The following is a 57,347-nucleotide window of genomic DNA, read 5'->3' as shown; positions in this document are numbered from 1 at the left end:
GTCGGTGACCAGGATGCGTTCCAACCCCGAAGGCCCGATCATTTCGTGGGCCATGGGCTGACTGCGAATCCAGCTGATCAGGCCTGACCAGAAAGCGGTTCCCACCAGGATGACGGGGACCGGCGGGTGCTTGTGCGTCTGGATCAGCGTGATGGCCTCAAAGAGTTCGTCGAGCGTGCCGAACCCGCCTGGCAGCACGACGTAGGCAAGGCTGTGCTCGAAGAATGTCGCCTTGCGCGAACTGAAGTGTTCGAAGTGCAGGCTGTCGGTCTGGTAGGGATTGTTGGTGGTTTCTCGTGGCAGGTGGATGTTCAGCCCTACGCTGCGCCCACCGGCTTCGAAGGCGCCCCGATTGGCGGCTTCCATCATGCCGGGCCCGCCCCCTGCGATGACCGGCACGCCCAGGCGCGCGATGCGCGCGCCGAGTTCCAGACCCAGCTTGTAGAATGGGTGATCGCGAGGGATACGGGCGCTGCCAAAGAGACTGATGCCCGGCCCTATGCTCTCGAATGCCTTGTTGGCCACGCGCATTTCTTGTCCAATCGTGGCTATCTGCTGTTCTGCCGAGACTTCTTTATTGTTTGTCATGAAAAAAACCTTGTTGCTTGTGGATGGGTCCAGCTATTTGTATCGTGCCTATCATGCCTTGCCCGATCTGCGCAATGCGCGTGGCGAACCCACTGGAGCCCTGTACGGCGTCATCTCCATGTTACGGAGGCTGCTGCTTGATTACAAGGATGTGGCCGAGTACGGCGCTTGCGTGTTTGACGCGCATGGTGGCTCGTTTCGCAACCAGCTCTATCCGCAGTACAAGGCCAATCGGCCGCCTATGCCTCCCGACATGCGTAGCCAGATAGAGCCTATTCATGAGGCTGCCCGTGCGTTGGGCTGGAGCGTCATTGTGCAACCGGGAGTGGAAGCCGATGACGTGATTGGCACGCTTGCCCGTATGGCGAGCGAAGGTGGCTTTTATACCATTATTTCCACGGGCGACAAGGACTTGGCCCAGTTGGTGGGTGATCGGGTCGAACTCATCAACACTATGACCAACGATCGTCTGGATCGCGAGGGCGTCATCAAGAAATTTGGAGTGCCCCCCGAGCGCATTGTCGATTATCTGATGCTGATGGGCGACACGGTGGACAACGTCCCTGGAGTGGATAAGGTAGGACCCAAGACGGCTGCCAAATGGCTGTCGGAATACGGCAGTATCGAGGCGCTGGTGGCGCAGGCGGCGTCCGTGAAAGGCGTGGCGGGGAGCAATTTGCGGGAGGCCATCGAGCAGTTTCCGCTCACGCGCGAACTCCTCACGATCAAACTCGACTGCGACTTGCCCGAGGCGCATTCGTTGCCGTCGCTGCAATTGCGAGCACCCGATCGCGGCCACCTGCTGCGGCTGTATGAAGACTATGGATTTCGCACGTGGCTGCGTGAAGAGACAGGAGACTCCCAAAGGCTCCCTGAGCAAGACGCCCGTGTGACGCACGAGGCCCCACCGCCGCCGGCAGAATTGCACTATGACGTCATTTTGGACGAAGCGGGCTTTGCCGCCTGGATGGACCGTATCCGTTCGGCGCCGCTGGTGGCACTGGACACTGAAACGACCAGCCTGGACCCGATGGCTGCACGGCTAGTCGGGCTGTCGGTCTGCGTCGAGCCAGGCCGTGCTGCGTATATTCCGGTGGGCCATACGGCGCCAGGCACACCCACTCAATTGGATCGTGCCTGGGTGCTCGCGCAGCTGCGTGCCTGGATCGAAGATCCTGACGCCCCGAAGGTGCTGCATCACGCCAAATACGACACCCATGTGTTTGCCAACGAGGGTCTGTCGTTGCGCGGGGTGCAGCACGACACCATGTTGCAGGCCTATGTGCTGCAGTCGCATCGCCGGGTCAATTTGCAGGATTTGTGCATCCAGTGGCTGGGCGTGACGGGCACCACCTATGAGGACCTGTGTGGCAAAGGGGCACGCCAGATCGGTTTTGACGAGGTGGACGTGCATCTCGCGGGCCATTACGCCGCCGAAGACGCAGATTTCACGTTGCGCCTGCAACAAGTGCTCTATCCCAAGGTGCAGGCCGAACCGGGGCTCGCCCGGATCTATGCCCTTGAGGTGCGCACCTCGGCCGTGCTCACGAAAGTGGAGCGCAATGGGGTGGCGATTGATGTTCAGGCACTTTCGACACAGAGCCATGAGCTGGGAGGGCAGATGATCGCGCTCGAAGCGCAGGTTCATGCATTGGCCGGGCAGCCGTTCAATCTGAATTCCCCCAAGCAGCTGGGAGAAATTCTATTTGAGCGCATGCATTTGCCAGTGGTGCGCAAGACCGCCGGTGGTGCGCCATCGACCGATGAAGAGGTGCTCACGCGGCTGGCTGCAGATTATCCTTTGCCCCGGCTGTTGCTCGATTACCGAGGCATTGCCAAGCTGAAATCCACCTATACCGACAAGTTGCCGCGCATGGTGGACCCCCGCACCGGGAGGGTCCACACACGCTATGCGCAAGCGGCTGTCGTGACCGGGCGTCTGGCATCCTCCGATCCCAATTTGCAGAATATTCCGGTGCGTACGGCGGAAGGGCGGCGAGTCCGGTCGGCGTTCATTTCCAGTTTGGGGCAGATCGTGTCGGCCGATTACTCGCAGATCGAACTGCGGGTCATGGCTCATGTGTCGGGTGACACGAATCTGCGGCGAGCCTTTGCCGAAGGGCAGGACATTCACCGTGCGACCGCCGCCGAGGTGTTCGGTGTGGCTCCGGATCAGGTGGATTCAGAGCACCGGAGAGCGGCGAAGGCGATCAATTTCGGCTTGATCTATGGCATGGGCGAGTTCGGCCTGGCTTCCAATCTGGGCATCACGCGTGCTGCTGCCAAGTCTTATATAGACCGCTATTTCATGCGCTATCCGGGGGTTGCCGAGTACATGGTGCGTATCCGCAAGCAGGCGCGCGAACAGGGATACGTCGAGACCGTCTTCGGGCGACGCTTGTATTTTCCTGAGCTGTCCGGCGCCAAAGGACCTAGAGTCGCGGCGGCCGAGCGTGCCGCGATCAACGCCCCCATGCAGGGGACCGCAGCCGATCTCATCAAGATGGCGATGGTGGCGGTGCAGGATTGGATCGATACCGAGGGCTTGCACAGTCTTATGGTCATGCAGGTGCACGACGAACTGGTATTCGATGCCGTGGCTGACGAAGTCGAGCTGCTGCGCGAACGGGTACCGCAGCTGATGGCCAGCGTAGCAGAATTGGCCGTTCCCCTGATTGCCCAAGTGGGGGTCGGCCGCGACTGGGGAGAAGCGCACTGACACGGAGTCGGCCTACCTTGGCGCCCGTTCAGTCGGCCTCGCGCAGCCGGTTGGGGCGCAGCTCTCCGTAGCGGGCCAGGACGGGGTAGGCCGACGCGTTGACCAGGCATACGTTGACGCCGCTCGCGTCACGCAGGACTTCCAGGTAAAAAGCCCCTTCGTCTACGGCATCGATACGCCCAGCCTTGATGCGTTCCAGGTGCCGGTCGGCCGCTTTGGCTTCCAGGTTGCGGAAGAAATCCTTCTCAAAGGCCAGATTTCGGGCCACTTGGCGGTCGGCTGCGACGAACAGTGCGGCTGCCTGGCGCAGATTGCGCTGCAGCCTTTCCAGCAGGGTCGTCAGTTCGGTTTGCTGTTCAGCGTCAAATTGCCAATGTTTTTTTTGTAGCCGGCTGGCGTGCCCGAGCAGGCCTGAACCCGAGAGACTGGCGGCGTGCGCGATGTTGGTGGAAAACGTCAGGATGCCCTTGAGGGTTTGTTCATCATCCGCGCTCAGGTTTTCGCGGTCTTGTGTCGCCAGATAGGCGGTGATGGACTGGTCCAGCTGCCCGATGGCATTGTTCAGATAGCGGGCCTTGGTCAGTGCCTGATCGTCTTCACGCAACAGGGCGCGCTGCGTCAGACGCAGCGACTCACGCAGCAAGTCGGTCAGCCTCAGTGCTTCGCGTGCGGCTTGGCTCAATGCTACGGCCGGGACCTCGTGAGCAGAGTCGTCCAGATATTGGGGGCGTGCCGGGTCGTCGGGATCGCTGCGCCGGGGCAGCAGCCGCTGCAGGATGCGGGCGTAGTACGAGATGGCTGGCAGGAAACAGGCGGCGACGACCAGGTTGAAGAGCAAGTGAAAGTTGGCGACTGCGTGAGCGTGGTCGCTGCCCAGCGCCCCCATGATGTCGTTTGCCCACGGCAGCAGCGCCATGGCCACCAGGCATCCGGCGCAGCGGGTTCCCAGGTTGCCCATGGGCAGCCGCCGCGATGCGGGATTGCCGTCGTGGCCGCTCTCCAGCACGGGGTTGATGGCCGTCCCCAGGTTCGCTCCCAGAACCAGAACGTACGCCAGTTCCGAGCTTGCCAGCCCATGGTGCGCCAATGACATGATGAGCACTACGACAGCTACGCTGGAATGCGAGGCCCACGTCAGGGCCGTGCTGGCGGCGAGCGCCAGGAGTGGCATGCTCGCCAGCGTTTGCAAGGCGTCTCCCAGCATGGGAGCGTTGTTCAAGGGTTCGAAAAGTGTGACCAGTTCGTGCAGCGCCAGCAACAACAGGCCCAGACCGATGAAGACGCGTCCCAAGTCGCGGGTCCTGCCTGGAACGTAGTGGCGAAACATCCAGACGCCCACCAGGATGAAGGTTGGCGCCAGGTACGTGGGATTGAATGACAGCACCTGGACGATGAGTGTGGTGCCGACGTTGGCTCCCAGCATGGCAGCAAGACCGGGCACCAGCGAGACCAGCCCGTCCTGGGCAAAGCCCGTGATCATCAGCCCGGTTGCCGTGCTGCTTTGGATGGCGGCAGTAATCAGCAATCCGGTGAGGAAAGCCCGCGGCAGAGACCCCATTGCGCGGCCCATCCACACGCCAAAGGTTTTGCCAAATGCGCGCTGAACGCCGGTCTGCACCATGTGCACGCCCCACAGCAGCAGGGCGACAAACCCGCCAAAGCCCAACAGGACTTGAAGTTCACGCATGGTCGATCTGCGCAGGCATTACGCCTGCGGGCGCTGCAGCGCCGCAATGCGCTGCTCAATAGGGGGGTGTGATGCGAACAGGGCCCCCAGGGCACCGCCAGTGATTCCGGCGGCCTGGAAGGACTTGGGCAGGTTGCCGGGCTCGAGGCCGCCGAGTCGACTCAGCGCGTGGATCATGGGATTTCCGGAGCCCAGAAGACGCGCAGAGCCCGCATCGGCGCGGAACTCACGCTGACGCGAGAACCAGGCCACGATGACGGAGGCTACGACGCCGAAGAGGATTTCGCAGACGATGACGCTCAGGTAATACCCCATACCCACGCCGTCGCGGTCGTTTTTCAGGAGCGTGCGGTCGACGAAATACCCCACGAGGCGGGACAAGAAGATGACGAAGGTATTGACGATGCCCTGGATGAGTGTGAGCGTGACCATGTCGCCATTCGAGATGTGCGTGATCTCGTGCCCCAGGACGGCAGTGATTTCTTCTTCGTTCATGGAGGACAGCAGTCCGGTGGAGACGGCGACCAGCGATTCGTTGCGGAACGCGCCGGTCGCAAAGGCATTGGGGGCCCCCTCGTAGATGGCCACTTCAGGGTGCCCGATGCCTGCACGGTCGGCGAGCTGGTGTACCGTGTTCACCAGCCACGCTTCGCGGGCGTTTTTTGGGGCCCTCGGGTCGATGACTTGAGCGCCAGTGCTGGTTTTCGCCATCCATTTGCTCATGAGCAGCGAAATGAATGCACCCACGAACCCTAACAGGGCAGCGAAGATCAGCAACTGGACGGGGTCGATGCCGCTGGCAGTGAGGTAGCGGCCGACGCCCAGTACGCTCATGGTGATGCTGAGCACCAGCATGACGGCCAGATTGGTCACAAGAAACAGGGCGATTCGTTTCATGGATCAGAGGTTCCCGCAAGAGTGAGGTTCAACGTGCCCAAAGTGTATAGTATCGGCTTGTTGATGTGCAGTGATGGCGCGGTCGCCAAATCAATGAACTGATCGTACAGGAACTCAATGCAGTCGCTGTGGATGTTGCTGGCCTGCGCGATGTTTGCCATGATGGGCGCCTTCGTCAAGGTGGCGGCCAGCCTGGGTGCGTCGTTGCCCGAAATCGTGCTGTTTCGTGGTGTGCCTTCGGTGCTGCTGCTGCTTTTCTGGGTGCGATCCACGCATCGGGCAATACGCCCCACAAGCTGGCGTCTGCATGTCTGGCGCAACGTGGCCGGCATCACGTCCATGTGGCTAGGCTTTTACGCCTTGTTCTATTTGCCACTGCCCACCGCCACCAGCCTGAATTACACTGCGCCGCTGTTCATTGCCGGGTGGCTGCTGGTAGCCGGCGGGGCTCAACGAGATCCGGTCCGCATCCTGGCGGTGGTCGCAGGCTTTTTGGGGGTGCTGGGCGTTCTGCGGCCCAGCATCACACACGACCAGTGGTTTCCTGCGTTCATGGGGCTTGGGGCGGGGGCGCTTGCTGCCATTGCCATGATGCAGATACGCCAGCTCGGGCGTATCGGTGAGCCCGAGTGGCTCACGGTCCTGCTGTTTTCCTGTGGCGTGGTGATCAGCAGCCTGGTGGGGCTTTCGTTCGTGGGATGGCATACGCATGATCCTCTGGCGCTTTTGTCTTTGACCGGTCTGGGTTCGGCCGGCCTGGTGGGACAGCTGGCCATGACGCGGGCATTCGGGTTGGGGTCAACCCTGTTGACGGCGGCCTTGCAGTACATGACCATCATCTTTGCGGCCTTGATCGGTGTCGTGTTCTGGGGCGACCGGCCTGCGTTCCTGGCGTGGGCCGGCATCGCGCTCATCATTGGCTCCGGCCTGCTCTCTATTTGGCGTACTTATTCCGAGGCCCGTATGCTCAGGGGAGCGTCGGTCTCTGCAACCGCGCAGGCGGCGACTGTCATTCAAGAGGACTCATCGTCATGACTGATTTGCTGATTCAAGCTCAGGCCCTTCGAACTCGCCTGATGCAGCCGGGATGCCTGGTTTTTGACGTGCGCCACGATCTTGCCGATCATCAAGCGGGTCGGCGTGCCTACGAGGCGGGGCATATCCCCGGCGCGCTGTATCTGGATCACGAGGCCCAGCTCAGTGCGCCGCGCACCGGGCACAACGGCCGTCACCCCTTGCCGACTCGTCGTGATTTTGCGGCCTTGATGCGGGCTCAAGGCCTGACGGCGCGGTCTGATGTTGTCGTCTATGATGCCGGCAACAGCATGTTTGCGGCGCACCTGTGGTGGATGTTGCGCTGGCTGGGGCACGGGTCCGTGTCGGTGCTTGATGGCGGCCTCGCGGCCTGGCAGGCCATTCAGGGCGAACTCGAAACCGGGGCTCGCACGCCAAAACTGAGCGAGGCCCAGGCCATTCAAAGCCAAGTGCTCTCGGGGAAGCCGTCGATGCCCCTCGTGGATGTGCACGCGGTGCTGGCCAACCTGGCGGATCCACGCTTCACGGTGCTTGATGCGCGTGCGCCCGAGCGCTTCAGCGGGGCAGTCGAGCCGATGGATGCCGTCGCTGGGCATATCCCGGGGGCCGTGAATCGCGCCTTCAAGCTCAACTTGCAGGCAGATGGCCGCTTCAAGTCCCCCGGAAACCTGCGTGCCGAGTTCGAAACTTTGCTGGGAGATAGTCTTTCCCACGGGATCGTTCATCAGTGCGGTTCGGGGATCACCGCCTGCCACAACTTGTTTGCAATGGAACTGGCAGGCCTGAAGGGGTCAGCACTGTATTCGGGTTCCTGGAGCGAATGGTGCAGTGATCCTTCGCGGCCAGTCGCCAAAGGCCTTTGAGCCCGGCTCTTTTCAGTCCATCATGCGGCGGTACCAGGCGTGGAAGTGGGCCATGCCGTCCTCCAGGGGTGTCTGGTAGGGGCCGCATTGGCTGGTTCCGCGCTCCATCAGGGCTCGCCGGCCCGCATCCATGCGTTCGCCGATTTCGTCGTCTTCGATGGCAGTCTCAAGGTAGGCTGCCTGTTGCGCTTCGATGAAATCGCGCTCGAACGCCGCGATTTCTTCGGGGTAGTAGAACTCGATGACGTTGACGGTTTCCTGGGGGCTCACCGGGTAGAGCGTCGAAAGCACCAGGACGTGCGGATACAGCTCGATCATGTGGGTTGGAAAATAAGTGACCCAGATCGCGCCGAATTCGGGGGCTGATCCCGACCGGTAATTGAGCAGCCGGTCGTGCCAGACCTTGTAGACGTCGGTGCCGGGCTGGCCCAGCGCCTGGTGGATTCCGACGCGTTGCAAGCTGTGAAATGCTGCAAATTCCCATTTCAGGTCGTCACACGTGACGAATTGCCCGAGCCCGGGATGAAATGGGCCCACGTGGTAGTCTTCGAGGTATACCTCGATGAACGTTTTCCAGTTGTAATGGCACTGGTGGACTTCCACGTGATCAAGGACGTAGTCCGAAAAATCGAATTCGGGGCGTTTGAACAGGGCGCCTATGTCCTCAGAAGGGTTGCGTTCACCCTCGAAGAGCAGGCCGTGGCAGTTGTGCAGGGGGAACTGCTCGAGGCGTACCCTGGGTTTTTCCGGAAACAGCGGGGCGTTCAGCAGGGCGCCTTGCGCGTCGTAGCTCCACTGGTGAATCGGGCAGAGCAGCCGGCCACCCGTCTGGCACAGATTGCCCGAGGCGCACGTGGGGTCTCGTCCGGTCTGGCCTCCGAGGATCAATGCCTGACGATGCCGACAGACGTTGGACAGCAGACGAATTGTGCCTTGCGCATCGCGCACCAGCGCACGGCCACTGCCTTCTTGTGTGAGCGTGCGCCAGTCACCAGGCTGTGGCACCATTTTTTCGTTGCCCACGTAGCGGGCGCTGTGAGCGAAGATGCGTTGCTGCTCTTTCTGCAGGATTTCGGCGTCGAAATAATGCTGCACGGAAAGCTGGCTGGCCAGGTCCGTGCCGGACGGGATGTATGGATTGGTCATGGCTTGATCCCCCTGCAAGACGAGAAGCCGGGGCCAAAAATTGTACCTCACTGTCCCACCAGGATGAGTTGACCCGGGTCGTATGGTGGACGTGCAGGCGCTTACGCAGGTTTATATCATGGGGCTGCGGGTTCTCGTACAATTGCTGTCTGGACCGCAAAGATGAAATCCATGGTGAAAAATCAAACCCCGCTGCCTTTGGCCGAAAAGCAGCAAGAGGCTTCGCTGCCTGACGACTTCGAGACGGCGCTGGCTGAGCTCGAGGCGCTGGCAGGCCGCATGAGCGAAGGGAATCTGGGCCTGGATGATTCTCTCGCGCTGTATCAGCGGGGTGTTGCCTTGGCGCGCGTCTGCCAGCAACGCCTTGAAGCGGCCGAGCAGCAGGTACAGGTGCTGCAAGGCCAGTTGCTCGAGCCGCTGGCAGACGTGGGTTCGCAGGATGCGTCATGACAGGGGTTTCAGCCGAGTTCAACATCTGGTTGCAAGAGGCTGTTACTCATATAGAGGCGGTGCTCGACGAACTGTTGCCGCTCCAGGATGACTCGGGGCCTGGGCGCTTGCGTGAGGCCATGCGCTATGCAGTCCTCGGACCCGGCAAGCGAATTCGAGCAGCACTGGTGCTGGCAGCCGGCGAGGCCAGCCGTGTGGCGGGGGGGGCAACAACCGCGCAAGATCTGGCGCTTGACTGCGCTGCAGCGGCGGTTGAACTGATTCATGCCTATTCGCTGGTGCACGATGACTTGCCTTGCATGGACGACGACGACTTGCGTCGTGGGCGGCCTACTGTCCATCGCCAGTTCGACGATGAGGCCCTTGCCATGCTTGCGGGTGATGCGTTGCAGCCTCTTGCGTTTGGGTGTCTGGCCCAGATGCCCATTGCGCCCGCCCTGGTGGTGCAGGCCGTGCAGTTGCTTGCTCAGGCGGCCGGCGGCGAAGGAATGGTCGGCGGGCAGGCCATTGATTGCGCCAGCGTGGGGCAGGTGTTGCCCGTCGAGTCTCTCCAGCGCATGCACCGCATGAAAACGGGGGCTTTGCTTGAGGCCAGTGTCCTTCTTGGGGGGGTTGTGGCCGGTGCAAGCTCGACCGCCCGCACGGGGTTGGAAGACTATGCTTCGGCGATGGGGTTGGCGTTCCAGGTGGTCGATGACATCCTCGATGTGACGGCCGATTCTGCTACTTTGGGAAAGACCGCCGGCAAGGATGCAGCCCATGGCAAGCCCACTTACGTTTCGCTGATGGGGCTGGATGGCTCGCGGCGGTTATTGACCAGCCTTCAGGAGCAGGCGCATGCGGCCTTGTTGCCGCTGGGGCCATCTTCGGCCCGTCTGCATGAATTGGCCGATTTCATCATTGGCCGCTCTCATTAGTCCGGGGGTATCGGAAGTCGCGATGACACAAGAAATCATGACGAGTTTGTTGGAACAAATTGAGTCTCCCGCCGATCTGCGTCGGCTCGATCGTTCTGAGCTCAAGGGGCTGGCCACAGAACTGCGGGCCTTCCTGCTCGAATCGGTCTCGCACACGGGCGGTCACCTTTCGTCGAACCTCGGCGTGGTCGAGCTGACGTTGGCTCTGCATTACGTGTTTCATACCCCCGAAGACCGGCTGGTGTGGGATGTGGGTCATCAGTCCTATCCCCACAAGATCCTGACGGGGCGCCGCGAGGCCATGGCGGGGCTGCGGCAGGCTGGGGGCATTTCAGGTTTTCCCAAGCGTAGCGAGTCGCCCTATGACGCTTTCGGCACGGCGCATTCCTCCACGTCGATCTCGGCGGCGTTGGGCATGGCAGTCGCCGCGCGCAACGCCGGTATTGCGCGCCAGAATATTGCAGTCATCGGTGATGGCGCAATGACCGCAGGGATGGCGTTCGAGGCTTTGAACAACGCCGGAGTCATTCCCGACATCAATCTGCTGGTGGTGCTCAATGACAACGACATGTCGATCTCACCGCCTGTGGGGGCGTTGAACTATTACTTTGCCCGTCTGATGTCGGGTCGCTTCTATGCGCGCGCCAAGAACATGGGCAAGGCCATGCTGCAGCATGTCCCTCCCGTGCTTGAGCTGGCCCGCAAACTCGAAGGGCACGCCAAGGGCATGCTGTCGCCGGCGACGCTTTTCGAAGAACTGGGGTTCAACTATGTAGGCCCTATCGATGGACACGATTTGAGCGTGCTGATTCCGACGCTCGAGAATCTGCGTGAACTGGGTGGCCTGCAGTTTTTGCACGTGGTTACGCGCAAGGGGCAGGGCTACAAGCTTGCCGAGGCCGATCCTGTGCTCTATCACGGCCCGGGACGCTTTGATCCCCTGGTCGGGATACAGAAGCCGAAGACCCCGGGCCGCAAGACGTTTTCGCAGGTGTTCGGCCAATGGCTGTGCGACATGGCCCAGGCCGATGCCCATTTGGTGGGCATCACCCCGGCGATGCGCGAAGGAAGTGGCCTAGTCGAGTTCGAGCGCCGTTTCCCGGAGCGTTACTTCGATGTGGGCATTGCTGAACAGCACGCAGTCACCTTTGCGGCCGGCTTGGCCTGCGAAGGCTGCAAACCGGTAGTGGCCATTTATTCCACTTTCCTCCAGCGCGGCTATGATCAGCTGATCCACGACGTCGCGCTGCAGAATCTGGACGTGACCTTTGCCCTGGACCGTGCCGGGATTGTGGGGGCAGATGGCGCCACGCACGCGGGCAATTACGACATTGCTTACCTGCGGTGCATCCCTCACATGGTGATTGCGACGCCCTCGGACGAGCACGAGGCGCGTCTTCTGCTCAATACCTGCTATCTCCATCCGGGGCCAGCGTCCGTCCGCTATCCTCGTGGGGCAGGGTGTGGTGCCGATCCCGGTGACACGCTCGAACCTGTTGCCATCGGTCGCGCGGTAGTGCGCCGGCGCGGCAAAAAGATCGCAGTCCTGGTATTTGGCACGCTGCTGGCCGAGGCCGCCAAGGCGGCACAGGCGTTGGACGCCACGCTGGTGGACATGCGCTTCGTCAAACCGCTGGATACAGCCCTGCTCGACGAATTGCTGCAGTCGCATGAGTGGTTTGTCACGCTTGAAGAGGCGGCGATCATGGGAGGTGCGGGCAGCGCTGTGGTGGAATATTTCAACCAGGTGGCGGCCGTGTGCCCTGTCCTGCAACTGGGTTTGCCAGATGAATTCATTGACCACGGAGATCAAAAGGTGATCTTGTCTGGGTTGGGCCTGGATGCCCAAGGAATCGAAGCGTCGATACGCGAGCGTTTGAATAGGACCATTTCATGAACACCCTATTGGACCCGGCTGTGACCACCATGCCGGACGTGCAAAGTGGGACGGACACTCGCCGGGTTCCGATTCAGCGAGTGGGTGTGCGTGGTGTGCGGCACCCCCTGTTGCTGGCGTCCGGCAAGGGACAGCCCCAGACGACGATTGCCCAGTGGGAAATGACGGTGGCGTTGCCTGCTGAAGAGAAGGGCACGCACATGTCGCGCTTCATCGACCTGCTGGAGGCACACCGGGCCGAGCCCATGACCCCGGCGGGCTTGTGCGCAATGGCGCAAGGCATGCTCGATCGCCTGCACGCCGAGGCCGGCGACGTCGTGGCGGATTTTCCGTATTTCATGGAAAAATCCGCGCCTGTGTCGGGGGTGCGCAGTCTCATGGATTATCAGGTGCGCTGGTCGGTGCATGTACACCGCGATCAAGGCGCCTGCTTTTCGTTGCGATTGCGGGTGCCGGTCACCAGCCTGTGCCCTTGTTCCAAGGCGATCTCCGAGTATGGGGCGCATAATCAGCGCTCTCACGTGACTGCCAGCCTGACGTTTCTAGCGGTGCCGACGGCGTTGGATCTGGACACTCTGATTCAGCGTATCGAGGCGCAGGGCTCTTCCGAACTCTGGGGTTTGCTCAAGCGGGCAGATGAAAAGTACGTCACTGAGCGCGCCTACGAGAACCCCAAGTTCGTCGAAGACCTGGTGCGCGATGTGGCCGTACTGCTGCAGCACCAGCCAGGGGTGTCGCAGTACGAAGTCACCGCAGAGAACTTCGAATCCATCCACAATCACTCCGCCTACGCCGTGGTATCCAGCCAATAAAGGGTGGGTATCACAAGGCCGACCCGCAATCGTGCTAGAATTTCGGGTTACTTGCCCGCTTGAAGCGCCAAAGATCGTCTGTTTGCAGGTCTTTGGCAGGTGTGGTTTTCACCTATTCACGGGCTGTCTGTCAACATCGCAGATATCCACAAGGAGTCATTCATGCGTCACTACGAAGTAGTGTTTATCGTGCACCCCGATCAGAGCGAGCAAGTGCCCGCCATGATCGAGCGCTATCAGACCATGGTCACGACGAACGGCGGCACCATCCACCGCGTCGAAGACTGGGGCCGCCGTCAGCTGGCTTACCCGATTCAGAAGCTCGTCAAGGCGCACTATGTGTGCTTTAACATCGAGTGCGGCGAACCCGCCCTCGAAGAGCTCGAGCATTCGTTCCGTTACAACGACGCCATCCTGCGTTCCCTGTTCATCAAAATGAAGAAAGCCCACACCGAGCCTTCTTTCATGATGAAGTCGGTCGAGCGCGAAGAGGCTCGCAAGGCTGCTGCGGAACCCGTCAAATCCTGATACGGCGTGGGTGCAATCCGTGAATCGGGTCGAGCTCACCGCACGTCTGACGCAGTGCGGACCGCTTAGGCATACGCCGGCCGGCATACCGGTTTTTCGGTTCGGACTACAGCATCAGTCAGACGTACAAGAAGCGGGTTCAATTCGTCGCGTTGCGCTGGAAATCTCGGCGGTCGCCCTTGGGGAGCTGGCAGAATCGTTGTCTGGCCTTGCCCCCGAGTCCTCAGTGCAGGTCAGTGGGTTTCTCGCTCCCTTGCACCAGCGGTCGACTCAGCTGGTTCTCCATGTTCAGGCGGTTGCACCCGCACAGTGAATGAATTCGCCGGGCCTTGCCCGGCAACCCATAAAGGCAAATATCATGGCTTTCTTCAAGAAGTCGTCCAACACCAAGGACAAACGCAAATTCGGGCAACAGAATCCGCTGTTCAAGCGCCGTAAATTCTGCCGCTTCACGGTCGCCAAGGTTGAAGAGATCGATTACAAAGATCTGGACACTCTGCGCGATTTCATCCAGGAAAATGGCAAGATCATCCCGGCTCGCCTGACGGGTACCAAGGCGCACTACCAGCGCCAGCTGGACACGGCCATCAAGCGTGCGCGCTTTCTGGCCCTGTTGCCGTACACCGACAACCACCATTGAGACCAGGGAACCATCATGCAAATCATCCTGCTTGAAAAAGTCGTCAATCTCGGAAGTCTGGGCGACGTGGTTCGCGTGCGCGATGGCTACGCCCGCAACTACCTGATTCCCCAGAGAATCGCGCGTCGCGCGACGCCTGCGGCGTTGCAAGAATTCGAAGCTCGCCGCGCAGAACTCGAAAAGCATCAGGCTGAGAAGCTGGCCGCGGCTCAGGCGATGTCTGAAAAGCTGCACGGCTATGCGTTGGTCATTGGCCAGAAGGCTGGTGTCGACGGCCGTCTGTTTGGCTCAGTCACGACTATTGACGTGGCCGAGGCCCTGAAGGCCGCTGGCTTCACCGACGTGCACAAAGGGCAGATTCGCATGCCCAATGGGGCCATCAAGGCGGTGGGCGAGTTCCCGCTGCAAGTGGCCCTGCATGCTGACGTGGTGGCTGACATCACGCTCACGGTCCAAGGTGAGATGGCCTGAGGCCACGAGTCCTCGCTCAGGGTCATTTCCTGGCGGGGCATTCCGCGCACCGTGCTACATTTCTCACTGCAGAAGTGACGGGGCGCGGATAAAAAAGGCCGGCGCAACGCCGGCCTTTTTGCTGGGCAATATCTGGAGACGTAAGGGTGAGCGCAGAAAGCGAGACCGACGCCCCGTTGGATTATCTGCGGGTGCCGCCACATTCCATCGAAGCCGAACAGTCCGTCCTCGGGGGGCTGCTGCTCGATAATGCGGCGTTCGACCGTATTGCAGACGTGCTGGTCGACGATGACTTCTATCGGTTCGATCACCGCTTGATCTGGCAGCACGTCGTGCGGTTGGTGGGCCTGGCGCGGCCGGCCGATGTGGTCACGGTGCATGAATCACTGGCGACGGCGGGCAAGGCCCAGGAATGTGGTGGCCTGGCGTATCTGAATGCCTTGGCGCACAACACCCCTTCGGCGGCCAACATTCGGCGTTATGCCGAGATCGTCCGCGAGCGCTCGATGCTGCGCAAGCTGGTCTCCATCGCAGATGAGATCTCCTCGGCAGCCTTCAACCCCCAGGGCAAAGAGGCGCGACAGATCCTGGACGAGGCTGAGTCCCGTGTCTTCCAGATTGCCCAGGAAGGGTCGCGTGGCATGGCAGGGTTCCAGGAGATCCGCCCCTTGCTGGCCCAGGTGGTTGAGCGGATTGATGAGCTCTATCATCGGGAGGGCGACTCTGACGTCACGGGCGTGCCCACGGGTTTCAACGACCTGGATCGGATGACCTCGGGGCTTCAGGCGGGTGATCTGGTCATCGTGGCGGGGCGTCCGTCGATGGGCAAGACTTCGTTTGCCATGAATGTGGGCGAGCACGTCGCGATCGAGCAAGGGCTGCCGGTGGCGGTGTTTTCCATGGAAATGGGCGCGGTACAGCTTGCCATGCGGATGATAGGGTCGGTGGGCATGCTCGATCAGCATCGCATGCGGACCGGCAAGCTGACTCAGGAAGACTGGCCACGTCTGACCCACGCCGTGCAAAAGGTTGAAGAAGCGCAGATCTACATCGACGAGACTCCGGCAATGACCTCAATGGAGGTACGTGCCCGTGCGCGCCGACTGGCGCGTCAATGTGGTCAGCTCGGGCTCGTCATCATCGATTATCTGCAGCTCATGTCGTCCAGCGGCTCGGGCGAAAACCGCGCCACGGAAATATCCGAGATAAGCCGATCGCTCAAGAGCCTGGCCAAGGAGCTCAATTGCCCGGTCATGGCCTTGTCGCAGCTCAACCGCAGCCTCGAACAACGCCCCAACAAGCGGCCGGTCATGAGCGATCTGCGCGAATCAGGTGCTATCGAGCAGGATGCCGACCTCATCATCTTCATCTATCGGGATGAAGTCTACAACACAGATTCTCCCGACAAGGGCACTGCTGAAATCATCATCGGGAAGCAGCGTAATGGCCCTATCGGGACTGTGCGTCTGACATTCCAGGGGGCCAGCACCCGCTTCCTGAACTTCTCGACGGCGCCGGGCTTCTGACGCCTCATAGTCGGAAAGGTGCTTGCGCGGGCGGCGGATGCACGCGCGGATGAGACGCTAATCGTTTGCCGACATGGTCAGCGCCAGGCGCATGGCCGCGCGTAGCGACGCGGGGTCGGCGATGCCCTTGCCAGCGATGTCGAAGGCAGTTCCATGGTCCACGCTGGTGCGCACGAAGGGAAGCCCGACTGTGACGTTGACGCCGGTGTCCAGTCCCAGGTATTTGATCGGGATGAGGCCCTGGTCGTGGTATTGGGCGACTACGATGTCGAACTCTCCTTGGCGGGCGCGCATGAAGACGGTGTCGCCAGGCCACGGCCCCGACACCTGCAAGCCCTCCGTCCGTGCCTGCGCGATGGCGGGCGCGATGAAGCGTGCTTCTTCGTTGCCAAATGCGCCTTCTTCGCTCGCGTGCGGATTCAGGCCGGCAACTGCGATACGAGGGTGAGCGATGCCTGCCTGAAGACAGGCCCGCTGCGCGAGCCGGATCGCGGTCAGTTCGGCCTCGATACTGATTGCTGCTGGTACGCTGGCCAACGAGACATGGATGGTGACCAAGAGGACCCGAAGCTCGTCGTTGGCCAGCATCATGGCGTAGTCATGCGTGTGCGTGCGGCTGGCTAGAATTTCAGTGTGCCCCGGGAAGTCGACGCCGGCAGCTCTCATGGCAGCCTTGTTCAGTGGTGCGGTGACGATGGCCCTGAGATGGCCCGCCAGGGCATCATCAATGGCGTGACACAGGTATTCGTACGCGCCGCGCCCCGCCTCGGCGTGAATGTGTCCAATGGATAGCGTGGCCGGCAGTGGCTGAGAACGGCTCAGAACTTCAATGAAGGCGCCGGTGTGGCCTGCGCCCGGGGACTTCACTGATATGACTTGCAGTGAACCCGACAGGCCCAGCGCATCGCGGGCGCGCTCCAGGGTGCCCGCGTCGCCATACACTACGGCGGGGTGAGGGAGCCCCTCGGCAAAGAGGCGCACGATAAGTTCCGGGCCGATGCCGGCAGCATCTCCCATCGTGAAGGCAAGTGGTTGCGCGTGTCGTGACATCGCTGCTGCTACAGCACGTCGTTGGCGTAATCGGCCAGGCGCGAACGTTCGCCGCGTTGCAAGGTGACGTGGCCTGCGTGCGGCCAGCCCTTGAATCGGTCTACGACGTAGGTCAGCCCCGAACTGCCTTCCGTGAGGTAGGGTGTGTCGATTTGGGCGATGTTCCCCAGGCAGACAATCTTGGTCCCGGGCCCGGCCCGGGTCGTCAGTGTCTTGATCTGCTTGGGCGTGAGGTTCTGCGCCTCGTCGATGATCAGGTACTTGTTCAGGAAGGTGCGGCCCCGCATGAAGTTCAAGGATTTGACCTTGATGCGCGATCGGATCATATCCATGGCGGGCGTCTTGTCCCAGTCCTGTCCATTGCTGGTGGCGCCCAGGCCGCCGACGGCTCCTTGATGGAGGACTTCCAGGTTGTCTTCCAGGGCTCCCATCCAGGGAAGCATCTTTTCCTCTTCGGTACCCGGCAGAAACCCGATGTCATCACCGACCGGCACAGTGGCCCGGGTAATGATGATTTCGGTATAGCGTTTGGTCTCGAAGGTTTGCGCCAGGCCGCTCGCCAGAGTGAGCAGCGTCTTGCCGGTCCCTGCCTGACCCAGCAGCGACACGAAGTCGATCTCGGGGTTCATGAGCAGATTGAGCGCAAAGTTTTGCTCGCGGTTGCGGGCTGTGATGCCCCAGACGCTGTTCTTGGAGTGGCTGAAGTCGCGCAGCGTGGAGAGCACGGCGTTCTTGCCCGTGGTTTCTCGAACCTGTGCCGACAGTGGCATTTCGCCTTCGTAGTAGACGAATTCGTTGACGATGAATTGCCCGCATAGCGGGCCTCGCACGCGGTACCAGGTCAGACCGTTTTGCTGCCAGGATTCGATATCCTTGCCGTGCTTGTTCCAGAAATTCTCGGGTAGCGGCATGACACCGTCGTACAGGAGATCGGAGTCGTCCAGCACGTGATCGTTCAGGTAGTCTTCGGCCGGCAGATTAAGCGCCCGTGCCTTCAGGCGCATGTTGATGTCCTTGGACACCAGCACGATCTCGCGCTTGGGCTGTTGTTCTCGCAGCCCGTGCACGATGCCCAGAATGACGTTGTCCGCCTTGCTCATGGGCAGTTCTTGGGGCAGGAGCGTAGCCATTGGCTGCGCCGTCTGGAAGTACAGCGACCCGAGCGCGTCCGTGTGGCCCAGCGTGTCCAGCGGCACGCCCTTGCTGAGATCGGCGGTACCAATGAGCTCGTCCAGATAGCGGCTGACCTGGCGTGCGTTGCGAGCGACCTCGGACATCCCCTTTTTCTGGTGATCCAGCTCTTCGAGCACGATCATGGGTAGGAATACGTCATGTTCTGCGAAGCGGAACAGCGACGAAGGGTCGTGCAGCAGCACATTGGTGTCCAGCACAAAGAGCTTGCGTTGTGCGGTCGGCAGGCGCTTGGGTTTGGATCGGGGCGTGCTTGCCTTCGGCGTCGTGCTGTCTGCGCGGGGTGTAGCGGCTGCAGTTGGCAAAGGAGTAGGGCGGGATTGCTTCGTCTTGGGTTCTTCCGGTGCGCGCGGTTTGGTCAGGATGGCAGCCAACGGATGTTTCGCGGGGTGGCTTGCTCTGGGCTCGGGCACTGGGGACTCCACCACGGGAGCGACCGCGACGAGGGCGGGCGAGGTATCGAGTTCGACGGTGGCGCCCAGACGGGTCGGCGCTTTTGGAAGGGGCATACAGGCTCCGTGGGTGGCTGCTAGCGAGCCAGTTCTTGAACGGCCTTCAGGACTGCTGCTACGTGGTCAGGAACCTTGACGCCGCGCCATTCTTGCGCAAGCTGGCCCTTGGCATCGATCAGGAAGGTGCTGCGCTCGATACCACGCACCTGTTTACCGTACATGTTCTTGAGTTTCATCACGCCGAATTGCTCGCATAAGGCTTCGTCCGGGTCAGAGATGAGTGCGAACGGCAGGCATTGTTTTTCGGTGAACCCGTCGTGTGACTTGACCGAGTCGCGCGACACGCCATAGATGCTGCAATTCAGCGCTTGAAAATCGGCGTGGTGGTCACGAAAGTCTTGGGCTTCGAGCGTGCAGCCTGGCGTGTTGTCCTTGGGGTAGAAGTAGAGCACCCAAGGCTTGCCCAGCAGGGCCTTTGAATCGAAAGGGCCTTGGGTGCTGTCTGCCTTGAAGGCGGGGAGTGCGTGACCGATTTGCAGGGCTGTCATCAGCGAATGGCTCCAGGAAGTAGGAGCGCCAGGACGTGGCGCTCTTCGGACATCAGAATGTTGTAGGTACGGGCAGCCGCCTGGGTCGTCATGGTTTCGACCCCGATACCCAGTTTGAGCAGGGGCTGGATCACTTCGGGCGACAGAAACACTTGGCGGGACCCTGTGCCGATCAGTACGACCTCGGGGGCGTCGGCCGGCAACGCCAGCGGTGTGTCGTCCAGGAAAGCGAGCGGGTCTTGCACGACAGCTTCCAGCCCCACCAGTGTTTTGAGCAGGGCCGCATCGATTTCTGCCGGCAAGCGCACCGTCAGGTTGCGCACCGGCCCCTGAGGCGTGAAACAGATCGCTGATTCGAACCGCTCGCGGTTGATTTCCAGGTAATCGTCTCCGTAGGCCGTCACGGTGTTCAGTTCGGGATTGGAATCTTTTTGCAATAGCACGGCTTGCTCCGGTATTCATCATGATGATAGCGCAATCGCCTGGCGGCACTGGCGGCCGTTTGGGTGCTGCACCACCGAAAAAAGCTATTTGCGAGACAGCCGTCCATGCGCTAGATTAATGGATTTGCTGCACTGCATTCATCTTGTCTGCCGTTTCCATCGCCTGAGGTCCATCATGACGAGCTTTCCGCGCATCGAGCGCCTGCCCCCCTATGTATTCAACATTACCGGGGAGCTCAAGATGGCTGCCCGTCGGCGCGGTGAAGATATTATCGACATGTCCATGGGCAACCCGGACGGTCCCACCCCCAAGCACATCGTCGACAAGCTGGTCGAGGTCGCACGCCGGGATCACACGCATGGCTATTCCGTGTCCAAGGGCATCCCGCGGCTTCGCCGAGCCATCGCCAACTGGTATGGCCGGCGCTACGGGGTTGACATCGATCCCGAGACCGAAGCGATCGTGACCATTGGTTCCAAAGAGGGGTTGGCGCACTTGATGCTGGCGACGCTCGATCGTGGCGATACGGTCCTCGTGCCCAATCCCAGCTACCCCATCCACATTTATGGTGCGGTGATCGCAGGGGCGAGCATCCGGTCGGTTCCGATGACGCCCGGCCTGGATTTCTTCGAGGAAATCGAACGTGCCGTGCGCGAGGCGATTCCCAAGCCCAAGATGATGATTCTCGGGTTTCCCAGCAACCCGACCGCGCAGTGTGTGGATCTGTCGTTCTTCGAACGCATCGTAGCGCTTGCGCGTGAGCACGGCATCCTGGTGGTACATGATCTGGCCTATGCCGACATCACGTTCGATGGCTACGTGGCCCCGTCCATCATGCAGGTACCCGGCGCGCGCGACGTGGCGGTCGAATTCTTCACCATGAGCAAGAGCTACAACATGGCAGGCTGGCGCGTAGGCTTCATGGTGGGCAACCGTGAGCTCGTTCACGCCCTGGCGCGTATCAAGAGCTATCACGACTATGGCACCTTTACTCCGATTCAGGTAGCGGCCATCGCCGCCCTGGAGGGCCCGCAGGATTGCGTGGCGGAAGTCGTGGAGCAGTATCGCAATCGCCGGGACGTACTGGCGCGCAGCCTGCATGAAGCCGGTTGGATGGTGGACATCCCGAAAGCATCCATGTACATCTGGGCGCACATCCCGGAGCCCTACCGGGCACTGGGGTCGCTTGAATTTTCCAAGCGCGTGCTGTCGGAAGCCAAGGTGGCTGTTTCGCCCGGCATCGGTTTTGGCGACTACGGCGACGAGTACGTGCGCTTTGCGCTCATCGAGAACGAACAGCGCATTCGTCAGGCAGTGCGCGGCATCAAGGACATGTTTCGCAAGGATGGACTCCTGAAATGAAACCTGTGCGTGTAGGTTTGCTGGGCCTCGGAGTCGTTGGCGGTGGCGTCTGGACCGTTCTGAAGCAAAATGGCGGCGAGATCGCTCGCAGGGCGGGGCGCCACATCGAGGTGGCGGCCGTGGCGGTACGTGATGTGGCCAAGGCGCGTGCACTGGTGGGACCGGATGTGCGGGTGACCACTGATGTCCAGTCGCTGGTGCATGATCCGGATATCGACATCATCGTCGAACTGGTGGGCGGTGAGACGGTCGCCCGCGAGTGCATTCTGGAGGCGATCGCTCAGGGTAAGCACGTCGTGACGGCCAATAAGGCGTTGCTTGCCGTGCACGGCAACGAGATCTTCGCGGCGGCTCAAGCGCAGGGTGTGATGGTCGCCTTCGAGGCAGCCGTCGGCGGCGGTATCCCGATCATCAAGGCGATTCGCGAGGGCCTGACGGCCAATCGGATCCAGTGGGTGGCGGGCATCATCAATGGCACCACCAACTTCATTTTGTCCGAGATGCGCCAGCGCGGGCTTCCCTTCGAGACAGTGCTGGCCGAGGCGCAGCGCCTGGGCTACGCCGAGACCGACCCCACGTTCGATGTCGAGGGGGTGGACGCTGCGCACAAGCTCACCTTGCTGGCTTCGCTGGCGTTTGGCGTTCCCGTGCAGTTCGACCGCGCCTATATCGAAGGCATCTCGCATCTGGCCTCCGAAGACATCGTCCACGCCGAGCGACTGGGCTATCGCATCAAGTTGCTGGGCATCACGCGGCATCGGCCAGACGGAATCGAATTGCGCGTGCACCCGGCGCTGGTGCCGGCGGACTGCCTGCTGGCCAGTGTAGAGGGCGCCATGAATGCGGTTCTGGTGCGTGGCGATGTGGTGGGGCCGTCTCTGTACTATGGGCAGGGTGCGGGCGCTTTGCCTACGGCCTCGGCGGTAGTGGCCGACCTCGTGGATGTGGCTCGCCTGCAGATGGCCGACCCGGAGCATCGCGTGCCTCATCTGGCGTTTCAGCCCGATGCCATGGCCGATATCCCGATTTTGCCCATGGCCGAGGTCCGTACCAGCTTTTATCTGCGCCTTCGGGTCGACGACCGGCCAGGGGTACTGGCTGACCTGGCCCGCATTTTGTCACAGGCAAAAATTTCCGTGGGCTCGATGTTCCAGCAACCCCACGGTGAACATCAGGCCGACATCATTTTCCTGACGCATGAGGCACGCGAAGGCGACGTGCAGCAGGCCTTGCGGATCATTCACGATTTACCCTTTGTACATTCGGGGGTCACGCGCCTGCGTGTGGAGAACATCAATTGAAATACCTGTCGACTCGGGGCGGGATGGCCCCCCTGCCATTTTGCGATATCTTGCTCGAAGGGCTGGCACCGGATGGCGGGTTGACTCTGCCAGCCAGTCTGCCCAAGTTGTCTTCTGTGCAACTTGAAGCGTGGCGCAACCTGGATTACGCCGATCTGGCCGCCCAGGTACTGGGTCTGTTCATCGACGATATGACCCCCGAGGCCCTACAACGCATGACCAGGGCCGCCTATGCCCCCAGCGTATTTCCGCGTATTGCGCCTGTGAAGCCCTTGTCGTCCGGTCTGTCGCTGCTCGGGCTGTCCGAAGGCCCGACGCTGGCGTTCAAGGACATGGCCATGCAGTTTCTGGGCGAAGTCTTTGAAGCAGTCCTGGCGCAACGGGGCCAGACGCTCAATATTCTGGGGGCCACCTCGGGAGACACGGGGTCTGCCGCCGAATATGCGTTGCGCGGTAAAAAAGGTGTGGCGGTGTTCATGCTCTCTCCACACGGCCGGATGAGCGATTTTCAGCGTGCCCAGATGTATTCCCTGCAGGATGCCAATATCCATAATCTGGCCGTGCGCGGGGTGTTCGACGAGTGCCAGGACATCGTCAAGGCACTCTCGGGCGATCTGGCCTTCAAAAGTGCACATCATCTGGGGGCGGTAAATTCCATCAACTGGGCCCGGATCGCGGCGCAGGTCGTTTATTACGTCTGGGGGTGGTTGCGCATGACCCATCTCCCGGGTGAAGAAGTCTCGTTTGCCGTGCCTTCGGGCAATTTTGGCAACATTCTTGCGGGACATATCGCCCGTCAAATGGGTTTGCCGATCCGTCGTCTGGTGCTGGCCACCAACGAGAACAACGTGCTCGAAGAATTTTTCCGCACAGGGGTCTATCGCCCCCGATCGGCCCGTCAGACCCTTGCGACGTCCAGCCCTTCCATGGACATCTCCAGGGCTTCGAATTTTGAGCGCTTCATCTTCGATCTGGTGGGGCGCGACCCCCGTCGGGTGGTGACGCTCATGCAAGAGTTGAAGCAAAACGGGCAGTTCGATTTGTCGGCGCTCAAGCCCAAATTCACCGCCGAATACGGGTTTGTGGCGGGCTCCAGTTCGCATGCTGATCGCCTGCAGACCATTCGCTCTGTGCATCAGGAAGCGGGGGTGTTGATCGACCCGCACACGGCTGACGGAGTCAAGGTAGCCCGCGAACACCTCGAGGACGGCGTCCCCATGCTGGTACTGGAGACTGCTTTGCCGGCCAAGTTTTCGGCCACCATCGAAGAGGCCACGGGCATTCGGCCTCCGGTCCCGGAGGCGCTGGCTGACTTGTCCCGGCGTGAGCAGCGTGTCCGGATCATCGATTGCAGCGTGCAGCAGGTCGCCGACTACGTGCAGCAGCATGCACTGTAGCCGGGGTTCCTGGGGCTTGGACTAGGCGGTTCGGTACGTCTTCAGGTGGATGCTGGTCTCTGACTGGCTGATCCCCCGAATCAACCGGATGCGCTCTAGCACTTGCGATAGCTCTTGCAGATCCGAGGCGCGCAATTCGGCCAACAGGTCCCAGCGCCCATTGGTATCGTGCAAGGTGGCAACGCCCGGTTCGCCCAGCAGGCTGGCGATGACGGTACGGGCTTCGTTGCCTTCGACGGCGATGCACATCCAGGCCTGAATCGCCTGCGGTTGGGCGTCTGGCCGCAGGCGTACGGTATAGCCAACAATCAGGCCGGCGTCTTCCAGTTTTCTCATGCGTTGCGTCACGGTGCCACGCGCTACCCCAAGGCGGTGCGCCAGCGTGGCGATACTGGCTCGCGCGTTGGCGCGTAGCAGGCGGATGAGGGTTTGATCGAGGGTGTCCATGGCGTGTTTGCTCAATGTGCACAGTCAGAGGCAGCAATCTGTCAATTTTATGTCGTTTCTCAGGCGAAATTGACGATATACATTGTCGCGTCCGTGCTCCAGACTGAATGCAGATCCATTCTGGAGATACGCCATGAAGACTTCCATCACACGGCCTCGCACCCGGCTGCTGGATACCCACGATGTGGCGCGTTTGCTTCATCTCATGGGCGTTCCTGCGGCATTGCAAGAATTGGCCGGTATCCTGAAAGAAGATTATTTGCGCTGGCCTGATTTCGACAAGGCTTCGCGCATCGGTGCCTACACGGACGCAGGCGTCATCGAGCTCATGCCGATCACGGATGGCCGACATTACACCTTCAAATGCGTCAACGGTCATCCGGACAATGGGCGGTACGGTCTGCCGACCGTGATGGCCATGGGAGCCCTGCTGGACTGCGATACCGGCATGATCCGTTTGCTCAGTGAACTGACGCTGACGACCGCCTTGCGCACGGCGGCGAATTCCGCGCTAGCAGCGCGCACCTTGGCGCGACCGGACAGCCGGGTCATGGCAATCATCGGTAACGGTGCACAAAGCGATTTTCAGGCAATGGCTTTTCGTGCGTTGTTGGGGATTCAGGATCTGCGCCTGTACGACCTGGATCAGGCTGCCTCCGAACGCTTGCAGCGCAATCTGCTGAATGCTCATGCCTTTGACACGCCATTCCGTATTCAGATCTGCGACTCTGCGGCACAGGCCATCCAGGGCGCCGACATCGTGAGTACCTTGACGGCTCATCAAGGCCCTGCTCAGGTGCTGACGGCCAACATGCTCGAACCAGGCATGCACATCAACGCCGTAGGCGGTGATAGTCCCGGCAAGACAGAACTCGATCCTGCTGTCCTCCCAAGGGCTTCGGTCTTTGTGGAATACGTGCCGCAGACCCGGGAAGAAGGTGAGATTCAGCAGATGCCGGCTGATTTTCCGGTTGTCGAGCTGTGGCAGGTCCTGACGGGGGTCGCTCCGGGCCGGGTTGGGCCCGATCAGATCACCGTGTTCGACTCCGTGGGGTTTGCCCTCGAGGATTATGCTGCGCTTCGCTTCCTTCGCGCTGCAGCGGAACGCTTTGGGGTGGGCTCGTGGGTGGACGTCACTTCCTCGCAGGATGATCCAAGGGATTTGTTTGGATGGTGGCTTGCGCAATCCGTGCACGAGCCCGAAGCGGTGCGTGCGTAAGGAGTGGCCATGACTGGGTCTGCGGCTTCACCTGTAGTGGCGTTGATCGGTGTGCCGACCGACATTGGCGCGGGAACCCGCGGGGCTTCCATGGGCCCCGAGGCGCTGCGGGTAGCCGGGTTGGCGCGCGCCTTGCAGGGGCGCGGCTGTACCGTCATGGATACCGGAAATCTTGCCGGGCCCGCCAATCCCTGGCTACCGCCAGATCAGGGATATCGTCACCTTGCGCAGGTAGTTGAGTGGAATCGGCGTATTCACGCCGCCGTGAGGGAGCAGATGCAAGCAGGCCGACTGCCCATGATGTTGGGCGGAGACCATAGCCTGGGTGTCGGGTCGGTCGGAGCAGTGGCGCGCTATTGTCATCAACGCCATCAGCCTTTGCGCGTGTTCTGGCTCGATGCGCATACGGATTTCAATACGGTGCAACTCACCCCCAGTGGCAACATTCACGGCATGCCGGTGGCCTGCCTGTGTGGCTTTGGGCCCGACGAGCTGGTCTGTCTGGGCGGGGCTGAACCCGCCTTGGTCCCTGATGAGATGCGGATGATCGGAATTCGCAGCGTGGATGCTGGAGAGCGCGAATTCGTCTATGCGCAGGGGCTGGACGTCTACGACATGCGGGCGATCGATGAATGGGGCATGCGGGCGGTGATGGAGGCTGCGCTGGCGGACTTGCCGGTTGATGCTCACGTGCACGTGAGCTTTGACGTCGATTTTCTCGATCCCGGTTATGCGCCTGGCGTTGGGACCACGGTGCTCGGGGGCCCTACGTGGCGCGAGGCTCAGTTGTGCATGGAAATGCTGGCGGACACCGGTCGTGTGGGGTCGGTGGACATCGTGGAGCTCAACCCGGCCCTGGACGTGCGTAATGCTACCGCGCGGGTGGCCGTGGAACTCATCGAAAGCCTGTTCGGGAAGCGCACCCTGATGGGCCGGCGCACGGGTTTGGCCGGCCCCCGTGCGGGGGTCTCCTGAGCGCGCCATAGGTCAAGGGTGTGTTGCCAGCTGACGAGCGATATGACGGCCGCCATTGACCCAGGTCCGCCACGCAAGCCAGAATTTGCGGATGGGAGTGAGCGCGATACGCTGGTCCAGCACGTGCCAGCCATCGCGTTCCAGTTCACCCAGCAAGGTCCAATGGATGGCGGCGAGAATCAAGTTCGGGCGCTGCGCCCGCCTGTCCGCTTCGTCCAGCAATTGCATGGCGTCACGGTAGAGTGCTCGCGTGTCCTTCAGCTCCTCGCCCATCAGCGCCTGAAATTGAGCCGAGTAATGTCCATCCAGTACTTCGTTGACGGTCACTGAATGACGATCCATCGCGTCTGCGGGCAGGTAGATGCGCCCGCGACGCGCGTCTTCACCTACGTCGGCGAGGATCGTGCTCATTTGCAGGGCAATTCCCAGTGCTTCGGCAAACTTCATGGCGGATGGTGAGGGTTCTCCCAGGATTCCCGCCGTGAGACCGCTGATCCGGCCACTGGCAAGCCAGCAGTACTGCTGAAGTGCAGCCCGATCCGGATAACGGAACTGGTCCAGGTTGCGCTCAGAGGCTTCGATGACAGCATAGAAAGGATCTGCCGTCAGCGCGCAGGCAGCGATATGGGGTGTCAGCGCGATCGCCACAGGGTGGTCGGGTTTGCCGCCAAACATGAGCTCGACCTGGCTGCGCCACCAGGCGAGCTTCATGCGTGCCACAGAGGCCTCGGTGGTTTGTTCCACGATATCCTCGACCTCACGGCAAAAGGCTTGCAGTGCAGTCATGGCCCGCCGTTGTGCGGGGGGCAGGAACAGGAAGGCATAGTGGAAACTCGTACCGCTTTGGGCGGCCTTGTTCTTGCAGTATTCGTCGGGAGTCATGGCGGTGAAGCGAGGAATTGATCCGTGAGATCGCGTTGGATGGCAGGCAGTATACTGAGCGCGGCCTGCCGCTGTGGGTGGTGCCATTCTAGCTTTTGGGGGATTCCATGCCTCGCCCGATTCTGGCGACTCTAGACACCGAAGCCTTGTCCCACAACTTGCACGTCGTACGCCAGCATCTGGCTCAGGATGCGCAGGGCCAGGCCCCGTTCATCTGGGCCGTCATCAAGGCGCATGCCTATGGTCATGGGCTGGACGTGGCCTTATGCGGCTTTGCCAAAGCAGATGGGCTGGCCATGCTGGATTTGGACGAAGCCATCCATTGCCGAGAATCAGGCTGGAAGGGGCCGCTGCTATTGCTCGAAGGTTTTTTTGAGCCGGCGGATATTTCTGTTCTTCAGCAGTACGGTATTGCGACCACCTTGCATTGTGCCGAGCAACTGTCCATGCTTGAGGCCACGCCTGCCGTGCGCGGCTTGAATGCTTTCGTCAAGCTCAACAGCGGGATGCATCGGCTGGGTTTCCAGCCCGATGAATATCGTGCGGCATTTGATCGGGCACTGGCATTGAAGGCATCAGGGGTTTTGGCCGAGATCGGCAAGATGACTCATTTCGCACGCGCCGATGACGATCCAGACGTCACGTCCGAGCAACTGGCACGGTTTCAGCGGGCGACTCAAGGTTTGCCGGGGCCGGTGAGCGTATGCAATTCGGCCGCCACGCTCACACCAGGTTTCGCCGCGCACGTGACCGATCATGCGCAGTGGGTGCGCCCGGGCATCTGTCTATATGGCGCGTCGCCTTTCGCGGATCGCTCGGCTGAATCTCTGGGTTTGCGTCCGGCCATGACGCTCAGCGCCCAGTTGATCAGTGCCCACGTATTGCCGGCCGGTGAGGCGATCGGGTATGGGCAGACGTTCAGGGCCACACGGGCCACTCGGGTGGGTATCGTGGCCTGTGGATATGCCGACGGCTATCCCCGGCATGCCGTCACAGGCACCCCGGTCACAGTGGCGGGGGTCCGCACGCGTCTGCTGGGGCGGGTATCCATGGATATGCTTGCCGTGGATCTTGACCCGGTACCGCAGGCCCATGTGGGCTCGCCCGTTGTACTCTGGGGGCAGGGCGGGCCTTCGGTCGACGAGGTCGCCCAGTCGTGTGGCACTATTGGCTATGAACTGCTTACGGCCGTGATGCCTCGTGTGCCACGCCAGGTGTCAACCCGTTCCACTCTCGGAAATTCATAATGAAAAACAGTTGTGTGCTCGTGACGGGTGCCACCAAAGGCATAGGCTGGGCCATCAGTCAGCGGCTGGCCGACCAAGGTTGCCATGTGGTGGGCCTCGCACGCAATACCGCCGACATCGACTTTCCTGGCTATCTGTATGCCTGTGATCTGGCCAATGCGGGCGAAACCGAAGAACTGCTGCGCGCCATCCGCGAGAAATATCCGGTCGATGCCGTCGTCAATTGTGTGGGACCGGTCATGGCAGAGGCCTTGGGCGAGGTCGATCTGGCTTCACTCTATCAGTCGTTCGATCTGAACGTGCGCGTCGCTGTGCAAGCCGTGCAGGCCTTCGTGCCGGGCATGAAAGCACGCAAGGCGGGCCGCATCGTGAACATTTGCGGACGCGCCGTGTATGGGTCTGCGGGCCATACCAGCTATTCGGCTGCCAAGAGCGCTCTGCTCGGATGCACGCGGACCTGGGCGCTTGAGCTGGCGCCCTTTGGAGTGACGGTCAACGCCGTTTCACCGGGCCCCGTCGAGACGGGTTTGTTCAGGGACGAATACCCGGTGGGTAGCGACGCAGAAAAGACTGTCCTGTCGACCATTCCCATGGGGCGGTTGGGGCAGGCGGCCGAGGTGGCCGCCGCTGTCGTGTTTCTGCTGGGCGACGAAGCATCCTACATTACGGGCCAGGAGTTGGGGGTCGATGGGGGCGGTAGCCTGGCGGGCCGCTGATGGCCAAGGCAAAGACGCTTTTTCTGTGCACGGAATGCGGAGCGGCCTGCGCCAAATGGGAGGGGCGATGCCCCCATTGCGGGGCCTGGAACACGCTCCAGGAAACGCGTGAATCAGCCGCACCATCGCATCGATTTGCGCCGCTTGCCGGCAGCACGCCCGTGCGGCGCCTGGCCGACATCGAGGCCCATGAGCAGATCCGTAACCCCAGCGGCATCGAAGAATTCGACCGTGTGCTGGGCGGTGGGCTGGTCGCAGGAGCGGTCGTGCTCATTGGGGGCGACCCTGGTATTGGAAAATCCACTTTGCTGCTGCAGGCCTTGGCCAGTCTTTCTGAGCGCGGGCCCGTCCTGTATGTCACGGGTGAAGAATCCGCCGAGCAGGTGGCGCTGCGTGCGCAGCGCCTGGGCGTGTCGGGTGATGGGGTCGACCTTTTAGCCGAAATCCGGCTGGAACAGATCATCGATGCCCTCACGCAGCGCCAGCCCGGCGTGGCCGTGATTGATTCCATTCAGACTGTGTATTCGAGTGAGCTGACGGCCGCACCGGGATCTGTATCTCAGGTGCGAGAGTGTGCAGCGCAGCTTACGCGGATCGCGAAACAGACGGGCATCACGCTGATCATGATCGGACACGTCACCAAAGATGGTGCGCTGGCCGGGCCTCGTGTCCTCGAGCATATCGTGGATACCGTTCTGTACTTTGAGGGCGACACCCATACCTCGTTCCGCCTGGTCCGCGCGGTCAAGAACCGCTTTGGCGCCGTGAACGAACTCGGCGTCTTCGCCATGACGGATCGTGGCCTGCGGGGAGTGAGCAATCCCTCAGCCCTGTTTCTGGCCGGCCATTCCAAGGACGTGGCAGGTTCTTGCGTGATGGCGACACAAGAAGGCACGCGCCCGTTGATGGTCGAGGTACAGGCTTTGGTGGATACTGCTCACGTTCCCAATCCGCGCCGCCTGTCGGTGGGGCTGGAAAGTAGCCGGCTTGCCATGCTGCTGGCCGTCCTGCATCGGCATGCCGGGATTGCAACCTACGACCAGGACGTGTTCGTCAATGCCGTGGGCGGGGTGCGCATCATGGAACCAGCAGCCGACCTCGCGGTGGCGTTGGCCATGATCTCGTCCATGCGCGACCGGCCGCTGCCACCTCGGTTGTGCGCTTTTGGCGAAATCGGCCTGGCGGGCGAAATTCGGCCGGCGCCACGTGGGCAGGAACGCCTTCGGGAAGCCGCCAAGCTGGGCTTCGAGTGTGCCGTCATCCCGCGTGCCAATGTGCCGCGCCAGCCCATTGAGGGCCTGCAGGTCCACGCGGTGGATCGGATCGAAGACATCCTGGCTGTGCTGAACGAGAGTGCTTGAAGTGGCTGGCATCCTGTGGCTGATCCCGGCCTGCCTGGTGGTGGGTGGGCTCATCGGATTTTCGGGCGGCGTCGTGGGGATTGGCGGCGGCCTGATTGCCATTCCCTTGCTGGGCCTGGTATTGGGTTACCCGCAGCAGGCGGCGCAGGGCACGGCATTGGTGATGGTGTTGCCGGCCGTACTGCTGACGGTGCGCAAGTATCACCAGCGTTCACCCATTGATTGGCGTTCCGCGGCGGCGGGTGCCGCCGGCTCCATTTTCTTCACCTGGGTGGGCGCAAAAATCGCCCTGGGCCTGGATCCTTGGCTGCTGCGCCGCATCTATGCGGGCTTTGTTTTCGTGATCGCGCTGTTCTATTTCCGTGAGAGCCTGGGGCGGCGCGCGCGTTCGACGCCGCCCGGAGGCTACCGCGAGGTCTCGCAGACGCCTCGGCGATGGTATTTCCTGATTGGTATTCTGGCCGGGCTGACGGGCGGTATCTTCGGGGTAGGCGGCTCGGTGCTGTCGGTGCCGTTCCTGACCACGTTCTTTCGTCTGCGTCAGACCTCGGCGCAGGCGCTGGCGTTGACCATGATCGTGCCTGGTACAGGGGTGGCACTGGCAACCTATGCCGCCCACGGTCAGGTGCACGGTCTGGTCGGCATTCCGCTGGCGATCGGCAGCCTTCTGTGTGTGCCGTATGGCGTGCGCTTGGCCTATTCGCTGCCGGAAGCGCGCCTGAAGCTCATCTTTGCCTGCATGCTGCTCATCATCATGGGGCTGTTGCTGCTGAAGGGGTCTGCATGAACGTTTCAATGCGTAATTCTGCAGGCCTGATCCCGGCCGGCTGGGTGCTGCAATCGTACGCAGACGGCGCGCTGTGCGTGCCGGCGCGCTTTGCCCCTCGGGCTTCGCTCGCCTGGTTCGATGTCCGGCGCCCGGATGCCGTGCCGGTGGCGGAGGGCGGCCGCCAAGCGGCCTGGTTCGTCGAAGGTGCCCAGGGTCCCGCCGTCCTGCGCCATTACCGGCGCGGCGGCCTGCGGGCCCGACTGGGACGGGAATCCTATTTCTGGTTGGGCCAGGGCAAGGTGCGCTCTTTTGCAGAAGTCCGCATCCTGGGACATCTGCGTCAGGCGGAGGTCCGCGTGCCAGCGCCTCTAGGGGCCGCCTATTGGCGTGCCGGCGCCTTTTATCGCAATGCCATTCTGGTGGCGCGCATTCCGGGCGCGCAGGCCCTGGCGGGCCGCCTGGATCGCGCCGACCCCGTGGCGGTCGCGCGGTCAATCGCAGCCATGCACGACGCCGGCGTCTGGCACGCCGATCTCAATGCCTTCAATATTCTTTTCGACGCGCAGGATCAGGTCTGGCTGATCGATTTCGACCGTGCGCGGATGGGGCCGGTGTCGGCAGGGGGGCGGCGCGACAACTTGTTGCGCTTGCGCCGGTCGCTGGTGAAGGTTTGCGGCGATCGCGGACAGCGGTGGTGGGAAGGGTTGGAGTCAGCTTGTGCGTGGTGCCAGCACCTGCCGTGATGGGCAGATCTTGCGCATCACGCAGATAGGCCAGTGCCTGTGTCGCATGTGACGGCTCTGGCATTAATTACAATACCTATCCCAATTTCTACCGGGCGTCTCCATGCTTACTCAGGACCAACTCAAACAGCAAGTCGCTCAAGCGGCGCTGGACTATGTTTTGCCTCAGCTGCATCCTGACAGCATCCTGGGCGTCGGGACGGGGTCCACGGTCGATCGCTTCATCGATCTGCTGGCCGCCCACCGCTCGGATTTTCAGGCAGCCGTCTCCAGTTCCGAGCGCAGCACGCAGCGGCTGCGGGCAGCGGGCATTCAGGTTCTGGATCTGAATGAAGTCACCAGCCTTGCGCTGTACGTGGATGGTGCCGATGAGCTGGATCATCAGCTCAACATGATCAAGGGGGGCGGCGGGGCGCTCACGCGTGAAAAGATCGTGGCCTCTGTGGCAGACCGTTTTGTCTGCATCGTGGATGAATCCAAGCTCGTCGAACGGCTGGGGCGTTTTCCGCTGCCCGTCGAAGTCATTCCTCTGGCTCGAGAAGCGGTCGCTCGCGAAATTCGTTCGCTCGGTGGCCAACCCCGGTTGCGTGAGGGGTTCGTGACCGACAACGGCAATCAGATCCTGGACGTGGCGGGCCTGCAGTATGACAATCCGGCCGAGTTCGAGGCGGTGCTCAACAACGTTCCAGGTGTGGTGAGCTGCGGGTTATTCGCCATTTCGGGTGCGCAGATTGCGTTGGTGGCGGGGCAAGCCGGCGTGTCACGGCTCGAACTCCAGGAGTAACCCGTCTGTCATCAGACGGTCACATCGCCCTGTTATGCTCGCCTTCACAATCGACATGCAGGGTGCTACGCTTTGCGATCATTTGGATGCCACGTCTGCAGGACACAGGAAATCGGCCATGCTGGAACATACCAACAAACAATTTCACGCTGAGCTCGAGGCGACGCGCTCCATGTTTCTGCAGATGGGCGGGCTGGTAGAGTCCATGGTGCTGGACGGCAGCCGTGCGCTCTCCGAAGGCGAGCTGCAGTTGGTGGATCGGGTCCGTGAACACGAGCGTCAGGTCAACCAGTTCGAAGTCGATATCGACGAACGGATTGGCCAGCTGATTGCGCGCAATCAGCCTACGGCGGTCGATCTGCGGCTGCTCCTGTCGATTTCGAAAATGCTCACCGATATGGAGCGTTGTGGCGATGAAGCCGAGAAGATCGCCAAGGTCGCGCGCCGACTGCACGAAGAAGATTCATCCTACGAACCAGTCGTTGAGCTGCGGCACATGGCAGATGCCGTAGCCAGCATGATTCGCGCCGCCTTGGATGCCTTTGCCCGCGAAGATCCAGTGGCGGCGGCCGAGGTCGTCCGTAGTGACAAGGATGTCGACAAAGAATGGAAGGCCTCGTTGCGGCATATGATCACCTACATGATCGAAGACCCGCGGACCATTTCACATTCCATCGACTTGATCTTCATTGCCCGAGCGCTTGAGCGCATTGGTGACCATGCCAAGAACATGGCGGAAAGAGTCATCTACATGGTAAGAGGCGATGACGTACGCCATACCGGCGTGAAGAATACCGAGCGTATGGCGCGTGGCGAACCGCCCGAGCCTCGCGAGTAAGTGTTTCAACGGCTCTGCACGGTCGCAAGCACGGCACTCAGGCCTTTTTTCCAGTCTCGCTCCAAGGGCCCCAGAAGAGCCTCGAGCTTATGAGTGTCCAACCGACTGTTGGCAGGGCGCGGCTCGGGTGTCGGCCATTGGTCGGACCGAATGGCCTGCAGTGCGGGTGCCGGGCTCATCTGCCCGCACGCTTGTGCTTGGGCAAAAATTTCCTGCGCGAACTCGTACCAGCTTACCCAAGGGTTTCCCGAGAAATGGTAAATGCCTCCGGGCGTCGTGGCGCTGGGGCGCTGTACCAGTTGATGCAGCACGCGGGCCAGGTGACCGGCCCAGGTCGGGCCGCCGATCTGGTCCGCCACGACCTGCAAGGAGCGGTATTGTGCCCCGAGGTGCAGCATCGTGCAGACGAAGTTGGGCGGGTGATCGCTGAAAACCCAGCTGGTTCGCAGGATCAGGGCTGATGGATCTGCGCACAGCGCTGCCTGCTCGCCGAGCAGCTTGCTGCGCCCGTACGTGTTCTGGGGGGCGGTGGCATCGTCCTCGCGGTGGGCACGGTCTCCTGTTCCATCGAAGACATAGTCGGTCGAAATATGAAAGAGCCGGACGCCCCGCGAGGCACAGATCTGCGCGAGCAGGCCGGGCGCTCGCGCGTTGGCGGCCATGGCCAGGTCGGGTTCTCGGGATGCACGATCAACGGCGGTATAGGCTGCTGCGTTGATGAGGGCATCCGTCGGGTGTGCGTCCAGCCAATGTTCGATGGATTGCGCCTGGGTGATGTCCAGCTGCGCGCGCGTGGTGAAGTGGTAGTGGGCGGATGCAACTGGTAGCGCCTGCAGCGCCCGCCCCAATTGCCCGTTGGCGCCGGTGACCAGGATCTGCAGCTCTTCCGGTCGCGTTCTCATCAGTGGCGGCAGGGCGCGTCGTCGTGCAGGCCCAAGCGTTCGCGCTGATAGCTGCCGTTCTGCACGCGGCGGCACCAGGTGCGGTGGGTCAGATACCATTGCACGGTCTTGCGCAGGCCGCTGGCAAAGGTTTCCTGAGGGGCCCACCCTAGTTCACGGCCAATTTTGCCAGCATCGATGGCATAGCGGGCGTCGTGGCCAGGCCGATCGGTGACGTGGGTGATCAAGTCGGCATAGTGCGCCACTCTAGCCGGATGCATGGGAGCGAGTTCTTCAAGCAAGGTACAGATGCTTTGCACTACATCGATGTTGCGTTGCTCGTTGTGTCCGCCGATGTTGTAGGTTTCTCCCGGTACCCCGGTTTCGAGCACGCATTGCAAGGCCCGGGCGTGGTCTTCGACGTAGAGCCAGTCACGGACCTGCAGTCCTGCGCCGTAGACGGGCAAGGGCTGTCCTTCGAGGGCGTTGAGAATGACGAGTGGAATCAGCTTTTCCGGAAAATGATAGGGCCCGTAATTGTTGGAGCAGTTGGTGATGAGTGTCGGGAGCCCGTAGGTGCGATGCCACGCGCGGACCAGGTGGTCCGAGGCGGCCTTGCTGGCCGAATAGGGCGAACTGGGCGCGTACGCCGTCGTCTCGGTAAAAAGGTCTGTCGTCCCTGCCAGGTCGCCGTAGACCTCGTCGGTTGAAATATGGTGAAAGCGAAACGCCGATCGTGCAGAAGGTGACAACGTCAACCAGTAGTGGCGTGCGGCCTCAAGCAGGGTGGCGGTTCCGACGACGTTGGTCTGGATGAAGGCTGAGGGTCCGTCGATCGAGCGATCGACGTGAGACTCGGCCGCGAGATGCATGACGGCGTCGGGTTTGTGTTGCGCAAATACGCGTGCGAGGCCCTGGGCATCGCAGATGTTCAGATGCTCGAAGGCGTACCGGGGCTCGCCTGTGACTGACTCCAGCGATTCAAGATTGCCCGCGTAGGTGAGCGCGTCGACGTTGACTATTCGATGAGGCGTGTGGGCCACGAGATGTCGGATGAGCGCCGAGCCAATGAAGCCTGCACCGCCTGTGATGAGAACCTTCATAGACGCTTGATGAAGACCAGGCTGTTGCGCGAGCGGTTGTAGTGCGCCGCTTTTTCGTGGGGAAGGTCCGAGACCCCTCCCTGCACGAAGCCGCGTTTGAGAAACCAGTGCGAGGTCCGGGTGGTGAGCACGAACAAGCGCCGCGCACCCAGGGCACGTGCGCTGGCCTCTGCGTGGCGCAAGAGCTTTTCGCCGTCGCCCACCCCTTGCCATTCGGGGTGGACGATGAGGCAGGCCATCTCGGCCATGCTTTCCTTCACGTAAGGGATCAGCGAGACGCAGCCATAGATCACGCCGTCGTGTTCCAGGACCGTAAAGCGTTCGACGTCGCGTTCGATGATCGCACGGCCGCGTGGTACCAGTGTGCCGTCGGCTTCCAGCGGTTCGATGAGCTGCACAATGGCGCCCACGTCATCGGCCACGGCTGGCCGCAGGTCTTCAAGCGTGTCTTCAACCACCATGGTGCCCACCCCGTCGTGGGTAAAGATTTCGAGCAGGATGCTGCCATCCAGGGTGTAGGGCACCAAGTGCGCGCGCGCGACGCCGCGTTTGACCGCCAGCGAGGCGTGTCCAAGGAAAGCAGCCGTGTCTTCGTCGAGCACGTTTTGGGCCAGCAGCTCGTCGGCGTCATTGCGGGCCAGTTCGGTGTCTACCGAGCCGTCGGTCTCGGTGACGGTCCGGTTCTGCGTGAGGAAGATGAGCTTTTCCGCCCGCAGCGCCACGGCCGCGTTGGTGGCCAGATCTTCCATCGCCAGGTTGAAGGCTTCTCCGGTGGGTGAGAAGCCCAAGGGCGAAAGCAGCACGATCGCGCCCTGGCTGATGATGCTGTGCATGGCGTCCACGTCCAGCTTGCGGACCGTCCCGGCGCGCTTGTAATCCAGGCCGTCGATCACGCCAACCGGCCGGGCCGTGACGAAGTTGCCCGAAATGACACGAATCTTGGCGTGCGACATGGGCGTGTTGGGCAAGCCCTGGCTGAAGGCGGCCTCGATGTCGAGGCGGATTTCGCCCGCAGCCTCTTTGGCACATTCAAGCGCTTCCGGGCTGGTGGGTTCGGTGCCGCGTCCAAACTGCTGTGTGCTGTAGCCCTTCAGGCGCAGCTGTTCGTTCACTTGGGGCCGCGAGCAGTGCACCAGGACCAGTTTGATTCCCAGCGCCGAGAGCAGGGAGAGGTCTGCGACCAGGTCTTCCAGGCCACCGTCCTGGATGAGCTCGCCGCCAAAAGCCACGACAAAGGTCTTGCCGCGAAAATCGTGCACGTAGGGTGCGACTTCGCGAAACCAGCGCACGAACTGTGCGGGTGCGAATTCGGGGGCATCCTGGGCGGAATAGGTATCGGTATCGTCAGAGCTCATGGCGGGCAGCGGGCAATGGGATTTGCGCAACTCCGAAATTATAATGACCGATTCATCTGAATTTTGCGCCTTGCGCAGGAATCCGCCGTTTTGTCGCAGACGCCTTCTTCCCGTTCCAAGGCTGCCGAAGGGCAGCAAACTCATCGTCAGGCGTCGCATGCGCCTGCAGCCGGTCGTCGTCGTCCGCCCTCCAGCACACAGCCGCAGGCGCCGTCAGGGGCCGGTGATCGGCCTTTGCCACCCATTCATTATCCGGAAGAACTGCCTGTCAGCGCCTGCCGCGAGCAGATCGCACAGGCCATTGCCAGCCACTCGGTGGTGATCGTGTGTGGCGAAACGGGCTCAGGCAAGACGACGCAGCTGCCCAAAATCTGTCTCGAGATGGGCCGTGGCCGTACCGGCATGATCGGCCATACCCAGCCAAGGCGACTCGCCGCCACGTCAGTCGCACAACGTGTGGCAGAGGAACTGCATACGGAAATCGGCGACTGGGTGGGGTATCAGATCCGCTTCAGCGAAAGAAGTGGGCCTGCAACGGCCATCAAACTGATGACCGATGGCATTTTGCTGGCTGAAACACAACGCGACCCGATGCTGAGGCGCTATGACACGCTCATCATCGATGAAGCCCACGAACGCAGCCTGAACATCGATTTTCTGCTGGGTTTCCTCAAGCGGTTGCTGGTGCGACGCAAGGATCTGAAGCTCATCATCACGTCAGCCACCATTGATGCCGATCGCTTTGCGCAGCATTTTGGAACCGAGGGCCGACCGGCACCCGTCATTCAGGTGTCGGGACGATTGTTTCCGGTAGAACTGCGTTATCGACCCGTATTGGAAGACGAACCCATCAGAGGCGAAAGTCCTCCCCATGGAGACGAAGAACGCGATCTCGTGGATGCCGTGGTAGATGGCGTGGACGAATGCGCGCACCATGGGGCGGGTGACGTTCTGGTGTTCCTGCCTGGTGAGCGCGAAATCCGTGAATGCTCTGAGGCGTTGCGCAAGCGTCACCCGGTAGGAGCCCAGATTTTGCCCCTGTATGCCCGCTTGTCACGTGCCGAGCAGGAGCAGATTTTTCATCCCCGCGGGAATGCCCGCCGGGTGGTCCTGGCGACCAATGTAGCTGAAACCTCGCTCACCGTCCCTGGGATTCGCTACGTCGTGGACAGCGGCCTGGCGCGTGTGAAACGCTACTCATGGCGCAGCAAGGTGGAGCAGCTGCACGTCGAGCCCATCAGTCAGGCCTCGGCCAATCAGCGAGCGGGTCGTTGCGGACGCCTTGGGCCTGGAGTCTGCGTGCGGCTGTACGCCGAAGACGACTTCAAGCAACGGCCGGCGTTTACCGACCCCGAGATCCTGCGCTCTTCATTGGCCTCGGTCATTTTGCGCATGAAAGCCTTGCGCCTGGACGATATCGAGGCGTTCCCGTTTGTCGAGCCACCTACGGGTCGTGCCATTGCGGATGGCTATCAGTTGCTGCAGGAATTGGGTGCCCTCGATGAGCACAATGCGCTCACCCCCGTGGGCAAGTCGTTGTCGCGTTTGCCAGTGGACCCGCGAATTGCGCGGATGATCTTTGCGGCGCACGAGCAGCAGTGCCTGACCGAAATTCTGGTGATTGCGGCAGCGCTGGCGATCCAAGATCCCCGCGATCGCCCTCTGCAGGCGCGTGAGGCCGCCGATAACGCGCATGCGCAGTTCAACGACAAGCAATCCGAATTCCTGTCGTGGCTCAAGCTCTGGAATTGGTATCGGGATCAGGTAACGCACAAGGCGTCGCAGCGCAAGCTGGTCGATCAATTACGGCTGCGCTTTCTGTCGCCCATGCGTATGCGTGAGTGGCACGACACTCATGTGCAGCTGCTGACGCTGTCCCGGGAGCAGGGTTGGCGGCTCAACGAGACACCCGCCACGCGTGAACAGATTCACCTGGCGTTGCTGCATGGCCTGCTGGGCAACATTGGCGTGAAGACCGAGAATGGCGGCCTGTACCAAGGGGCCCGCGACATCCGGTTTGCGATCCATCCAGGGTCTTCAATGGTCAAGAAGGCGGGTCGCTGGGTGCTGGCAGCCGAACTGGTCGAGACGACGCGTTTATATGCGCGCTGTGTGGCGCAGATCGAGCCCACCTGGGTAGAACGTGCCGGCGCCCATCTGTTGCGTCGAGCGTGGTCCGATCCTCGCTGGGAAAGGAAGGCCGGTCAGGTGGTTGCCAACGAGCGCGGTACGGTCTACGGCTTACCGGTCTACACCGGGCGACGCGTGCATTATGGTCGCGTCGATCCCAAGGCGGCACGCGAGATTTTCATCCGGGATGCCCTGGTACCCGGGGACCTTGAAACCGCCCTGCCTTTCGTCACTCACAATCGCAAGCTGATTGCATCCATCGAGCGGCTCGAACACCAAAGCCGACGGCCGGACATTCTGGTCGACGATGCGCTCATCTATGCGTTTTACGATCAGCAGATCCCGGGAGACGTCTGCCAGACAGCAACTTTGGAAGCCTGGTGCAAGGGGCTGGATGCGGCCGCGTCGGCCCGGCTGCGGCTCTCTCGCGATGACCTGATGCAGCACGATGCTGCAGGCGTGACCACCGAAGTATTTCCCAAGAGCCTGCATTGGTCAGGGGTCGAACTCGCAGTGGATTACCACTTCGAACCAGGGTCGCTGCGCGATGGCATGACCCTGACCGTCCCACTCTTTGCCTTGAACCAGATCGATGCTGCGCGCTGCGAATGGCTGGTCCCTGGCATGCTGAAAGAAAAAGCCCATTTGTTGCTGAAGTCTTTGCCGCAAAAATTGCGACGCCATTGCGTGCCCTTGCCGGACTATTCAAGCGGATTTCACGAGCGCTGGTTCGATCGCGAGATGAATCCCGGCACGGGTCTGCTCGATGCCTTGGCGCTCGATATCTGGGAGCAATGCCAGGTTCGGGTGCAGCCCACGGATTTCAAGCTCGAGACCCTGCCTGCGCACCTCTTCATGAACTTCAAGGTGGTCGACGAGCAGGGCCGCATGCTGTCCGGCGGGCGCAACCTGGATCAGTTGCGCGCCGAGCACGGCCGGCAGGCCCAGGCCTCGTTTCAGAAGCTGGCCGCCAAAGATCGCTCGGCATCCAAGGTGCTGGACCATGAAGGCATCCGCTCCTGGAGTTTTGGTCCATTGCCCGAGTTGCTTGAGATTCACCGCAATGGACAGTCGCTGGTGGGGTATCCCGCGCTGCGGGATCGTGGCGATTGTTGCGATCTGGACGTCTTCGATGATCCGCAAGAGGCGCGGCGCATTCACGCAGCGGGGTTGCGACGGCTGTTTCTTCTGGCACTGCGTGAACCGGTCCGCTATCTGGAAAAGAATTTGCCCGATCTCACCCGGACCGCCATGTTGTACCTGGATCTGGGCACGCGAGAGGAACTGCGCGATCAGATCATCGCCGCTGCTGTGGATCAGGCCTGTCTCATGGAGCCGTGGCCTGAAAGTGCGGAGGGCTTCGAGCAGCGCTGCCGGGACGGACGATCGCGTCTGAATCTTCTAGCCCAGGAATTGGCCCGGCTGGCCGGCGCCATCCTGGCCGAACGGGCAGCACTTGTGAAGAAGCTTGCGCAGGCGAGGCCCTGGCCCGAGGCAGCCCGTGACCTGAACCAGCAGCTTGCAGCCTTGGTGACCAAGGGTTTCATCCACGACACCCTGCCTGAGCAGCTCAAGCATCTTCCGCGCTATCTCAAGGCCGCTCAGATGCGGATCGAGAAGCTGCGTGAAGATCCCGCCAGAGACGCCCGACTGATGGCTGACGTTGCGCAATTGACAGTCCCATGGCAACGAGCCCTGGCGCAGCGCAAAGGAGCACCCGATGCGCAGTTGCGGGCCTTTCGCTGGCAACTTGAAGAGCTGCGCGTGGCCCTGTTTGCACAGGCGCTGCGTACGCCGTTTCCCGTGTCGGTCAAGCGCTTGCAAAAGGCCTGGTCCGCGATGCCCCGATAGGGGCTCACTGAGTACAATTCCCGCATGACTGAGTCTTCCGAAAATCCTCTGTTTGTCCATTTGCGCTGTCACACCGAATTTTCGGTGGTGGATGGCATTGCGCGCATTCCGGCGCTCGTCAAGCAGGCTCAGGCCTTTGGCCAGCCGGCCATGGCGATTACAGATCTTGCCAATCTGTTTGGCTGGATCAAGTTTTACAGGGCCGCGCGCAAGGTGGGCATCAAGGCCATCGCAGGCTGCGACGTATGGCTGGAGAACCCGGCAGACGAAGACAAGCCGTTTCGCCTGCTGCTGTTGGCCACAGGGCACGACTCTTATCTTGAACTCTGCGAACTGCTCACCCGTGCCTGGATCGAAAACGTCCGGCTCGACAAGGCCCTTGTGCGGCGCGAATGGCTGTCGGGCCGGCGTGGGCTGATTGTGCTTTCGGGCGGACGTGCCGGAGATGTAGGTTGTGCGCTCGAGGCCGGCCGTGCGGACGAAGCGCAGCGCCTGGCTCGGCAATGGGCTGCGGATTTTCCTGGCAGCTATTTCATCGAGTTGCAGCGCGCCGGCTTCGACGGTGATGAAGCTTACGTGCAGGCTGCGCTGCGCCTAGCGGCCGGGTCTTCTCTGCCCGTGGTGGCCACGCATCCGATTCAGTTTCTGGCGCCCAGCGATTTTCGGGCGCACGAGGCTCGAGTCTGTATTGCCGAGGGCGAGTTGCTGGGCAACCCCCGTCGTGTGCGCCGCTTTACGGCGGATCAGTACATGCCCGACAGCGTCGAGATGGCGCGTCGCTTTGCGGATGTTCCATCGGCCATTGCCAATTCGGTGCAGATTGCCTTGCGCTGCAATCTCACGTTGTCGCTGGGACATCCCCAGCTGCCGCTTTTCCCGACGCCAGAAGGCGTGTCCTTGGACGATTACATGGTGAAGCTCGCCAACGAGGGCTTCCAGCGGCGCATGGTGCAGCTGTATCCCGATGCGCAGGAGCGTGCGCGTCAGATGCCCAAGTATCAGGAACGCCTTGATCGGGAATGCAGCGTGATCGTGGGCATGGGCTTTCCGGGCTACTTCCTGATCGTGCAGGACTTCATCAACTGGGGCAAGAGTCATGGCGTTCCAGTGGGGCCGGGCCGTGGTTCGGGCGCTGGGTCGCTGGTGGCGTTCAGCCTGGGCATCACCGATCTGGACCCTTTGCGTTACGACCTGCTCTTCGAGCGATTTCTGAATCCCGAGCGCGTGTCCATGCCCGACTTCGACGTGGACTTTTGCCAGGACAACCGCGAGCGCGTGATCGAGTACGTCAAGGAAAAATACGGCCGCGACGCCGTGAGCCAGATTGCGACCTTTGGCACTTTGGGCGCCAAGGCTGTGGTGCGCGACGTCGGGCGGGTGCTCGAGATGCCCTACAGCGTCTGCGACAACCTCTCCAAGATGATTCCCTTCAATCCAGTGGACCCGTGGTCGCTGGATCGCACGCTCGAAAACGAACCTGCCTTCAAGGAGCGCTACGATACCGACGAAGAAATCCATGCGCTCATCGATTTGGCTCGTCCGCTGGAAGGCCTGACTCGCAATATAGGCATGCATGCGGGGGGGGTGATCATTGCGCCGGGCAAGCTCACGGATTTCTGCCCGCTCTATTGTCAGCCAGGCAGCGAAACCAGCGTGGTGTCGCAGTTCGACAAGGGCGACGTCGAAGACGCGGGCCTGGTGAAGTTTGACTTCCTGGGGTTGCGCAACCTCACCATTCTGGATTGGGCGGTGCGCTACGTGCGCGAGTTCAATCCCGACAAGCGTGATTTCGACCTGATGAGCCTGCCGCTCGACGATGCGGCGACCTACGAACTGCTGTGTTCGGCCAATACCACGGCGGTCTTCCAGCTCGAAGGCCGCGGGATGAAAGAGCTGCTCAAGAGCATGCAGCCCAACGTATTCGAAGACCTGATTGCTCTGTTGGCGCTCTTCAGGCCAGGGCCCCTGGAATCCGGGATGGTGGTGGACTTCGTCAACCGCAAGCACGGGCGCGCCAAGGTGGATTACTTTCACCCCGATCTGGAACCCGTGCTCAAGAGCACGTATGGCGTCATCGTCTATCAAGAGCAGGTGATGCTGATCTCCCAGATCATCGGGGGCTACTCGCTGGGCGGCGCGGATCTGCTGCGTCGAGCCATGGGCAAGAAGAAGCCCGAGTACATGGCGAAGCAGCGCAGCATCTTTCAGGAAGGTGCGGTCAAGAAAGGCTATGACGCCGATCTGGCCGCGCACCTGTTCGATCTGATGGAGAAATTCGCTGGCTACGGCTTCAACAAGAGCCACTCGGCGGCGTACGCGTTGATTTCCTATCAGACGGCCTGGCTCAAGGTGTACCACCCCGCCGAGTTCCTGGCAGCCACGATGTTGTCCGACATGGATGACACCGACAAGATTCAGGTGTTCTGGCGTGATGCGCTGGACAACAAGGTGGCAGTGCTGCCTCCGGATGTCAACGCGTCAGGTTATCGGTTTGCTCCCGTGGCCGATGAGTACACCGCTCAGGGCAAGCCCCCGCGCACTATCCGCTATGGGCTGGGTGGCGTCAAGGGCACGGGTCATGCTGCCGTTGATGCGATTGTCGCAGCCCGCGAAGAGGGTGGAGCTTTTGCCAGCCTGTTTGATTTCTGCGCGCGAGTCGACCGTCACACGGTCAATCGGCGCACCATCGAGGCGCTGATTCGGGCTGGTGCTTTCGATAGTCTGGAGCCCAACCGTGCGGCCTTGCTGGAGACGCTGGGCAGCGCTATCGAAGCAGCTGAGCAGGTGGCACGGGATGCCAATCAGTCTTCGTTGTTCGACGATAATGCCGGCGAGGTCGTGGCTGGCGAATTGGCCAGGGTCCTGCCGTGGGATCTCGAGACGCGGCTGACTCAAGAAAAGACCGCGCTGGGGTTTTATTTCAGCGGGCATCTCTTTGATGCGTGGCGCGACGAAGTCCGTCGCGTGGCACCCACGCCTTTGGCGCGCCTGGCACCCTCCAAGGGTAATCAATGGATCGCCGGCGTGTTGGCCGCCGTACGCCCTCGCATGACCAAGCGGGGCAAGATGCTGTATGCCTTGCTGGACGACGGCACGGCTCAGATCGAGGTCGCCATCTTCAACGAGCTCTACGAGCAATACCGCGCCATCCTCAAGGAAGATCGGCCACTGGTGATCCAGGGCCGCGTCAGCCATGACGATTATTCCGGTGGGTTGCGGATATCCGCCGACGATCTCTACGACTTGCAGCGCATCCGCGAAACCCGCGCGCGCAGCCTGCGCCTCACCTTGCCGTCAGCGCCCGATATCCAGAGCCTGCAATCGCTGCTCGCACCCTGGCGGGCCCCCGAACACAGCATTCCGGTGGAGCTGCGCGTTTCTGAGAACCAGTTTTCCTGTCTGCTGCGCCTCGGAGACGAATGGCGTGTGCGCATGGATGAATCACTGATTGCCAATGCCCGCAGCTGGCTGGCGCGTGAAAACGTCGAGATTTTCTACGGATGAGCCCGGTCCCTATTCGCGTCATCAGCCTTGCATCACGGCCGGATCGACGCGCGCAGATTGCGTCCCAGCTTGGCCGCCTGGAGCTGGCTGACTACCGCTTTCTGGATGCGGTCAACGGCAAGGCGCAACCCGATCATCCCTTGTTTGCGCATTACGATCCGGTCGCCCGGCGTCGTATCAAGGGCCGGGGTCGCGATCTCATGCCCTCCCAACTGGGGTGTTTTGCCAGCCATTATCTGCTGTGGCAAGAGTGTGTCTCATCGGCCCAGCCCATGATCGTTCTGGAGGATGACGCAATCCTTGGCGAAAATTTCAATGCGCTGCGTCGTTGCGCGGGAGAGCTCGCGGCGCGCTGGCCGCTCGTCTGGCTCAATGAGTATGACAAGGCGGGCAAGCAGGATGCTTACGTGCAGGTGGAGCATGTGGCATCGTTCGATCTGGTTCGCAAGCTGAAAGGGCATTCCTGTACTGTTGCCTATCTGATCAATCCTGTGGGTGCGGCCAGGCTTCTCGCGTACTGCGCGTCGTGGATCTACCCGGTCGACGACACCATGTTCAGGTTCTACGCCCATGGCGTTGGCAACTACGCGGTGCATCCCGCGTGCGTGACTCAGGATTACGAGATTCCGTCCGACATCCGCGGCGCCGCCCAGCCCCCGCCTTTGTCGTGGGCGGATATCGTACGTCGTGAAGCCTACCAGGTGCGTGACGATCTATGGCGGATGGCATACAACGTGCGGCTGCGGGCGCGGCGAGTGATCTCATGAGGCCGCTACGCATTCTGCACGCCGAGGCCGCTACAGGGTTTGCAGGCCAGGAGCGCTATATCTTCCGGTTGCTGCTGGCTTTGCGTGACCGAGGACATTGCGTGCAGGCCATCTGCCAGCCTCATGCACGCTTGACGACCGAACTGCAACGCGAGGGGGTGCATGTCGATACCCTCTACATGGATGGACTGTGGAATCACCTCAAGGGCTTTCCCCGCCTGGTACGCCTGCTGCGCAAAGCGCACCTGGACGTGGTGAACACCCACAGCCGACGTGAGACCTTGCTGGTGGGCAGCGCTGCGCGGGTGGCGGGGGTGCCGTTGGTGGTCCGTACGCGCCATTTGGCGAAGCCAGTGGGTTCGTTGCTGGCCTATACCCGGGTACCCAAACGTGTCATCACACCCAGTGAGTTCGTCCGCAGTTATTTGATCAGTCGGGGCGTGGATCCTGCGCATGTGGCGGCTGTGCCGCCTGCGGTGGATTTTCCCAACCCCATGCCAGCACCGGTGCTGCGTGCCGAACTGGGTCTGGATGCCCAAGCGGTGATCGTGGGCAGCGTGGGGGTGTTGCGTGCTGAAAAAGGGCATGAGCAGTTGTTGAATGCCATGCTGCCCCTGTTGAAACGTTATGGGCACCTGCACCTGGTGATTGTTGGCGGCGGGGATGCGGCAAAAGAGAAGTTGCAGGTTCAGGCGGCCGCAGCAGGAATGCAGCAAAAAGTTCATCTTCTGGGGACTCGAACCGACGTTCCCGCACTTTTGCCCGATTTTGATATCTTTGCGCTGGCTACGCATATTGAGTCTGCCGGGACTGCTTTCGCGGAAGCGGGGGCTGCAGGCATTCCTGTGGTTGGCACACGCGTGGGAGGCGTGCCGGAGATGCTCGAGGAAGGAATCAGCGGCCTGCTGGTGACACTCTTTGACGAAGGGGCCCTCACGCAGGCTCTGGAACGCTTGATCCTGGACCCGGCCCTGCGCCGCCAGATGGGACAGGCTGGCCGTCGTTACTGCCTGGAAGAGGGCCGGTTTACGCGCGCAGCTTTGGGCGAGCGCACGGAGCAATGCTACCGTCGGTGGCTGGAGGAGCTCGCCTGATGGCCGCACAGATCGTTCCCGTGCTGATGTACCACCATGTGCGCCCGGGCGGTGGCATGATTGCCACGACGCCGGAGCATTTCGAGGATCAACTGCGTTGGCTCGCCCGCCGTGGATACGCTGCGCTGACAACTGCTGAATTCGCGCAGCACCTGGAACACGGAGGCGCGCCGCGCCGCTCGGTCCTGATTACCTTTGACGACGGCTATCTGGACAACTGGGTGTATGCCGCCCCGTTGCTGCAGCGTTACGGCTTGCGAGCCACCGTCTTTGTGGTGACGGGGTGGCTTGGGCAGGGCGCCGTGCGTCCGCAGCTGGGCGAGGGCAAGGCGCTGCCGGAAACACCCGAGCACCATGATTGCGAGCGCCGCGTCGCGCAGGGGCAAGCGGATGAGGTGGCGCTGCGTTGGTCTGAGGTGCAGGCCCTGCGGGCCCAGGGTGTCATGGAGTTCCACAGCCATACGCACACCCATACACGCTGGGATCTTCAGGACGGTGACAAGAATGGCCACATGCGCGAAGAATTGCAGCAGTCGCGTCTCTGTCTGGCAAAGGAGCTGGGCGAGACGTCCGCGCACTTTTGCTGGCCTCAGGGCTATTTCGATGAAGATTATGTGCGCATTGCGCAGGAAGAAGGCTATCGGTATCTGTATACGACCCGAGCATTTGGCCGTAATCTTCCAGGGGCCGACCCGTTGTCCATCTTTCGCTTTGCCGTGCGCGACACGACGGGTGCGTCGCTGGGGCGGCGCATCCGGGTCGCAGCCAACCCCGTGCTTGCGCCAGTCTTCAATGGCTGGAAGCGCTGGAAGCGGGCCAACCACTATCGTGGCTGAACGCACCGACACCCCTCTTTGGGACATGGCATGACTCTTTCTGTCGTCATCATCACGAAGAACGAAGCCGCGCACATCGAGGCGTGTCTGGATTCGGTGGCGTTTGCCGACGAGATCGTGGTGCTGGATTCGGGTAGCACGGATGCGACTTGCGAGCTGGCGCGCGCCCGAGGTGCGCGAGTCGAGGTCTCGGACGACTGGCCCGGCTTCGGGCCGCAGAAGAATCGGGCCTTGGCGCTGGCAACGGGCGACTGGATATTGTCCCTGGATGCGGATGAGCGGGTGCCCGATGACCTCGCGCAAGAAATATGCAGGACCGTGTCGGCATCCCAGGCCAATGGCTATCGCATGGCGCGCCTGTCCAGTTTCTGTGGGCGTCCCATTCTCCATAGCGGGTGGTGGCCCGATTATGTCCTGCGGCTGTTTCGCCGGGGGGCAGGTCAATTTTCTGACGACCAGGTGCATGAGCATGTGCAGGTGCCAGGTAAGGTAGACACTTTGGCAGCGCACTTGCTGCACGACCCCTATCGCAGCCTGGAACACTTCATCGACAAGCTCAATCGCTACTCCACGGATGGTGCACTCAAGGCGTATGCGAAGGGCCGGCGCACGACAGTGCTGGGGCCCTTTGGGCATGCGAGCTGGACTTTCATTCGCCACTACCTGCTGCGTCGTGGGTTTCTCGATGGTTGGCAGGGCCTGGTTCTTGCTGGGATGGCCGCGACAGGCAGCTTCTATCGCTACGCCAAGCTCTACTGGCTTGCACGAAGCCGCGAGTGACTCTGGGTTCTGGCCAGGCGTGTGCAACCGGTCGGTCGCCTGCGTGTCGTAGTCGTCCCCTATAATTTCGCCATGATTCCCATCCTCATGTATCACCAGATTGGGGAGCCGTCTCCTCGGGGCAGTCCCTATCGCGGGCTCACCGTCCATCCAGCTGCATTTCGTCGCCAGATGACCTGGCTGCGGCGTCTGGGCTACCGCGGCCTGTCGATGCGTGAACTTCTTCCCTATGTGCGGGGCGAGCGGCACGGCAAGGTCATCGGGATCACTTTTGATGACGGCTATCGCAACGTGCTCGAAAATGCACTTCCGATCTTGCAGGCAGTGGACTTTACGGCCACCAACTATTTCGTGGTCCGGCAATTGGGGGGCGGCAATGTCTGGGATTATGCCGAGGGTGTGCCTCATGCTGATCTGATGGCCGAATCCGAGTTGCGGGCGTGGGCGCAGGCAGGGCAAGAGGTGGGTTCCCACACGCTCAATCATCCTGTGCTGCCCGCTTTGTCGCCTGAGCTTGCGGCCAACGAGATTCGGCATTCACGCGATGCCTTGCAACAGATTCTCGGCGCCCCTGTCGAATCGTTCTGCTACCCCTATGGCAAGGAATCGCTCGCGCTACGTGATCAGGTGCGAGCTGCCGGTTACAGCAACGCGACGACGACATCGGGCGGGCTTGCGCGCCCTGGCGACGATCTGATGGGCCTGCCCCGCATCGCTGTCGTGCGTACGACGAATATCCTGCGGTTCCTGCAAAAGTGCCTGACCTCGCTCGAAGACCGCCGCCGGATTCAGCGCGAGTCGGTGGCCTCGCATGACTGATTCGTCCCTCTCGATCGCCTTCGTCGTAGACCGCTTCGGCTCACGCTTTGGGGGGGCCGAAGCCTATGGCGTTTCGCTGATGCGCGAGCTGGTGGCGGCCGGGCATCAGGTGACGGTGTTTGCACGAGACTACGATCCCGCCTGCGAACTCAAGTTGCCGTACCGACCGATTGGCGTCAGCACACGCTGGCCAAGTTGGGTCCGCGTATGGCTGTTTGCGCGTCGCGCAGCGCGAGCTACTCACGCAAGGTTCGACATCGTGCATTCCCATATGAACGGCTGGTGTGGCGACGTGGAAGTCATTCATGTCACGCCCGTGCGTTTTCGGTGGCGCGTGCAGCCTATGCCTCACTTCAAGCGCAGCCTTTCTCGCCTGAGCCTTCGTGTACGCACCTATCTTCGGCTGGAGGCGCTCAGGGTGGAGACCCGGCCTGCCCATAGGGTGGTCGCCGTGTCGGACCTCATTGCGCATCAGCTGGCGCAGGCCTATGGGCCCCTGCTGGCAAAAGTCCCTGTGATTCCGCCAGGAGTCTCTTTGGCTGAGTTGGGCGACCCTGGGGAACGTGAGGCACTCAGATCCAGGCTGGGTGTGCCCCAGGGTGCGACCCTGTGCCTGATGGTGGCTCGCAACCCGATGCGAAAAGGTCTTCCCACCGTCTTGAAGGCGCTGGAGCAGTTGCCTGCAGAGGTGCATCTGCTCGTGGTGGGCGCCAATGCGGCGTCTCGAGAGTGTGTGGGCCGCAGCTCGCCCGAGGTGAGGCGGCGGGTTCACCTCGAAGCCGAGACCTCGCGTGTGGCACCGTACTATCAAGCGGCCGATGTCTTCGTTCACCCGACTCTCAACGACAGCTTTGGCATGGCCCCTTTGGAGGCTATGTCATTTGGTCTGCCGGTCGTCCTCAGCCCAATGCCGTGGTGTGGTTTTGCACAGTACGTGCAGGCTGGCACGAGCGCCCTGGTGTTGAGCCATCCGGAACGCGTGGACGAGCTGGTGCAGGCTGTGCTGCAGCTGCGAACCGATGCCGGGCTGCGCCAGAGGCTCGAGGCAGGCGCTGGCCAGGTGCTGGCGCGCCATGCCTGGCCGGAAGTGGCCAGGCAGTATCTGAATCTTTATCGGGAAATCCTGCGCGAACGCATGTGATCCTTGCGCGTGGTGGTTTTCAGGCCCAGCCGCGTACCCAGTACACCAGCATTCCCAGGTATTCCTTGACGATCGAACGGCTGGCGTTGAGCGTATGAAGGTCGGGTAGCCAGAACGAGAAATCGGGTTCGTCGGGGACCACGATCTGCGGCGGAGACGCAGCGGCCGTGGGGCTCAACCCTTGCCCTTGAAAACTCGCCATTGCGCGCGGCATGTGCAGCGCAGACGTCACCAGCAAAAAATGGGTAATGCCGCGTTTGCGCAGAATCTGCGCAGTGTAGAAGGCGTTCTGGTGAGTGGTCAGGCTGTGGTTCTCTTCGACGATGTCGGTGCTGGGCACCCCGTTGTGCTCCAATGCTGCCGCCATGGCCGAGGCCTCGCTGCGACCACCATCCAGGGCAGCACCCGAAACGATGATGAGTGGTGCGCGCCCCGCGTGATAGAGCTGGGCTGCCGTGTCGGTTCTGAGAATGGCGGTTTTGCCGTTGTAGGGTTCGAACCAGTTGCGACGTCCGCCCAGCGTATTGCCGCCCAGAACGACGATGGCTTGAGAGACGGGGAGTGCATCGGCTGCCTGGTGCGGGTATCGCTGTTCGAGCATGCCCCCCGCCCACAGCGATGATGATGGAACCGACCAGAACGTGATCCAGGCGATTGCAAGGGCCACCAGCAGGCTGGCCGTCTTGCGCCAGCGCACGATGAGCAGCAGCGTCGCTACGACCAGCAGTGTGACCGACAGGTTGAGCGGGATGATCAGATTGGCGAGAAATTCGGTGAAACTCATGCGGGATGGATGGTATGGAGTTGGGTCAGCGTGGCGGCGAGGACCTCAGGTCCTGACGGCCAGCGGTTCATGTTGCCGAGTCGAAGGGCTTGATTCGACCAGGGGCCCGTTCGACTTGCTTCAGTGACGCCAAAGAGCGTGATCTGGGACGCGCAGGCGGCGGCCGCCAAGTGTGAGACACCTGAATCATTGCACACGACGACAGCCGCGTGATGTGCAAGCTGCGCGAATGCGCCCAAGGTGAGTGGTTCAAGCAATTGCGCCGTAGGCGCTGTGCGCTGTGCCGCGACACGTTCTGCCGGTGGTGGCGCCATCACGACCTTGTAGCCTGCAGTTTGCAACGACCTCGTCAGTGTGTCAAAACCGTCCCAGACTTTGATGCGTCCGTGGTGCAGCCCGGTCGCAGTGGGTGCAATCAGCACGAACTGTCCGGGGGTGAGCTCCGCCTGCGCCATGGCGTGTTGTGCAAGCGATTCGTGGACGGGGTTTGCGCGCCAGGACAGTTCTGTAGGCGGGGTGGCCTCGGGGAGGGGCAGGCGCCAGGCCGAAAGGGCGAATCGCGTGAGGTGGAACCAGGATTGGACGGCGTGCATGGGCTCGTGTGGCTTGCGGCAAGGCCAACGCAGCAGTGGGCTGCGGCCGTCGTCGCGGTAGCCCGCACAAGGCAGGCCTGCAAAGCGGAATACCAGCGCGCTGGATAAAGAGTCGGGTAGCAGCAGCCCTCGTGCTTGTCGGTGGCCCGCCGCCCGCCTCGCAGCGTGCACGGCAGCGCGGTCGCGACGCCAGCGCCCTGTCATGGGGATGAAGCCCGCCAGCGGGTACGCAGCGAGCAGATCTTCGGCCCAAGGGCGCGCACAGACCGTCACCGGGCTGCCGGTCGCCAGCGCGGCCTCCAGGCTGGGCAGGCTCATGCAGACGTCGCCCACCCAATTGGGGAGGCGAATGTACAAGGCTGGGCTGGGGAGGGATGACGTCAACGCGCAGGCTCCGACAAAGCGTACCCGGCTTGTGTGCCCGGCACGCTAAAATGCGTGGTTTACAAGTATATAAGAGAGCACCTCGTTGATGACCCCCACGAGTCCCCCGGTCGATAGCCGACCTGTACGTCTGGACCTTTGGCGACAGATTTATCGTCGCCTGGGCAAGGACTGGAAGGTAGGCCTGCTGTCGCTGCTGCTCTTGAGCATTGCCTCTGCCACGCAACCCTTGCTGGCGGTCATCATGAAGCCCTTGCTCGACGAAGGCTTTACCGGGGCTGACCCTTCGTATGTCTGGTCAATTCCACTCGCAGTCATAGGCCTCATGCTGCTGCGTGGGGTGTGTACCTTTGGGGGTACCTATCTCATGTCCTGGGTGGCGAACAACATGCTGCTCGGCCTGCGCCGCGACATGTTCGAGCGCCTCTTGGGCATGGCAGATGAAACCTTTCGAAAGGGCGACCGCGGACGCCTGCTGAACCGCTTCACCATCGACGCGGGTACCGTCAGCGGCCTGTCCACCGAAGTCATTCGCGTCATCGTGCGCGAATCCTTGACCGTCGTGGCACTGCTTGCCGTGCTGCTTTACATGTCCTGGCAGCTGACGCTCATCGTACTCATCATGCTGCCACTTTCCGTCCTGACCGGGCGCTATTTCGTGCGCCGTCTGCGGCGTATCAATCGGGACACCATCAACATGAACGCCGAGCTTACCCGCGTGGTGTCCGAGGGCATTGCGGGGCAGCGGGTAATCAAGCTGTTCGATGGCTATGCCCGGGAGCGCGAACGCTTCGGCTATGTCAATGGGCGCTTGCGCCGCTTTGCGATGCGAGCGGCCAGTGCCGATTCGGCAATGTCACCCATCTCGCAGTTCTTCGTGGCGCTGTCGGTGGCGGCGGTCGTGGCCGTCGCGCTCTATCAGGCCAATCATCAGGGGCTCACGGTCGGCAGCTTTGCTGCCTTCATGGCCGCCTTGGGGCAAATTTTTGATCCGCTCAAGCGCTTGACCAATATCGCCGGGTCCACACAGCGTATGCTGATCTCTGCTGAAAGCGTGTTTACCCTCATCGATGAACCCACTGAAACGGACACAGGTACGCGTGTCGTCACTGGCCGTTTGCGCGGTGATGTCGAGTTTCGTGATGTCACGCATGTGTTTGCGCAAGGCGCAGCCAATGCGCTGAATTCCGTGTCGCTCACAGTGAAAGCGGGGCAAACAGTTGCCCTGGTGGGACGATCAGGCAGTGGCAAGACAACGTTGGTCAATATGCTGCCACGTTTCATCGCGCCGACCGAAGGGCAGGTGCTCGTCGACGGCATCGACGTGCGGGAGCTGCAACTCCACAGCCTGCGCTCTCAGTTATCGCTGGTCAGCCAGGACGTGGTGATGTTCGAGGGCACGATTGCCGAAAACGTGGCCTACGGGGTTCAAGGCGATGTTCCTCGCGATCGCGTACGAGCTGCTCTCGAGGCGGCGAGCCTGCTGGATTTTGTGGATGGCCTTCCGGATGGCCTGGATACCCAGGTGGGCAACAACGCCAACACTTTGTCGGGCGGCCAGCGCCAGAGGCTGGCCATTGCGCGTGCGCTCATCAAGGATGCGCCCATCCTGATTCTGGATGAAGCCACTTCGGCGCTGGATAATGAATCCGAGCGTCAGGTGCAAGCCTCGCTTGACCGGCTTATGGTAGGCCGAACCACGCTGGTGATTGCACACCGGCTGAGCACGGTCCAGAAGGCTGACCGTATCGTGGTCCTGGATGCCGGGCGAGTGGTCGAGACCGGCACTCATTCCGAGCTTCTGGCCCTCAGTGGTGTGTATGCCACCTTGTATCGCCTGCAGTTTCAGGACCCGGACTGATTCTTTGGAGTGTGCGATGAAAGCACTGTATGCACTGGCCTCGTTGGCTGCCTTGTGTTCCTGCGCAAACCAGCCTCAGGGGCTCACCCTTAATCAGCTGGAGACCTCGCAATACGAGGTGACTGAGCGCAGCCGCTTGCCAGTGGACTTTGCGGCTGTTCAGCAAAACCTTTTTCGTCACGCTGCGGTGTGCCATCAGACGTATGTCTTCCAGATGGAGCCGCGCGAGTCTTCTTACGCCGATGTCGTGTATCGACCCCAGCCGGGTGACGGATGGGATAAAAGTGTCGTTTTGCATCTCGTGTTGCTGCAGAACCGCACGGTGGACGTCAAGGCCTACAGCTATCGCCCGGGGCAGATGGAGCGGGTGCACAAGATGCTCACGGCCATCATGAAGCCCGATTCATGCGGCGTCGACAACAGCTGGGAAAACAAAATGGATCTTTGACGGGTCAGCGGTCACAGCAGCACCAGGTCGTATTGCTCCTGGCTGTATCCGGCTTCGACCGTGAGAGAAATCGGCTTGCCCACGAAATCGCCCAGCATGGCCAGGTGCTGGCTTTCTTCTTCCAAAAATAAATCCACCACTGACTGTGAAGCCACGATGCGGAATTCTTGTGGATCGAATTGGCGTGCCTCGCGCAGAATCTCGCGCAGAATCTCATAACACAGGGTGCGTGCGGTACGAATCGTGCCGCGCGACTGGCAGGTTGGGCACGGTTCGCACAGTTGGTGCGCCAACGAATCCCGGGTGCGCTTTCGAGTCATCTCGACCAAGCCGAGCTGACTGAAATTGCTGACCGTGACACGTGTGCGATCCGCTGACAGGGCCTTGTTGAGCTCCGCGAGCACCGAGGCCTGATGTGCCGGATCATCCATGTCGATGAAATCCAGCACGATGATGCCCCCAAGGTTGCGCAGACGCAGCTGGCGAGCAATGGCGACGGCTGCTTCCAGATTGGTCTTGAATATTGTGTCGTCGAAATTTCGGCCACCCACGTAGCCACCCGTGTTGACATCCACCGTCGTCAGCGCTTCCGTCTGATCGATGATGAGATAGCCCCCCGATTTTAATTCCACCCGACGTGAAAGAGCCTGTGCGATCTCCTGCTCGACGTTGGCCGTGTCGAATAGGGGCCGGTTGCCGCTGTAGTGGTGGATTCGATCGACCACCGACGGGGTGTAGTGCCCCGCCCATTCAAGCAGTTCTTGGGTCATGGCGCGCGAATCGACTTCGATGGAGCCGACTTCGGGTGTCACCATGTCACGCAAGACGCGTTGAGCCAAGGTCAGGTCGACGTAGACGGGGGCGGGGACGGACGATTGCTTGGTGCGGGCCTGGATGTTGCCCCAGAGCGTGCGCAGGTAGCTGATGTCGGCGGCGAGCTCATCGTCGCTCGCCCCTTCGGCCTGGGTGCGCACGATGAAGCCCCCTGGCTCCCCTTCCGGTCTCAGGGCCTGTACCCGTTCGCGCAGCGCGTCCCGCTCGGCTTCGTCGCTGATGCGCTGGGATACCCCGATGTGTGGCTCGTGGGGCAGATACACCAGCATGCGGCCGGCGATGCTGATGTGGGTGGAGACTCGGGCACCCTTGGTGTTGATGGGGTCCTTGATGACTTGCACGAGCAGGGGCTGCCCTTCGAACAGCAGCTTCTCGATGGGCGTGGCGGCCAGGTGTTCGGCAGTGGTGCGCGTGTGGCGGTTCTCACGCAGATCAGCCACATGGATGAATGCGGCTCTTTCGAGCCCGATATCGACGAAGGCGCTTTGCATCCCGGGCAAGACCCTCGCGACACGCCCCAGGTAGAGATTGCCGACGAACCCACGCTGGATGTTGCGCTCAATGTGCAGCTCCTGGACGATACCCTGAGACGTCAGCGCGACACGAGTCTCAAAAGGCGTCTGGTTGATCAGGATGTTTTCGGCGGCGGACATGAGGCAGACCTGTAACCATGGATGAACCGGCTCCACTATACTCGCCACAGCGCTGCGGTCAGGGCGCCGCGTGCCCGCAGGGTCGCGCGGCTGCATCGTTCGCTTTGACTCGGCAGTCGGTGGCAAGCCAATCCGGCGAAACCATGAAGGAGGTTCTGGGTGAGAGTGGTCGGCACGGCGCTCGAAGGCGTAAAAATCATAGAGCCCCGGGTTCATGCGGATTCGCGGGGCGATTTCCTCGAAACCTACAGTGCTCGGCGCTATCGCGAACAGGTTGCGATCGAACTCCCGTTTGTTCAGGACAACGTGTCGCGGTCGGGGCGTGACGTGTTGCGGGGTCTGCACCTGCAGCTCAGGCGCCCACAGGGCAAGCTCATCCAGGTGCTCGAAGGGAGCGCTTACGACGTCGTCGTCGATTTGCGGGCCGGCTCTGCGACCTTCGGTCGCCACATAGGGGTCGCCCTCTCTGAAACGAATCGTCGCCAGCTCTGGGTCCCCCCAGGGTTTGCCCACGGGTTTTGCGTGACGGGCGAGGTGGCGCTCCTCCACTACAAGTGCACTGACTACTACGATCCACAGGACGAATCCGGGCTTGCCTGGAATTGCCCGGTGTTGAATATTGACTGGCCCGTGCAGTCCCCGGTCTTGTCTGAAAAAGATGCTCGATATCCAGGCTTGAAAGACTGGCTTGCGTGTCATAAAAGAGCTGTGCTATAGTTCGGTCTCTTCGCTGCAGGGCACCTGGTGTTAACCCTAGGGTAACAGGTGGTTTGAAGCTCCAAGTCATTGATTTGCAGGCGTTTAGCCCAGTCGATGGTGGGGGGGTTCAGGGCAGGGAAGGGCCGGTGAGAATCCGGGTCTGGCTTGACGATGAAACGTTTTTTGTGTTTTAATCTCTGGCTCGATAGCAAGACGTGAAGTGCAGGTTTTTCGGGTTTGGGTTCTGGATTTAAGTTCTGGGTTCCTCGCTTGACAAGCTTTTAAAAGTACTTCATAATCTCGCTTCTTCGCTTTTAAAGCGAAACGTTCTTTAAAAACTTAACAGCCGATAAGTGTGGGCGCTTTGGGGTGTGGGGTGCAGGAAGTTCTGGCACAACGCTGTACCAAGTGCTCACATAGAACAGAAATGAAGAAGTAAGGTTTGATTAGTCAGACTTGTCTTTTTCTTTTTGAGTGATGCATAGCGAACGTATGACCCGTTCTACTTCGGTAGATGGGAAGTACACAAAACAGAGATTGAACTGAAGAGTTTGATCCTGGCTCAGATTGAACGCTAGCGGGATGCTTTACACATGCAAGTCGAACGGCAGCACGGAGAGCTTGCTCTTTGGTGGCGAGTGGCGAACGGGTGAGTAATGTATCGGAACGTGCCCAGTAGCGGGGGATAACTACGCGAAAGCGTGGCTAATACCGCATACGCCCTACGGGGGAAAGGGGGGGATCGCAAGACCTCTCACTATTGGAGCGGCTGATATCGGATTAGCTGGTTGGTGGGGTAAAGGCCCACCAAGGCGACGATCCGTAGCTGGTTTGAGAGGACGACCAGCCACACTGGGACTGAGACACGGCCCAGACTCCTACGGGAGGCAGCAGTGGGGAATTTTGGACAATGGGGGCAACCCTGATC

At 61.3% G+C, this 57,347-nt stretch carries 51 protein-coding genes and 1 rRNA gene (1 of these 52 running past the window's edge); 36 read left to right on the top strand and 16 right to left on the bottom strand.

Annotated elements, in window-relative coordinates:
* Positions 1-588, bottom strand: the 5' portion of a protein-coding gene (locus VF285_RS00305; protein ID WP_346950615.1) for a TIGR00730 family Rossman fold protein. 78 nt of this gene lie to the left of the window's left edge; only the first 588 of its 666 coding nucleotides appear in the window; the start codon lies at positions 586-588; the stop codon falls past the left edge of the window.
* Between VF285_RS00305 and polA the strand changes: the two genes are divergently transcribed.
* Positions 587-3,307, top strand: coding sequence for a DNA polymerase I (polA, locus tag VF285_RS00300; protein WP_346950614.1), 2,721 nt, complete (start codon positions 587-589; stop codon positions 3,305-3,307). The two genes, VF285_RS00305 and polA, sit on opposite strands and share 2 nt — an antisense overlap.
* Before the next feature lie 28 nt (positions 3,308-3,335).
* On the opposite strand, the gene VF285_RS00295 is transcribed toward polA, so the two are convergent.
* On the bottom strand, positions 3,336-4,994 hold the full coding sequence (locus VF285_RS00295) for a Na/Pi cotransporter family protein (RefSeq protein WP_346950613.1): 1,659 nt from the start codon (positions 4,992-4,994) through the stop codon (positions 3,336-3,338).
* Between the two features lie 18 nt (positions 4,995-5,012).
* A complete protein-coding gene (gene htpX, locus VF285_RS00290; protein ID WP_346950612.1) occupies positions 5,013-5,891 on the bottom strand; it encodes a protease HtpX in 879 nt (292 codons plus the stop codon).
* A gap of 117 nt (positions 5,892-6,008) precedes the next feature.
* On the opposite strand from htpX, the gene VF285_RS00285 reads away from it, so the two are divergent.
* Together VF285_RS00285 and VF285_RS00280 are read left to right on the top strand one after the other, a co-directional pair.
* Entirely contained in the window at positions 6,009-6,926 is a 918-nt protein-coding gene (locus tag VF285_RS00285; RefSeq protein WP_346950611.1) for a DMT family transporter, read from the top strand.
* The gene (locus VF285_RS00280; RefSeq protein ID WP_346950610.1) at positions 6,923-7,789 is read left to right on the top strand and encodes a sulfurtransferase; all 867 of its coding nucleotides are present in this window, start codon (positions 6,923-6,925) and stop codon (positions 7,787-7,789) included. Before VF285_RS00285 ends, VF285_RS00280 begins: the two co-directional genes overlap by 4 nt.
* A gap of 12 nt (positions 7,790-7,801) precedes the next feature.
* Here the strand turns inward: VF285_RS00280 and VF285_RS00275 are convergent, their stop codons facing one another.
* On the bottom strand, positions 7,802-8,935 hold the full coding sequence (locus VF285_RS00275) for an aromatic ring-hydroxylating dioxygenase subunit alpha (protein ID WP_346950609.1): 1,134 nt from the start codon (positions 8,933-8,935) through the stop codon (positions 7,802-7,804).
* 171 nt (positions 8,936-9,106) lie between these two features.
* Between VF285_RS00275 and VF285_RS00270 the strand changes: the two genes are divergently transcribed.
* The 9 genes from VF285_RS00270 to VF285_RS00230 all read left to right on the top strand — a co-directional run bounded on the left by VF285_RS00270 (position 9,107) and on the right by VF285_RS00230 (position 16,176).
* On the top strand, positions 9,107-9,385 hold the full coding sequence (locus VF285_RS00270) for an exodeoxyribonuclease VII small subunit (RefSeq protein WP_346950608.1): 279 nt from the start codon (positions 9,107-9,109) through the stop codon (positions 9,383-9,385).
* Positions 9,382-10,302, top strand: coding sequence for a polyprenyl synthetase family protein (locus VF285_RS00265; RefSeq protein WP_346950607.1), 921 nt, complete (start codon positions 9,382-9,384; stop codon positions 10,300-10,302). Before VF285_RS00270 ends, VF285_RS00265 begins: the two co-directional genes overlap by 4 nt.
* Positions 10,303-10,336: 34 nt before the next feature.
* Positions 10,337-12,199, top strand: a complete 1,863-nt coding sequence (dxs, locus tag VF285_RS00260; RefSeq protein WP_346950647.1) for a 1-deoxy-D-xylulose-5-phosphate synthase — start codon at positions 10,337-10,339, stop codon at positions 12,197-12,199.
* A complete protein-coding gene (gene folE2 / locus VF285_RS00255; RefSeq protein WP_346950606.1) occupies positions 12,196-13,011 on the top strand; it encodes a GTP cyclohydrolase FolE2 in 816 nt (271 codons plus the stop codon). Before dxs ends, folE2 begins: the two co-directional genes overlap by 4 nt.
* A 162-nt stretch (positions 13,012-13,173) precedes the next feature.
* Positions 13,174-13,539, top strand: a complete 366-nt coding sequence (gene rpsF / locus VF285_RS00250; RefSeq protein ID WP_346950605.1) for a 30S ribosomal protein S6 — start codon at positions 13,174-13,176, stop codon at positions 13,537-13,539.
* A gap of 10 nt (positions 13,540-13,549) precedes the next feature.
* On the top strand, positions 13,550-13,852 hold the full coding sequence (priB, locus tag VF285_RS00245) for a primosomal replication protein N (protein ID WP_346950604.1): 303 nt from the start codon (positions 13,550-13,552) through the stop codon (positions 13,850-13,852).
* Positions 13,853-13,897: 45 nt separating this feature from the next.
* The gene (rpsR, locus tag VF285_RS00240) at positions 13,898-14,179 is read left to right on the top strand and encodes a 30S ribosomal protein S18 (RefSeq protein WP_346950603.1); all 282 of its coding nucleotides are present in this window, start codon (positions 13,898-13,900) and stop codon (positions 14,177-14,179) included.
* Between the two features lie 15 nt (positions 14,180-14,194).
* Positions 14,195-14,650, top strand: coding sequence for a 50S ribosomal protein L9 (gene rplI / locus VF285_RS00235; protein ID WP_346950602.1), 456 nt, complete (start codon positions 14,195-14,197; stop codon positions 14,648-14,650).
* Positions 14,651-14,796: 146 nt separating this feature from the next.
* On the top strand, positions 14,797-16,176 hold the full coding sequence (locus VF285_RS00230; RefSeq protein ID WP_346950601.1) for a replicative DNA helicase: 1,380 nt from the start codon (positions 14,797-14,799) through the stop codon (positions 16,174-16,176).
* 57 nt (positions 16,177-16,233) lie between these two features.
* Here VF285_RS00230 and pdxA read toward each other — a convergent pair whose 3' ends face one another.
* The 4 genes from pdxA to VF285_RS00210 are packed head-to-tail and all read right to left on the bottom strand — an operon-like array spanning position 16,234 to position 19,860.
* On the bottom strand, positions 16,234-17,226 hold the full coding sequence (pdxA, locus tag VF285_RS00225) for a 4-hydroxythreonine-4-phosphate dehydrogenase PdxA (protein ID WP_346950600.1): 993 nt from the start codon (positions 17,224-17,226) through the stop codon (positions 16,234-16,236).
* A gap of 8 nt (positions 17,227-17,234) precedes the next feature.
* Positions 17,235-18,926 carry a PhoH family protein gene (locus VF285_RS00220; protein ID WP_346950599.1) on the bottom strand — a complete coding sequence of 564 codons (1,692 nt, stop codon included), beginning with the start codon at positions 18,924-18,926 and terminating at the stop codon, positions 17,235-17,237.
* Between the two features lie 20 nt (positions 18,927-18,946).
* A complete protein-coding gene (locus VF285_RS00215; protein ID WP_346950598.1) occupies positions 18,947-19,417 on the bottom strand; it encodes a peroxiredoxin in 471 nt (156 codons plus the stop codon).
* Positions 19,417-19,860: an Mth938-like domain-containing protein gene (locus VF285_RS00210; protein WP_346950597.1), complete on the bottom strand. Its 444-nt coding sequence runs from the start codon at positions 19,858-19,860 to the stop codon at positions 19,417-19,419. Before VF285_RS00210 ends, VF285_RS00215 begins: the two co-directional genes overlap by 1 nt.
* A gap of 175 nt (positions 19,861-20,035) precedes the next feature.
* Here VF285_RS00210 and alaC point away from each other — a divergent pair, with 175 nt between their 5' ends.
* The 3 genes from alaC to thrC are packed head-to-tail and all read left to right on the top strand — an operon-like array spanning position 20,036 to position 23,921.
* Complete coding sequence (gene alaC, locus VF285_RS00205; RefSeq protein WP_346950596.1) at positions 20,036-21,223, top strand: alanine transaminase; 1,188 nt, start codon at positions 20,036-20,038, stop codon at positions 21,221-21,223.
* Entirely contained in the window at positions 21,220-22,524 is a 1,305-nt protein-coding gene (locus VF285_RS00200) for a homoserine dehydrogenase (protein WP_346950595.1), read from the top strand. Before alaC ends, VF285_RS00200 begins: the two co-directional genes overlap by 4 nt.
* A complete protein-coding gene (gene thrC / locus VF285_RS00195) occupies positions 22,521-23,921 on the top strand; it encodes a threonine synthase (RefSeq protein ID WP_346950594.1) in 1,401 nt (466 codons plus the stop codon). Before VF285_RS00200 ends, thrC begins: the two co-directional genes overlap by 4 nt.
* Before the next feature lie 21 nt (positions 23,922-23,942).
* Here thrC and VF285_RS00190 read toward each other — a convergent pair whose 3' ends face one another.
* Positions 23,943-24,368, bottom strand: a complete 426-nt coding sequence (locus VF285_RS00190; RefSeq protein ID WP_346950593.1) for an Lrp/AsnC family transcriptional regulator — start codon at positions 24,366-24,368, stop codon at positions 23,943-23,945.
* 133 nt (positions 24,369-24,501) lie between these two features.
* Between VF285_RS00190 and VF285_RS00185 the strand changes: the two genes are divergently transcribed.
* The gene (locus VF285_RS00185) at positions 24,502-25,587 is read left to right on the top strand and encodes an ornithine cyclodeaminase (protein ID WP_346950592.1); all 1,086 of its coding nucleotides are present in this window, start codon (positions 24,502-24,504) and stop codon (positions 25,585-25,587) included.
* Between the two features lie 9 nt (positions 25,588-25,596).
* The gene (rocF, locus tag VF285_RS00180) at positions 25,597-26,562 is read left to right on the top strand and encodes an arginase (RefSeq protein ID WP_346950591.1); all 966 of its coding nucleotides are present in this window, start codon (positions 25,597-25,599) and stop codon (positions 26,560-26,562) included.
* 12 nt (positions 26,563-26,574) lie between these two features.
* On the opposite strand, the gene hpnD is transcribed toward rocF, so the two are convergent.
* The gene (gene hpnD / locus VF285_RS00175; RefSeq protein WP_346950590.1) at positions 26,575-27,444 is read right to left on the bottom strand and encodes a presqualene diphosphate synthase HpnD; all 870 of its coding nucleotides are present in this window, start codon (positions 27,442-27,444) and stop codon (positions 26,575-26,577) included.
* Positions 27,445-27,551: 107 nt separating this feature from the next.
* Between hpnD and alr the strand changes: the two genes are divergently transcribed.
* The 7 genes from alr (at position 27,552) to phoU (ending at position 33,902) form a co-directional block, all read left to right on the top strand.
* Entirely contained in the window at positions 27,552-28,691 is a 1,140-nt protein-coding gene (gene alr, locus VF285_RS00170; RefSeq protein WP_346950589.1) for an alanine racemase, read from the top strand.
* On the top strand, positions 28,691-29,407 hold the full coding sequence (locus VF285_RS00165) for an SDR family oxidoreductase (protein WP_346950588.1): 717 nt from the start codon (positions 28,691-28,693) through the stop codon (positions 29,405-29,407). The genes alr and VF285_RS00165 overlap by 1 nt, the downstream gene beginning before the upstream one ends.
* Complete coding sequence (gene radA / locus VF285_RS00160) at positions 29,407-30,768, top strand: DNA repair protein RadA (RefSeq protein ID WP_346950587.1); 1,362 nt, start codon at positions 29,407-29,409, stop codon at positions 30,766-30,768. The genes VF285_RS00165 and radA overlap by 1 nt, the downstream gene beginning before the upstream one ends.
* A gap of 1 nt (position 30,769) precedes the next feature.
* Positions 30,770-31,555, top strand: a complete 786-nt coding sequence (locus VF285_RS00155; RefSeq protein WP_346950586.1) for a sulfite exporter TauE/SafE family protein — start codon at positions 30,770-30,772, stop codon at positions 31,553-31,555.
* Positions 31,552-32,280: a 3-deoxy-D-manno-octulosonic acid kinase gene (locus VF285_RS00150; protein WP_346950585.1), complete on the top strand. Its 729-nt coding sequence runs from the start codon at positions 31,552-31,554 to the stop codon at positions 32,278-32,280. Before VF285_RS00155 ends, VF285_RS00150 begins: the two co-directional genes overlap by 4 nt.
* Before the next feature lie 103 nt (positions 32,281-32,383).
* Entirely contained in the window at positions 32,384-33,064 is a 681-nt protein-coding gene (gene rpiA, locus VF285_RS00145; RefSeq protein ID WP_346950584.1) for a ribose-5-phosphate isomerase RpiA, read from the top strand.
* A gap of 118 nt (positions 33,065-33,182) precedes the next feature.
* The gene (gene phoU / locus VF285_RS00140) at positions 33,183-33,902 is read left to right on the top strand and encodes a phosphate signaling complex protein PhoU (protein ID WP_346950583.1); all 720 of its coding nucleotides are present in this window, start codon (positions 33,183-33,185) and stop codon (positions 33,900-33,902) included.
* A gap of 5 nt (positions 33,903-33,907) precedes the next feature.
* Here the strand turns inward: phoU and rfbD are convergent, their stop codons facing one another.
* From rfbD to argA, 3 genes are read right to left on the bottom strand one after another with little or no spacing between them, the layout of a single operon-like run.
* Positions 33,908-34,804, bottom strand: coding sequence for a dTDP-4-dehydrorhamnose reductase (gene rfbD / locus VF285_RS00135; protein WP_346950582.1), 897 nt, complete (start codon positions 34,802-34,804; stop codon positions 33,908-33,910).
* Positions 34,804-35,886, bottom strand: coding sequence for a dTDP-glucose 4,6-dehydratase (gene rfbB, locus VF285_RS00130; RefSeq protein WP_346950581.1), 1,083 nt, complete (start codon positions 35,884-35,886; stop codon positions 34,804-34,806). Before rfbB ends, rfbD begins: the two co-directional genes overlap by 1 nt.
* Positions 35,883-37,241 (bottom strand): amino-acid N-acetyltransferase, encoded by a 1,359-nt coding sequence (gene argA / locus VF285_RS00125; protein WP_346950580.1) that lies wholly within the window; start codon positions 37,239-37,241, stop codon positions 35,883-35,885. The genes rfbB and argA overlap by 4 nt, the downstream gene beginning before the upstream one ends.
* 90 nt (positions 37,242-37,331) lie before the next feature.
* On the opposite strand from argA, the gene hrpA reads away from it, so the two are divergent.
* The 8 genes from hrpA to VF285_RS00085 all read left to right on the top strand — a co-directional run bounded on the left by hrpA (position 37,332) and on the right by VF285_RS00085 (position 50,163).
* Complete coding sequence (gene hrpA / locus VF285_RS00120; protein ID WP_414648025.1) at positions 37,332-41,222, top strand: ATP-dependent RNA helicase HrpA; 3,891 nt, start codon at positions 37,332-37,334, stop codon at positions 41,220-41,222.
* 24 nt (positions 41,223-41,246) lie between these two features.
* The gene (gene dnaE, locus VF285_RS00115; RefSeq protein WP_346950579.1) at positions 41,247-44,726 is read left to right on the top strand and encodes a DNA polymerase III subunit alpha; all 3,480 of its coding nucleotides are present in this window, start codon (positions 41,247-41,249) and stop codon (positions 44,724-44,726) included.
* Positions 44,723-45,493 (top strand): glycosyltransferase family 25 protein, encoded by a 771-nt coding sequence (locus VF285_RS00110; protein WP_346950578.1) that lies wholly within the window; start codon positions 44,723-44,725, stop codon positions 45,491-45,493. Before dnaE ends, VF285_RS00110 begins: the two co-directional genes overlap by 4 nt.
* Complete coding sequence (locus VF285_RS00105; protein ID WP_346950577.1) at positions 45,490-46,587, top strand: glycosyltransferase family 4 protein; 1,098 nt, start codon at positions 45,490-45,492, stop codon at positions 46,585-46,587. The genes VF285_RS00110 and VF285_RS00105 overlap by 4 nt, the downstream gene beginning before the upstream one ends.
* Positions 46,584-47,423: a polysaccharide deacetylase family protein gene (locus VF285_RS00100; protein ID WP_414648027.1), complete on the top strand. Its 840-nt coding sequence runs from the start codon at positions 46,584-46,586 to the stop codon at positions 47,421-47,423. Before VF285_RS00105 ends, VF285_RS00100 begins: the two co-directional genes overlap by 4 nt.
* Before the next feature lie 30 nt (positions 47,424-47,453).
* Positions 47,454-48,203 (top strand): glycosyltransferase family 2 protein, encoded by a 750-nt coding sequence (locus VF285_RS00095; protein ID WP_346950575.1) that lies wholly within the window; start codon positions 47,454-47,456, stop codon positions 48,201-48,203.
* Positions 48,204-48,275: 72 nt separating this feature from the next.
* Positions 48,276-49,022: a polysaccharide deacetylase family protein gene (locus VF285_RS00090; RefSeq protein WP_346950574.1), complete on the top strand. Its 747-nt coding sequence runs from the start codon at positions 48,276-48,278 to the stop codon at positions 49,020-49,022.
* Positions 49,015-50,163 (top strand): glycosyltransferase family 4 protein, encoded by a 1,149-nt coding sequence (locus tag VF285_RS00085; RefSeq protein ID WP_346950573.1) that lies wholly within the window; start codon positions 49,015-49,017, stop codon positions 50,161-50,163. Before VF285_RS00090 ends, VF285_RS00085 begins: the two co-directional genes overlap by 8 nt.
* A 19-nt stretch (positions 50,164-50,182) precedes the next feature.
* Here the strand turns inward: VF285_RS00085 and VF285_RS00080 are convergent, their stop codons facing one another.
* Both VF285_RS00080 and VF285_RS00075 read right to left on the bottom strand, forming a co-directional pair.
* Entirely contained in the window at positions 50,183-50,947 is a 765-nt protein-coding gene (locus VF285_RS00080) for a YdcF family protein (RefSeq protein ID WP_346950572.1), read from the bottom strand.
* Positions 50,944-51,858, bottom strand: coding sequence for a glycosyltransferase family 9 protein (locus VF285_RS00075; RefSeq protein WP_346950645.1), 915 nt, complete (start codon positions 51,856-51,858; stop codon positions 50,944-50,946). Before VF285_RS00075 ends, VF285_RS00080 begins: the two co-directional genes overlap by 4 nt.
* A gap of 154 nt (positions 51,859-52,012) precedes the next feature.
* Here VF285_RS00075 and msbA point away from each other — a divergent pair, with 154 nt between their 5' ends.
* Positions 52,013-53,785: a lipid A export permease/ATP-binding protein MsbA gene (msbA, locus tag VF285_RS00070; protein WP_346950571.1), complete on the top strand. Its 1,773-nt coding sequence runs from the start codon at positions 52,013-52,015 to the stop codon at positions 53,783-53,785.
* A 16-nt stretch (positions 53,786-53,801) separates the two neighbouring features.
* Positions 53,802-54,233: a hypothetical protein gene (locus VF285_RS00065; protein WP_346950570.1), complete on the top strand. Its 432-nt coding sequence runs from the start codon at positions 53,802-53,804 to the stop codon at positions 54,231-54,233.
* Positions 54,234-54,244: 11 nt separating this feature from the next.
* On the opposite strand, the gene rng is transcribed toward VF285_RS00065, so the two are convergent.
* Positions 54,245-55,720 carry a ribonuclease G gene (gene rng, locus VF285_RS00060; protein ID WP_346950569.1) on the bottom strand — a complete coding sequence of 492 codons (1,476 nt, stop codon included), beginning with the start codon at positions 55,718-55,720 and terminating at the stop codon, positions 54,245-54,247.
* Positions 55,721-55,879: 159 nt separating this feature from the next.
* On the opposite strand from rng, the gene rfbC reads away from it, so the two are divergent.
* Complete coding sequence (gene rfbC / locus VF285_RS00055; protein ID WP_346950568.1) at positions 55,880-56,437, top strand: dTDP-4-dehydrorhamnose 3,5-epimerase; 558 nt, start codon at positions 55,880-55,882, stop codon at positions 56,435-56,437.
* A 521-nt stretch (positions 56,438-56,958) separates the two neighbouring features.
* A 16S ribosomal RNA gene (locus VF285_RS00050) occupies positions 56,959-57,347 on the top strand; the annotation flags it as partial.

It is taken from the genome of Castellaniella sp. (assembly GCF_036379515.1).
Taxonomy (GTDB): Bacteria; Pseudomonadota; Gammaproteobacteria; order Burkholderiales; family Burkholderiaceae_B; genus Castellaniella.
This window is presented reverse-complemented; position numbering and strand designations above follow the sequence as displayed.

Bases quoted from the DNA above. Each gene is read 5' to 3' on its own strand.
- rpiA (WP_346950584.1), top strand. From the start codon at position 32,384: ATGCTTACTCAGGACCAACTCAAACAGCAAGTCGCTCAAGCGGCGCTG.
- VF285_RS00285 (WP_346950611.1), top strand. From the start codon at position 6,009: ATGCAGTCGCTGTGGATGTTGCTGGCCTGCGCGATGTTTGCCATGATG.
- VF285_RS00275 (WP_346950609.1), bottom strand. From the start codon at position 8,935: ATGACCAATCCATACATCCCGTCCGGCACGGACCTGGCCAGCCAGCTT.
- hpnD (WP_346950590.1), bottom strand. From the start codon at position 27,444: ATGACTCCCGACGAATACTGCAAGAACAAGGCCGCCCAAAGCGGTACG.
- alr (WP_346950589.1), top strand. From the start codon at position 27,552: ATGCCTCGCCCGATTCTGGCGACTCTAGACACCGAAGCCTTGTCCCAC.
- VF285_RS00095 (WP_346950575.1), top strand. From the start codon at position 47,454: ATGACTCTTTCTGTCGTCATCATCACGAAGAACGAAGCCGCGCACATC.
- dnaE (WP_346950579.1), top strand. From the start codon at position 41,247: ATGACTGAGTCTTCCGAAAATCCTCTGTTTGTCCATTTGCGCTGTCAC.
- VF285_RS00185 (WP_346950592.1), top strand. From the start codon at position 24,502: ATGAAGACTTCCATCACACGGCCTCGCACCCGGCTGCTGGATACCCAC.
- VF285_RS00280 (WP_346950610.1), top strand. From the start codon at position 6,923: ATGACTGATTTGCTGATTCAAGCTCAGGCCCTTCGAACTCGCCTGATG.
- pdxA (WP_346950600.1), bottom strand. From the start codon at position 17,226: ATGTCACGACACGCGCAACCACTTGCCTTCACGATGGGAGATGCTGCC.
- rplI (WP_346950602.1), top strand. From the start codon at position 14,195: ATGCAAATCATCCTGCTTGAAAAAGTCGTCAATCTCGGAAGTCTGGGC.
- polA (WP_346950614.1), top strand. From the start codon at position 587: ATGAAAAAAACCTTGTTGCTTGTGGATGGGTCCAGCTATTTGTATCGT.
- htpX (WP_346950612.1), bottom strand. From the start codon at position 5,891: ATGAAACGAATCGCCCTGTTTCTTGTGACCAATCTGGCCGTCATGCTG.
- folE2 (WP_346950606.1), top strand. From the start codon at position 12,196: ATGAACACCCTATTGGACCCGGCTGTGACCACCATGCCGGACGTGCAA.
- VF285_RS00150 (WP_346950585.1), top strand. From the start codon at position 31,552: ATGAACGTTTCAATGCGTAATTCTGCAGGCCTGATCCCGGCCGGCTGG.
- VF285_RS00295 (WP_346950613.1), bottom strand. From the start codon at position 4,994: ATGCGTGAACTTCAAGTCCTGTTGGGCTTTGGCGGGTTTGTCGCCCTG.
- argA (WP_346950580.1), bottom strand. From the start codon at position 37,241: ATGAGCTCTGACGATACCGATACCTATTCCGCCCAGGATGCCCCCGAA.
- VF285_RS00085 (WP_346950573.1), top strand. From the start codon at position 49,015: ATGACTGATTCGTCCCTCTCGATCGCCTTCGTCGTAGACCGCTTCGGC.
- VF285_RS00200 (WP_346950595.1), top strand. From the start codon at position 21,220: ATGAAACCTGTGCGTGTAGGTTTGCTGGGCCTCGGAGTCGTTGGCGGT.
- VF285_RS00190 (WP_346950593.1), bottom strand. From the start codon at position 24,368: ATGGACACCCTCGATCAAACCCTCATCCGCCTGCTACGCGCCAACGCG.
- rpsR (WP_346950603.1), top strand. From the start codon at position 13,898: ATGGCTTTCTTCAAGAAGTCGTCCAACACCAAGGACAAACGCAAATTC.
- alaC (WP_346950596.1), top strand. From the start codon at position 20,036: ATGACGAGCTTTCCGCGCATCGAGCGCCTGCCCCCCTATGTATTCAAC.
- VF285_RS00080 (WP_346950572.1), bottom strand. From the start codon at position 50,947: ATGAGTTTCACCGAATTTCTCGCCAATCTGATCATCCCGCTCAACCTG.
- msbA (WP_346950571.1), top strand. From the start codon at position 52,013: ATGACCCCCACGAGTCCCCCGGTCGATAGCCGACCTGTACGTCTGGAC.
- VF285_RS00105 (WP_346950577.1), top strand. From the start codon at position 45,490: ATGAGGCCGCTACGCATTCTGCACGCCGAGGCCGCTACAGGGTTTGCA.
- rng (WP_346950569.1), bottom strand. From the start codon at position 55,720: ATGTCCGCCGCCGAAAACATCCTGATCAACCAGACGCCTTTTGAGACT.
- VF285_RS00110 (WP_346950578.1), top strand. From the start codon at position 44,723: ATGAGCCCGGTCCCTATTCGCGTCATCAGCCTTGCATCACGGCCGGAT.
- VF285_RS00270 (WP_346950608.1), top strand. From the start codon at position 9,107: ATGGTGAAAAATCAAACCCCGCTGCCTTTGGCCGAAAAGCAGCAAGAG.
- VF285_RS00065 (WP_346950570.1), top strand. From the start codon at position 53,802: ATGAAAGCACTGTATGCACTGGCCTCGTTGGCTGCCTTGTGTTCCTGC.
- VF285_RS00220 (WP_346950599.1), bottom strand. From the start codon at position 18,926: ATGCCCCTTCCAAAAGCGCCGACCCGTCTGGGCGCCACCGTCGAACTC.
- VF285_RS00165 (WP_346950588.1), top strand. From the start codon at position 28,691: ATGAAAAACAGTTGTGTGCTCGTGACGGGTGCCACCAAAGGCATAGGC.
- rfbD (WP_346950582.1), bottom strand. From the start codon at position 34,804: ATGAGAACGCGACCGGAAGAGCTGCAGATCCTGGTCACCGGCGCCAAC.
- VF285_RS00075 (WP_346950645.1), bottom strand. From the start codon at position 51,858: ATGAGCCTGCCCAGCCTGGAGGCCGCGCTGGCGACCGGCAGCCCGGTG.
- rfbB (WP_346950581.1), bottom strand. From the start codon at position 35,886: ATGAAGGTTCTCATCACAGGCGGTGCAGGCTTCATTGGCTCGGCGCTC.
- VF285_RS00215 (WP_346950598.1), bottom strand. From the start codon at position 19,417: ATGACAGCCCTGCAAATCGGTCACGCACTCCCCGCCTTCAAGGCAGAC.
- VF285_RS00090 (WP_346950574.1), top strand. From the start codon at position 48,276: ATGATTCCCATCCTCATGTATCACCAGATTGGGGAGCCGTCTCCTCGG.
- rocF (WP_346950591.1), top strand. From the start codon at position 25,597: ATGACTGGGTCTGCGGCTTCACCTGTAGTGGCGTTGATCGGTGTGCCG.
- rpsF (WP_346950605.1), top strand. From the start codon at position 13,174: ATGCGTCACTACGAAGTAGTGTTTATCGTGCACCCCGATCAGAGCGAG.
- phoU (WP_346950583.1), top strand. From the start codon at position 33,183: ATGCTGGAACATACCAACAAACAATTTCACGCTGAGCTCGAGGCGACG.
- VF285_RS00265 (WP_346950607.1), top strand. From the start codon at position 9,382: ATGACAGGGGTTTCAGCCGAGTTCAACATCTGGTTGCAAGAGGCTGTT.
- radA (WP_346950587.1), top strand. From the start codon at position 29,407: ATGGCCAAGGCAAAGACGCTTTTTCTGTGCACGGAATGCGGAGCGGCC.